Here is a 51,995-nt window from a genome sequence, read left to right on the forward strand (position 1 = left end):
CTGGTGGTCGCGCCGCAACTATTATAACGGCCAGACCGGCATCGATACCTTCGGCACCATGCATATCACCACAGATTTTCAGGAGAAGAATATCGTGTATGGCGGCGACAAAGGGCTTGATGCAGCACTCCATGAGTTAAAGGGGCTTTTCCCGCTTGCAAAAGGCATCGGCATACTCTCTGAATGCCCGGTCGGCCTGATCGGTGACGATATCGAAGCAGTGTCCAAGCGGGTGGCCAAGGAATTCAACTATCCGATCGTCCCTGTCCGGTGCGAAGGATTTCGTGGCGTGAGCCAGTCCCTCGGCCATCATATTGCCAACGACACGATCAAGGATTACGTGCTTGGCAAAGGGCAGCTTGATACTTCGACTCCCTACGATGTTGCCCTGATCGGTGACTACAATATCGGCGGCGACGCCTGGGCCTCGCGGAAGATCCTTGAAGAGATGGGCCTTCGCGTCATCTCACAGTATACCGGTGATGCGACGCTCAACGAGATCGCGATCGCGACCAAGGCAAAACTGAACCTGATCCACTGTTACCGGTCGATGAACTACATATGCCGGCATATGGAAGAGGAATACGGCATTCCCTGGATGGAGTTCAATTTCTTCGGGCCGACAAAGACGTATGACAGCATCAGGAAGATAGCAGCCCGGTTCGACGAGAAAATCCAGAAGAATGCGGAAGACGTGATAGCAAAGTACAAGCCGATGATGGATGAGATCGTGGAGCAGTACCGTCCGAAGCTCGAAGGAAAAAAGGTGATGCTCTATGTCGGCGGTCTTCGTCCTCGCCACACCATCGGGGCATATGAGGATCTTGGCATGGAAGTGGTTGCTTCCGGGTACGAGTTCGGCCACAGTGATGATTATAAGCGCACATACCCGGAGCTGAAGGAAGGCGCGGTGATCATGGACGACGCTACCTTATACGAGCTTGAGGAATTCACCCGCAGGCTGAAGCCGGACATGGTCGGCTCGGGTATCAAGGAGAAAAATGAACCCGCAGGCTGAAGCCGGACATGGTCGGCTCGGGTATCAAGGAGAAATACTCGTACCACAAACTCGGCGTGCCGTTCCGTCAGATGCACTCCTGGGATTACTCAGGCCCATACCACGGATTTGACGGGTTCCCGGTCTTTGCGCGGGACATGGACATGACGGTCAACAGCCCCACCTGGGACCTGATAAGGAGGAAGAAATGATACGGATAAAAGACCATAATGAGCTGTTCTGTCAGCCGGATTACCAGGAGCAGTTCGAGCGCAAGAAAGAGTTCGAAAGGCCCTGGCCTGCGGAAAAGATCAAGGAAATCTCTGACTGGACCAGGACCGAAGAATATAAGGAACTGAACTTTAAGCGGGAGAATATCAAGATCAACCCTGCAAAGGCCTGCCAGCCTCTTGGCGCAGTCTTCTGCGCGTCAGGCTTTGACGGCTCCATGCCTTTTGTGCAGGGCGCGCAGGGCTGTGTTGCGTATTTCAGAAGTCATCTGAGCAGACATTTCAAGGAGCCCTTTGCAGCGATCTCGACATCCATGACCGAGGACGCAGCAGTATTCGGCGGCCTCAATAACATGCTCGAAGGTCTGGAGAACACCTATACCCTGTACAAACCGAAGATGATCACGGTATCTACGACCTGTATGGCAGAGGTGATCGGCGACGACCTGAACGCGTACATCAAAACAGCGCGTGAAAAGGGCTCGATCCCCGAGGACCTGCCGGTGCCCTTTGCGCATACACCGAGCTTTGTCGGTTCCCATATTGTCGGATATGACAATATGCTGAGGGGCATTCTGAAGGCCCTTTCTGAGGGCAAGAAAGGCGAATCAAACGGAAAGGTGAATATTATTCCGGGGTTCGATACCTATACAGGCAACTACCATGAGATCAAACGGCTCTTGTCATTGATGGGGATCGAATACACCCTGCTTGCGGATGTGAGTGAGACCTTTGATTCGCCAAACACCGGAGAATACAAGCTCTATCCGGGCGGCACTCCGCTTCCGGACACAATGGATGCGGTGAATGCGATCGGGACGATAGCGCTCCAGAAATACTCAACCGCCAAGACCCTGGATTTTATTCAGAAGGAATGGGGCCAGAAGACTCTGACCCTTTCACCGATCGGCATCAAAAACACCGATGCCTTCTTTGCTGAGCTGAGCAAGCTCACCGGCAAGCCGGTCCCGGCTGCGATCGAAGCAGAGCGCGGAAGAGTAGTGGACGCCATGGTGGACTCGCACCCGTATGTTCACGGCAAACGTTTTGCCCTGGTCGGTGATCCCGATCAACTGTTGGGCATGATCAGTCTTATCATGGAGATGGGAGGCGAGCCGGTGCATGTCGTCTGCACCAATGGTGACAAACATTTCGAGGCAGAGGCGAACGAGCTGCTTGCATCAAGCCCCTTTGGTGTTAACGGCAAGGTATATATTGGCAAGGACATGTGGCATATGCGGTCGCTTCTGTTTACCGAGCCGGTGGATGTCCTGATCGGCAACTCGTATGCGAAGTTTCTGACGCGTGACACAGGGACACCGCTCATAAGAATCGGGTTCCCGCTCTTTGACCGGCATCATCTGCACCGGTATCCGATCATCGGGTATCAGGGAGCACTCAATCTGGTGACCATGCTGGTTAATACCATTCTGGACGAGCTCGACAGGAATACGATCGATACAACGAGTTTTGATGTAATACGGTAGCTAACAAATCTCCCCTTACCCCTCTTTAACAAAGAGGGGCTATTTCTTCCCACTTTGGCAAAGGGGGAATGAGGGGGATTTAAAGAAGGTACTCTCATGATTACTAATATAGACAAACTGACAGAGCATGGCTGCAAAACCGAAAAGAGCGGCAAGATCTGCCGCTCACGCGGCGGCGAGTCCTGCGCTTTTGACGGTGCCATGATCGTGCTTCAGCCCATTGCAGATACGGCCCATCTTGTCCACGGCCCCATCGCCTGCTGCGGAAATTCCTGGGAAGGCAGGGGCACCCGCTCTTCGCAGGGGACCCTGCACCGTATGGGGTTTACTACAGACATGAGTGAACTGGACATTGTGTATGGTTCAGAGAAGAAGCTCAGTGCCGCAATCAGGTCTACCTATGAAAAGGTGAAGCCAAAGGCAATCTTTGTTTATGCAACCTGCGTGAGTGGACTGATTGGCGAAGACATTGCAGCGGTCTGTAAACAGACTGAACAGGAACTCGGCATCAGGGTGCTACCGGTCAGTGCGCCCGGTTTTGTAGGCCCTAAGAATCTCGGCAACCGCATTGCAGGTGAAGTGCTGCTTGAGCATGTTATCGGAACGGGGAGACCGGCCAAAACAACGGAGCATGATATCAACCTGATCGGAGAATATAACATTGCCGGGGACCTCTATCTGATCGAGCCTGTTCTAAAACGGGCAGGAATCAATATATTGTCCAGCATGACAGGGAATGCGACCTTTGAAGAGATCACCTGGGCGCATCGGGCAAAGCTGAATGTGGTCGTATGCAGCAGGGCGCTGATCAATATTGCCAAAGGCATGGAGCAGAAATATGGCATTCCCTACGTTGAGGTCTCGTTCTTCGGCAAAACCGAAATGGCGAAGGCGCTAAGGGCTATCAGCTGTCAGCTGTCAGCCGACAGCCTCCAACTACCAGACAGGATTGAAGAAGTCATTGCAGTTGAGGAGCAGAAGCTGCATGACAGGCTCAGAGCATACGAGCATCTGAGAGGGAAAAAGGCGGTGCTCTATACTGGCGGGGTAAAGAGCTGGTCGTTCATATCAGCACTTATGGACCTCGGCATAGAGATCGTTGCGGTTGGAACCAAGAAGAGCACTGCCGAAGACGAAGAGAAGATGAAGGAGATCCTCGGCAATGATGCTTTGCTCGTTGAAGATGTAACACCGAACAATCTGAAAAAGCTTCTTAAAGAGCGCAGCGCAGATATTCTTGTTGCAGGGGGAAGAAACCAGTATCTTGCGATCAAGGAAGGGTATCCCTTTATCGATGTCAACCAGGAGCGGCATGTGGCCTACGCAGGATATGACGGGCTGGTCAATATTGCAGAGCAGATCAGCAACAGCATCAGGTTTTATAGCAGGCATACAGCATTCAGCGATCAGCGATCAGCTTGCAGACAAGAAAATATATTAAATACAGATGACGGAGAAAAAGCTGAAAGCTTAAAGCTGTCGGCTGAAAACTGTCTTATCAATCCGCTGAAGCATTCGGCGTCGATCGGTGCTGCCATGGCACTTCAGGGCATACATAATGCACTGCCGATCATCCACGGAGCGCAGGGCTGCACCTTCCTTGGCAAGGTGCTTTTGACAAAGCATTTCAGGGAACCGATAGCCCTTGCAGGGACTAAGCTCTTTGCCGAGGATGTAGTGATGGGAAGCGATGAGGCCCTGCTGAAGACGGTCAGAGGCTTCATCGCGAAAAACAGTCCTGATCTGATCGGCGTACTGACATCAGGGCTGACAGAGGTGAAGGGCGATGACATCGCAGCCCTCATAAGGTCCTTTAATGTTGAACGTTCAACGGCAGCTGTCCTGCATATACCGACACCGGACTATGAGGGAGGACTTGAAACAGGGTATGCAAAAGCGGTAGAAGCGCTGACAGGCATTGCTGCTGCTCCCCTCCGTCGTCAGGCTGGCATAAAAGGCCAGGTAAATATTCTTGTTGGATCTCACCTGACCCCTGCTGATTTTCTTGAGCTGCGGGAGATAGTAGAGTCCTTTGGCCTTAGACCTATCATTCTGCCTGACCTCTCCTGTCTTGACGGAAGCAGGCAGGGCATATCGCCGCTTGCATCAGGAGGCACCGGGATACAGGAGATTTCAGCCATGGGCAGTTCTGAGTTTACGTTGGTGATTGGCAAGAGCCTGAAGCCTGCAGCGCAGATCATGAAAGAACGGTTTGAGATCGAGTACAGGATATTCGACAGCCTTGCAGGCCTGAAAGATACAGGCCTGTTCATGGAGACGCTCAGCATGCTCGCGGGAAGATTGGTTCCGCCGAGGTATGAGAGGCAGCGTCGGGTGCTTGCTGACAGCATGAGGGATGCTCATGCCTTTTTCGGCAGTAAGCGGATATGCATTGCTCTTGAACCTGATCATGCGCTTCAGGCATCCCGCTGGGCCAAAGAAATGGGAGCAGACATTCCCCTTGCGGTTGTACCCCAGACCTCTGCTGCGGCAGAACTGATACAGGCAGACAGCATTGTCGTCGGAGACCTTTCCTGCATCGAAGGGGAGTTCGATCTGATCATAGCGAACTCCCATGCCGCAGATACGGCAGCGCGGGTTGGAGCGCCGTTGCTCCAGACAGGCTTCCCTGTGTATAAGGTCTTTGGCAATACCAACAGGGTCACGATCGGATACCGGGGGACACAGTCCCTCATACACGAAGCAGCAACACTATTTGCAAAGGAGGTGCACTGATGAAAGTTGCATTTGCTACAACAGACGGGATAAGCGTAAACGAGCATTTCGGAAGGGCCGGCATGTTTGTCATTTATGAACTCAATAGCAGCGGGCATTCCCTGGTCGAGATACGGAGGTTTTCTGAAGGTATAGATACTGCCGTTGAAGAGACAAAGGGCATGGGCAAGATCCATGACGAACGGGTCGAAAACAAGGTGGACAGGATATCGGATTGTCGTATTATCTACCTGACCGAGATCGGAGGACCTTCCGCAGCGCGTCTTGCCCGGAAGGGCATCATGCCGGTGAAGGTGAAGGAGCCGGTAAGCATCGAGGAGTCCGTGCAGAAACTTTCCGAGACCTTAAAAAATTCACCGCCGCCGTGGCTGAGGAAAGCGATGAACAGCGATTAGCCATCAGCTGTCAGGATTCAGCAAAAACAGACTCACAATTATTGATCTATTTTAACAAACGGCTATCGGCTGAATGCTGATACCAAATAAAAGGAGGAAGTAACCATGAAGATGATCAGAGCATTTATAAGGCCGGAAAAAGAGCAGGAAGTAGTCCAGGCATTAGAGGGGGCAGGCTTTCCGTCACTCACCAAAATGCCGGTCTTCGGCAGGGGAAAACAGAAGGGTTTGCAGGTAGGTCCTATACATTATGACGAACTGCCCAAAATGCTGGTCATGATGGTCGTCAATGACGGAGATGTGGAGAAGGTGGTCAAACTCATGATGGATAAATCCAGAACCGGCTTTGTCGGAGACGGCAAGATATTCATAAGCCCTGTTGAGTCAGCCTACACGGTCCGGACAGGGGAGGCCGTGTTATGAAAGAGATCACCGCAATCATACGAAGGGACAAGCTCCCTGAGACCAAAAAGGTGTTAGAGGAACTCGGTTTCCCCTCGCTTACCATCCAGAGTGTTGACGGCAGGGGGAAGCAGAAGGGAATCGTCTGCAATAATGATCTTGACCCGGACATGCCGGACAGCTTCTGCACATCCGCAAAACTGAAACCGACGCCCGCGACCTATGCCCTTGAGCATGCGCTTCCTACGGTGGCACTTTTTGTTCCCAAAAGGATGCTTACCATGGTGGTGCCGGATGACCTGGTCGGTAAGATCGTGAAGTCACTGATAAAGGTGAGTCAAACCGGTAAGACAGGCGACGGCAAAATCTTTGTTTCACCAATCGAAGAAGCAATTAGAGTCAGGACATCAGAGACCGGCGGAGAGGCAATAGCGTAGCAATTGTAGGGGCAGGTCTCGCGCCTGCCCTTATCGCAAAGGAGGAATACCATGGCAATCATAGGATATACACGGGGCGCCCAGACATGGGTCCCTAAATTCATTGAATCGATAGACGTTAATAAATGCATCGGTTGCGGAAGATGCTACAAGGTATGCGGCAGAGAGGTGCTTGAACTGATCGAAAAGCCCTTTGAGGGTGAGGACGAGTTTGGAGATGACATGGGCAATAAGGTGATGTCTGTCGCAAATCCTCATAACTGCATCGGCTGCGAGGCCTGCGCGCGGACTTGTACAAAACGGTGCCAGTCCCATGTCGAGATTTGATTGTGAAATTGCCCCTTGGCAGAAATCTCAGAATTCGAAGTGATTATAGCCATCGTCTGACCCGTTTGGAATAAGCCTCGAACTCACTGCCGAACAATGAAACAAGTGCACGCTCCTCAGGTTTGATCTGGAACCTGTTCAGGTAAGACACGAAAAGGGGAAGCAAAAGAGCAGCAGCAACGTTTGCCAGATAGATCGCCCATCCGATGAGAACGAAGAGAAGCGACAGATACATGGGATTGCGGGTTATCGAATATACACCGGTAACTACAAGCGTTGTCGTTTTTATCGGTTTATCAGGATGCAGCGTTGTCCTGGCAAGAAGAAAAGAACCTATGCTTATACCGGCAAGCAGGCAGCCCACTGCCGCAATTGCCAATGCAAACGGCATCTTTGCCGGCAGGGAAACCGTGGCCCAGGGGATATAGACCGACGTCAGCCACATGAGTCCCGCAAACGCAAGAAACACGACCGGCGGCGGAAATCTTAGTTCAAGAAAATTGTTTTTATCCATATAACGAAAAACATAATCCTACGGGCAGCAATGTGGTGGGACTTAAAAACAAACAGCGGCCATGCCCGGTCGGTGTTGATGTGCTTGTTCTGCTCTGAATCTTTTTCATTCAGTATTTAATGGTTTGGCATCTGTTTCAATTCTGCGAATTTCGGTGACGTATGGATATCCTAAATAGCCATTTTTCAAGATAAGCTGTTCTTTCACACTGTTTTTTTCTTTAATTATTATCTTTGGCTGAGTCTGATCGAAGCCCTGGTTTATAACCAGCAGGCAAAAGACAATTGGCGTTGAAATAAAAAAAGCAGTAACGACAATCAGGGCGAAGCGCAGCATGAATTTATTTGCCGTCAACCGTAGTTTTTTTGGAAGCCAAAAGGTAAATATCTCATTTCTGGAGCCTGATGCATCCGTATCTGATATGTACAATTTCCTGCTCTTAATATAAAGGATTGTGCCAACAACAATAATTGATAGAGAATAGAAGTCTTTTTCTAATCTGTAAGTTAGAGTCGTCTTCCAAGGCATGAAATAAAGAACCGGCGAAAGGAATGCAAATGGGAATAGTAATTTTAAAATGAATCTCGCAAAAGTATCTTTTCGAGTAGTAGAATTGTTTGCGAAATCATTCAATTTTTCTTTAATCATTTGTTTTATATGTGCAGGACAACTAATATGCCCCGAGGGCTTTTTCTGGTCTCATAAGCGAGATGATAGCATAGCACTCCCTGCTTTTGAAGAAAAAATTTAACTATTAACCCGGCAACTAAATACTGTCATTCACGCAAGCAAAGCGCGTCGGGAATCCTTCTGAAAACAAAGAAAGATTCCGGACAAGCCGGAATGACAAAAGTTGCGGTATTTAAGTGCCGATTTAATAAATCAATGGGGAAATTGTTTGCCTAATGGTATTTCCTGGTATCACGGACTAAAAGCCATGATGGTATAACATGGCAATTGTGTCACTGATGATTTACAAGAGTAAGTATTAGAGGCCGCGCAGGTCGTTATCTTACTTCTGCCCTGTTTGTGCAATAGTAACTACAAATTTGTCGGAATAGCTACATCACTGGCGCAATTTGCTTTTTTAAATAAACGCAATCTCTTAATTTATCAAGGCCTTACAATCTGGCACCTCTATTGCAAATGCATATATGAAATCAAGGAAAGAGAGGTGGATGATCATGGCAGGGATACCGTTATACAAAGGCAGGGACATAAAGAAGACCCATCCGTGCTTTTCGAAGGAGGCCCATCACAAGTTTGGCAGAATCCATCTGCCGGTTGCACCTGCCTGTAATATCCAGTGCCGGTACTGCATCAGGAAATACGACTGTGCTAACGAATCGCGGCCCGGTATCACCAGCCGGGTTTTAAAGTCCTATGAGGCCCTTGAAAGAGTGGAAGCCGTACTCGAACGGAACGATAACCTTACCGTTGTCGGCATAGCAGGACCGGGAGATCCGCTTGCCAATGACGCGACCTTTGAGACCATGGCTGCTATTCACCGTGCGTTTCCTGATCTGACACTCTGCGTCTCTACAAACGGACTCTGCCTGCCTGACAGGATAGAAGACCTTATGCGCGTGGGCGTCAAAAGCATTACCATTACGATCAATGCCCTTACCCATATCGTTGCTGAAAAGGTCTATTCCCGGGCCAGCTACCGGGGCAAAACTCTCCGGGGCAGAGAGGCTGCTGAACAGCTTGTCATTAACCAGCAGAGAGGACTTATCAATGCAATCGACGCCGGGTTTATGGTGAAGGTGAATACGGTCTATATACCGGGGATAAACGATGCCGAAATACCGATGATCGCCTGGTTTGCAGGAATGAAGGGAGCGGACATCCATAACATTATGCCGCTTATTCCGCAGGCAGAGTTTGAGCATCTGCAGAGGCCGTCCAATGATATGATCGCAAAAATGCGGAGTGGGTGTGCCCCCCATATCGAGCAGATGTCCCATTGCAAGCAGTGCCGCGCTGATGCCTGCGGTGTGCTGGGTGAAGACAAAGACATGGAGCTTGAGGTGCTGAATGCACGGATTGGAGAGGAATACTGTGAAATGGTTTGAGCGTTTTATTCTTCTGCTCCTCTTAGGTTTTTTTGCAGTCCTGTTTGTGGAAGAAGCGTCTGCAGGGACAGAGCTCACAGTCTCTGCAGCGCTCAGCCTGAAGGCCCCTTTTGAGGAGATCGGCAGGCTTTATGAAAAGAAGAGCGGTGTCAGGGTCGCTTATAATTTTGGCCCCTCCGGCATGCTGCAGAAGCAGATCGAGAACAGCGCGCCTGTTGATGTATTTGCCTCGGCCTCGCCTAAAGAGATGGACAGCCTTGAGGGCAGCGGCTTTATCATGCCGGCAACACGCTCGAATTTCGCCGGCAATGCCATGGTGCTCATAACAACATCAGATGCGCCGAGACAGCTGTTTTCATTTGCGGACCTCAGAAAAAGGGAGATAACAAGGATCGCCATAGGCAATCCGGCATCGGTACCTGCAGGAAAATACAGCGAGGAGACCCTGAGAAGTCTCGGCCTCTGGGACGCAGTGCAGCCAAAACTGGTCTACGGGGAACAGGTGAAGCAGGTGATGGACTATGTGTCACGCAGGGAGGTAGATGCTGGCATGGTCTTTCTGACCGATGCCATGGGAAGAAGCAAAGAACTGCGTGTTGCTGCCGAGGCCCCTGCTTCAAGTCACAGGCCTGTTGTCTATACCATTGCGGTAATCAGGGGGACAAAAAACAACATGGCAGCGCGGAACTTTATTGCCATGGTCATTTCAAAAGAGGGCAGCGACATCCTGAGAAAATACGGATTTATTGTAAAACCCTGAGAAAGGAGAACGATCATGGACAGCGCAGCGCTATTTTCGCTCAGGCTCTCACTGCAGGTCGCTTTTCTGGCGACAATGCTGATAGTCCTTGTCGGCGTGGCGCTTGCATACCTCCTTGCCATGAAGGACTTCAGGGGCAAAGAACTACTCGACATGCTCTGCACCCTGCCGCTCGTGCTGCCACCGACTGTGACCGGATTTTTTCTCGTGGTCATCTTCGGCAGGAACGGCTTCCTCGGCAGGCAGCTCTATGAACTGACCGGATGGTCGATTATATTTACCTGGCAGGCGGCGGTGCTGGCATCCTTTGTGGTTGCCCTCCCCCTTATGGTCAAGACGGCACGCGCTGCACTCGAATCGGTTGACCGGAACCTGATCAATGCCTCGTACACGCTCGGCCATTCGAAACTCGAAACCGCCCTCCGTGTAATACTGCCGCTCGCAAAGAAAGGCCTCATAGCAGGAGCGGTGCTCTCATTTGCGCGTGCCATGGGAGAGTTCGGAGCGACCCTGATGCTGGCCGGCAACATCCCGGGAAGGACCGACACCATGCCGATAGCGATCTATTCTATGGCAAGCAGCGGGGAATGGTCCCGTTCCGCGGCCATGGTCGCCTTCTTTACCCTGATTTCAGGGTCATTCCTCTATGTCGCGAACCTGTACAGCCGGAGGACGATCTGATGGGCATCTCCTTCACTGCACGCAAAACGTTCAACGGTTTCACCCTTGATGCGTTCTGGGAGATCAACAACGAACTTGCTGTGATCTTCGGATACTCAGGCGCAGGAAAATCGATGACCCTCCAGATGATCGCCGGACTGCTGGAGCCTGACGAAGGGAAAATAGTCCTGGGCGAGACGGTCCTGTTCGATGCAGTGCAAGGTGTGAACACCAGCCCGCAGAAGCGTTCCATAGGGTACGTATTTCAGGACCTGGCGCTCTTTCCGCATATGACCGTGTCAGAGAACATCTGCTATGGAGCGCATGGCATCGATAAAACCGAACAGAAACAGCGCTGCTGCGACCTGCTCCGCATGTTCCGCATAACAGACCTCGAGGACCGCCTGCCTTCGCAGATCTCTGGCGGCCAGAAACAGCGTGTGGCCCTTGCACGCGCATTGATCAGGCGGCCGGACGCACTCCTTCTTGATGAGCCGTTCTCTGCACTCGATATGCCGATACGCTTTGAGCTGCAGGCCATCCTGAAGGAGATCCAGCAGACGTACAAGATACCGGTCCTGCTCATAACGCACGATGCGAATGAGGCCCTTGCCCTGGCAGACCGGATGATCGTCTATGCAGAAGGCCGGGTCATGCAGGCCGGTCCGCCGGAAGAGATAGTTATTTCACCATCATGCGAAGAAGTGTCGACACTCTCACGCTTCAGCGGGAGATCCCGGCCGACAATACCCTGCCTGAGCAGCGAATTCTGTGCAAGCAGATGAAAGGAAGACCATGACCAGGGAGATCTATTTTATTGATGTGACAAACCGCGATGGGGTGCAGACCTCGCGCATTCTGCTGCCCAAACTTGCCAAGACCATGATCAACCTCTATCTTGACGAGATGGGTGTGTTCCAGAGCGAGATCGGCTTTCCTACGCTCAAGCACGAGAGAAACTATATCAATGCCAATCTCGCACTTGCAAAGGCAGGGGCTTTCAAACGCATCAGGCTTCAGGGCTGGTGCAGGGCAATAACGAGCGATGTTGAACTTGCCTTTCAGAACTGTCCTGACCTGCGGCACCTGAACCTCTCGGTCTCGACGTCGGAGATCATGATCAACGGTAAATTCCAGGGCAAGACGACCTGGGAAGATATTGTCGAGTCGATGACCAGTGCTGTCAGACTGGCAAGAGAGCTTGGAGCCGAGACCGTCGGCATCAATGCCGAGGATGCCTCAAGGACCGAACTGCAGAGGCTGATCGATTTCGCGCTTGCCGGCAAAGAGGCAGGCGCAGACCGTATTCGCTATTGCGATACCCTCGGCGCAGACGACCCCATAACCATCCATGAGCGCATCAGGGCTCTGGGTAGTGCAGCGCAATTTCCGATCGAGATGCATTGCCATAACGACCTCGGCATGGCAGAAGCGGTCTCCGTAGCAGGCGCACTCGGGGCTGCAGAGGCAGGTATAGACTGTTATATCAATACGACACTTAACGGATATGGTGAACGCTGCGGCAACTGCGATCTTGTATCTTCAATGCTCGCACTCCAATTTTCCCATGGGCTCAGCAGGAAGTTGCGGTGCGACCGGCATATGGACCTCAAAAAATCCTGGAAGATCGCGAAATACGCCTCGTACGCCTTTGGTCTGCCGATCCCGATCAACCAGCCGGGTGTGGGTGCCAACGCCTTTGCGCACGAGTCAGGGATCCATGCGGACGGAGCCCTGAAAGACCGGCGGAATTATGAGCTGTATGATCCCGAAGATGTCGGCAGGGGCGAGCCTGAGCTGCTCGAGACCGGCCGTGTCATTACGACCGGGGAATACGGCGGCATCAAGGGTTTCAGGCATGTGTATGATAAGCTCGGTATTCACTTTCAGAACGACAGGGAGGCGCGTGCTATCCTCGACCTTGTTCAGTATGCAAACCTTCATAACCAGAAGCAGCTGACTGATGACGAACTGCGTATGGTGGCACGGTACCCTGATGCCGTGCGCATGATACTTACGGTTACTCCCTGAGTCTGTCCCCGGTTTCCCACAGGTTCTTTTCCCCGTGATTTGTCGTCAGTAGTAATAAATAAAGCAGACAATTTTGTAGTAAAGCACAATTTTGTAGTAAGGCTTATTCTAAATTATCGTGAAAAATCAGACAGTTTTAACATGGCATGGTTCTGGCATTATCTCCCTGATATGAATAACGAAGGGACTTCTCTTAAATGCCGGATTGAAGAGCTCGAAAAGGAAGAGATCCTTAAGGCTTTGAAGGAATGCGGATGGGTGATGGCACGGGCGGCCAAGAAGCTGGGCATTACGGAGAGGATGATCGGATATAAAATCAATAAATACAGCCTCAGAACAAAGGAGGTGCGCTGGAGCGAGGGAGCAGCTGAAGAACATGAAGACAATCAGGAGCAGAAAGAACCGCATTAGGCGGTAAATAATAATATTTAGGAGGAGATTATGAAAAAGGTTATTTTCAGTATGTGGGTTACATTGGTTTTTGTATTTGCAATCGTATTCAGCAGTTTCGCAGAGGAGGCCAAGCCTGCTGGTCTGAATGCCGACGAGATCAAGAAGGCTTTGGGCCTCAGCGTCTATCTGCAGGGCGGGTACACGTATAACTTCAGGAACCCTGATTCAGGAGAAAACAGGCTCCGCGTTTTTGATCATGAGGCAAACAGCATTAATCTTGATCTTGCTCAGATCGTCTTTACCAAGGACGCACCCATGAACGGCGTCGGATTCAAACTGAAGCTTTCGGCCGGCGAGACCGCAAAGTGGATACATTCAAGAGGTCTGGGGATCAATGACGGCGATGATCCGTCAAAGAGCGACGCCTTTGACCTGACCGAGGCCTATATTGAGTATCTTGCTCCTGTCGGCAAGGGACTCAAGCTTCGCCTTGGAAAGTATGCCACCTATTTTGGCGCTGAGGTGATCGAGGCAAAGGACAACCCGAACTATTCCCGTTCTCTTCTGTTTAATTATGCCATTCCGTTTACCCATACCGGTCTGATGGCAGGCTATAGTTTTACTGATCAATTGAGCGCAAACCTTCATGTCGTAAACGGCTGGGACAATACCAGCGACAACAACAAGGGCAAGAGTGTAGGTCTTAGCATCGGTTATGCGCCGATGGAGCAGCTCTCGATGTATTTCAATACCATGTATGGGCCTGAGCAGCTTGATAACAACTCCAACAACCGGTTCCTCTTTGACTGGGTGGCGACCATCAAGCCAATGAAGAACCTCAGTCTGATCCTGAATGTTGACTATGCAAAGGAAGATATGGGCCCTCACGTCGATGATGCAAAGTGGTATGGCTATGCAGCGATCGCCAAGTATGACTTCAATGACCGATACAGCATTGCGGTCAGGGGCGAATACTTTAAAGACAGTGACGGCGTAAGGACCGGCATAAAACAGGCCATGAAGGAGATCACGATTACTCCCGAGATACGGTTTGCAAACGGCATCATACTGCGGCCTGAGTACAGACATGACTGGGCTGGAGCGAATACCTTTGACAGTCATCGTGATATCATGAACAAAAAGAGCCAGGATACGATCGCTTTAGCGGTTATGTACTCCTGGTAACATAGAAATAAAGGAGGTTTATCATGAAAAGGTTTATCAGCATTACCATTTTGCTCAGTTACTTACTCTTTGCGGGGTTCGTCTTTGCTGAAGAAGCGAAGCCTGTTGATGCCCCTGCCCCGGCTGCAGTAGCAGCAACGGAGCCGGCATCAGCAACCCCTGCGGCAGCGGCAGTGCCTGCCCCGCCCAAGATCGACACCGGCGACACTGCCTGGATGATCGTGGCAACAGCCTTGGTAATGCTTATGACCATTCCGGGGCTGGCCCTCTTTTACGGAGGTCTTGCAAAACGGAAGGACTCCCTTAATACCATGGCCATGTCCTTTGTAGCGTTCTGCATCGTGAGCGTACTCTGGGTGATCTTTGGTTTCAGTTTCTCTTTTAACGGAGATCTGGGAGGGTTCATCGGCGATGGTGCAAAGGCCTTCCTCAATGGTGTCGGTCCAAACAGCATCAATGATCTGGCAAAGACCATACCGGAATATATCTTTATTGTGTATCAAATGACCTTTGCAGCCATTACCGTCGCTCTTGCAAGCGGTGCGTATATCGAGAGGATGAAGTTCTCGGCCTGGATTCTTTTTTCGGTTTTGTGGTTTGCCCTGGTCTATATCCCGGTTGCGCACTGGGTATGGGGCGGCGGCTTCCTCAGCAAAATGGGAGCTCTTGATTTTGCCGGTGGGACCGTTGTCCATATCAATGCCGGAGCAGCCGCGCTCGTAGGCGCTCTCATCCTTGGGAAGCGTAAGGAGAAGGCACTCCTGCCGGGCAACCTGACACTTGTTGTTACCGGAGCCGGCCTGCTCTGGTTCGGATGGTTCGGGTTCAATGCCGGTTCTGCCCTTGCCGCAAACGGTCTTGCAGGCGCTGCCTTCATCAACACCAACACCGCAGCCGCTGTTGCAGCCCTGGCCTGGATGGTAGTGGAATGGATGCACTCAAAAAAGGCGACCGTGCTCGGTCTGGCCTCTGGAGCGGTAGGCGGACTGGTTGCGATCACGCCTGCAGCAGGCTTTGTGAATATCAGCGGTGCGATCTGTATCGGCCTTGCAGCAGGTATCATTCCTTTCTTTGCAGTGGCATATCTGAAGCCCAAGTTAGGCTATGACGATACACTTGACGCCTTCGGCATTCATGGCATTGGCGGAACCATCGGAGCCATACTGACCGGAGTCTTTGCAGACCCGGCAATCAATGAGGCTGGTAAAGGCCTGTTATACGGCAATCCCGGCCAGCTCTGGACGCAGATCCTGGCTTCTCTGATAACGTTTGCCTATAGCGCAGTTGCGACAGCGATTATCTTCATGGTCATTAAATATACGGTTGGCCTGAGGGTTGATCACGAAGATGAGTTTATCGGTCTTGATGAAAGCCAGCACGGCGAGAAGGCATACAACTTATAAGAAGGGGACTCGGGTTTGGGGGGTAGGAGTTGGTTTTTCGGAAACTGCTGATCCCCAATCCCTGAACCCCAACGACTAACAAACAAGGAGGAATATCATGAAGAAGATAGAAGCGATCATAAAGCCGTTTAAGTTAGATGAAGTTAAGGATGCCCTCAATGCGATCGGTATTCAGGGTATGACCGTCACCGAGGTGAAGGGTTTCGGCAGGCAGAAAGGGCATGTAGAGCTTTACCGCGGCGCTGAATACGACATTTCGTTCATACCCAAGGTGAAGATAGAGGCAGTGGTTTCCGAGGCCATGGTCGAAAAGGCTATCTCAACGATCGCAGAGAAGGCCAAGACAGGCAAGATCGGCGACGGCAAGATATTTGTATCGTCCCTTGAGCAGATCATCAGAATAAGGACCGGCGAAACAGGAGAGACCGCCATCTAAAAAGCAACAAAAGTGTATAGTAGACAAAAATGTAGCTTGGCTATAACACTTTGAAAAAATAGAAAAATCTGGAGATTGCCCTGAGACTTGCTACAAAAATGTAGGAAGTCTCAGGGTTTCTTTGTTAATTTTTCCTTTAAAATCAAGAAGGTCATATCTGGCATACTTTTCGCCTCCTTCCTGTGAACAGTAGTGCACTCATTATTCAGGGAGGTTTTCTGTGAAAAAACAAACACTTATACTACTTGGCATGATAGTAATGATGCTCGTGCCACTGTCCGCTTCTGCAGAAGGCGTCGGCAAGGTCGATTCAGGAGATACCGCATTTGTTCTTCTTTCTGCAGCACTGGTCATGTTGATGACCCCCGGGTTGGCCATGTTTTATGGCGGTATGGTCAGAAAAAAGAACGTTCTCGGCACGCTTATGCACAGTTTTGTGGCCATAGCGCTGGTGAGCGTGCAGTGGATACTTGTAGGCTATAGTCTGTCCTTTGGCCCTGATATCAACGGCCTGATCGGCAGTCTGGATTGGATAGGGCTGAGGGGCGTCGGCGTCGAGCCGAATCCTGATTATGCGGCGACCATACCGCATATGGCATTTATGATCTATCAGGCGATGTTTGCGGTCATTACCCCTGCCCTGATTGCCGGGGCCTTTGCCGAGAGGATGAAGTTCTCGGCGTTTCTGGTTTTTACCCTGCTGTGGTCGACGTTGGTCTACGACCCGGTTGCCCACTGGGTATGGGGAACGGGCGGGTGGCTCAGGAATCTGGGCGCCCTTGATTTCGCAGGCGGTATTGTCGTGCATATCACCTCAGGCATTTCAGCCCTGGCTGCGGCGCTTGTCATAGGGAAAAGAAGAGGCTACTTGAGGGAGGCCATGCCGCCCCATAACCTGCCGATGACAGTTCTCGGTGCAGGCCTGCTCTGGTTTGGCTGGTTCGGATTCAATGCCGGGAGCGCGCTGTCAGCAGGCGGCCTCAGCACCATGGCTTTTGTTGTAACGCATATCGCTGCAGTAACGGCAACGCTGGTATGGGTGGTCATTGAATGGCTCCATAGAGGCAAGCCGACCATGTTCGGTGCCGCAACCGGCTCCATTGCAGGACTTGCGACCATTACCCCTGCATCAGGGTTTGTGGGCCCCATGGGGGCGCTGATGATCGGCGTTGCAGCCGGTTCGATATGCTACCTCTCGCTTTCTCTGAAACCGAAACTCAAATTCGATGATTCTCTTGATGCGTTTGGTGTACATGGTGTTGGCGGCATACTCGGCACTATCGGTGCCGGCCTCTTTGCGCAGAAGGCGATCAATGCAGCAGGCGCTGACGGACTCTTCTTTGGCAATCCACACCAGCTTCTGGTCCAGCTTATGTCGATAGTGGTGGTGGCAGTATTTTCCTTTGTGGCAAGCCTGGTAATACTTAAGGTAATAGACTGGACGATCGGCCTCAGACTCTCTGATGAAGAAGAACTGATGGGTCTTGACCTCAGCCAGCATGAGGAGAATGGCTATCAGATGTAACGACAGTGAAGAGCTTCACGCAGAGAAGAAGATGCTGCAAAAAAGGGGAACGGTAAGTTCCCCTTTTTTTGCGAATACACCTCGTTTCAAACGTTGCCGGCATCAAGCCTGCGCTTTTCCTGCTACCGCATCGCACTGCTGATTATGGCGAAAAATTGAAACATGATATAATCTGCTCCGTAGAATAAATATGAGTATGTGGAGTGTAGAGGATGAGTGTATGTCCATTTTGTGCAATACCGGCGGAAGACGTGCTTGGCGAAAACGAGCATGCTCTTGCCGTCCACGATCGACGGCCTGTGAGCGAGGGGCATACGCTTATCATCACCAAACGCCATGTGGATGACTATTTCAAGCTTTCGATAGAAGAAAAAAATGAAACGCTCTCACTCCTTGAGCGAATGAAGGGTCTTATCGACATGGAACTGAATCCTGATGGATATAATATCGGCATGAATATTGGAGAGGCCGCCGGCCAGCGAATTTTTCATGTACATATCCATCTCATCCCGAGAATGAAGGGAGAAACCGTCAATGGCGAACGCGCTGTAAAGGGAGTCATACGCCACAAAATGAGCTATTGAGGAGCGTCATAACGGCTATGATCAGTCGAAAAATCTGCCGATAGTGAGCAAAGTTCTTTAAAATTCCCTTTTGCCTGCAACAGTTATGAATACGCTGCAGTTTTGATTTGACAAACCGTCGGTATTACCCTATATTCTGAGTATAGTCGCGTATAACCCTTGTCATGAATGATAACGACGGTTGCCGTCCTGATACGCTGAATTTAATCAGGCAGAGAAACGCTGGAAAGAATAAGGAGGAAGGTATGGATAAGATCCTGAGAGTCGATGTGGGAGCAGAAGGTGGTCCAAAGGCAACAACAGTTCCGGTTGGCGACTATGCTGGTCTTGGCGGCAGGGCGATGACCTCTGCGATCGTATCGAAGGAGGTCCCTCCGTTATGCCACCCTCTGGGCGCAGAGAATAAGCTGGTCATAGCCCCCGGTCTCCTGAGCGGTACCGCGAGTGCCATGTCAGGCAGGATCTCTGTCGGCTGCAAGAGCCCGCTTACCGGCGGCATCAAGGAGGCGAACTCCGGTGGACAGGCTGCGCAGGTAATGGCGCGGCTTGGGTATGGCGCGATTGTGCTTGAAGGGAAGCCAAAGGGAGATGATCTGTACAAGGTCTTCATAAATAAGGACGGGGTCAGGATCTCGGCTGACAACAGCCTGAAGATGCTCACCAATTACGACCTTATCGCGAAGATGAAGGCGGAATACGGCGATAAGATATGCTGCATCTCGATCGGGCCTGCCGGTGAGATGAAGATGGGCGCAGCGACTGTTGCGTTTACGGACATGGAATTGAGGCCTACCCGTCATGCGGGCCGTGGTGGCGTCGGCGCTGTTATGGGCGCCAAGAATATCAAGGTCATTGTGCTTGACGATACCGGCATGTCGATGCGGCCGCCGAAGGACCCCGAGAAGTTCAAGGACGCCAACAAGAGGTTCGTCGATGGTCTTAAGAAGCACCCGGTCACCGGGCAGGGCCTTCCTGCGTATGGCACGAACGTGCTTACGAACATCCTGAATGAGGTTGGAGGGTACCCGACATACAACTTTAAACAGGGCCGTTTTGACGGAGCTGCTGCGATCAGCGGCGAGACCCTGGCTGAGACCGAAAAGAAGCGCGGGGCGAACCCGACCCACGGCTGCCACCGCGGCTGTGTTATTCAGTGCTCGGGTACCTATAATGACAAGGACGGTCATTTTCTGACCAAACAGCCGGAGTATGAGACGGTCTGGGCCCACGGCGGCAACTGCGGCATCAACGACATGGACAAGATCGCCATGCTCGACTTCCTTGATGACACCTACGGCATTGATACGATCGAGATGGGCGCGACGATTGCGGTTGCAATGGAAGCAGGGCTTGCGAAGTTCGGCGATGCGGACGCTGCGATCAAGATGGTGCACGAGGTCGGCAAGGGAACAGACCTCGGCAGGATACTCGGCAACGGAGCTGCCCTGACCGGCAAGGCCTTTGGCGTAGAGCGTGTTCCGGTGGTCAAGGGCCAGGCTATGCCGGCGTACGATCCCCGTGCAGTGCAGGGCATCGGCGTCACGTACGCCACGAGCCCTATGGGCGCGGACCACACTGCAGGGTATGCTGTTACTGCAAACGTCCTGAAGGTCGGCGGCGATGTGAACGCACTCAAACCTGAAGGCCAGATCGAGCTCTCCCGGAACCTGCAGATCGCGACCGCGGCGATCGACTCTACGGGCATGTGCCTTTTCATTGCCTTTGCGGTGCTCGATCAGCCCGATACCTTCCAGGCACTGCTCGATCTGCTCAATGCCTTCTACGGACTGAACCTGACCGGCGACGGTGTGACTGATCTGGGCAAAATGGTGCTCAAGATGGAACGGGACTTTAACAAGGCCGCCGGTTTCACCCCGCAGCATGACCGGTTGCCGAGCTATTTCAAAACAGAGAAATTTGCGCCGCATAATGTTACCTTCGAAGTCAAGGACGAGGATCTGGACAAGGTTTTTAACTGGTAGGCTAATCGTGCATTTCAGAGGAGGAGAGGCGTAAGTCTCTCCTCCTTTTTTTGTGGCCCTGCATTGCAGCAGGCAGAAACACTGCAAACCCTTCTGACAGGATTACAGCGTGAGGCGAAAAAATGGTATGAACCCGATTTTTAATCCATATCACTGAAATGCAGACACTTCCCCATCTTGATTTTATTGTGGATAGACCGTTCCTTACGGAATTTTTCCTGCTGCTCCAGCAGGGCGTGGTGATCAGGTGCCGTGCCAACTGCAGCGTAGCCGTGTTTTTGAGGGAAGAGCTGAGGGCAGACGAGGAAACTATAGCAAAGATACAGTCGATCATCCTTGACGGCAAAGCGGTTGATGATATCGAAGCAGCAGTTGTAAAGGACGGTTCAGTCCTCGCCCTTTCGGCTGCCATGCCCGGTCTCGTTGGCGCTACACTGAGGAGGGGCGGTGCCTATTCCTCGTTTCGGAATGCGATTACCTACCATGAAAAAGCTGACGCATGCAGCCTGAAAGAGGGTTGTGTGAGAATAAAGATCTTCAATCTTCTTATGGCAGAAATGGATCCCGGTCTGCTGCAGAGGGGCGTTTTCCTAAAGGCAGAAGATCTTCTGATCTTCATGGCCGGCCTGTCTCAGGATTTCTGGAAGGGCTGCAGACGGACCGAGCTTGACAACACGCCTGTTGATCTCAGAAAACTGAAGGACAGTCTGACAGCAGGCTGCGAGATATTGCTTTCGGTATCTTCGGCTTAGGAAGAAGTTGGTCTGCGGAGCCTATCCGCCCGCTATGGGCGGGAAGAGTGCCAGTTCATCCCCGTCCTTCAGCTGGTGTACTGCAGGTCTGTGCTCCCCATTGACGATCCTGAGCAGGGCGGTCTTCGGAATATTCAGTGAGTCTATTGCATCGTCGATCGTAGCTTTGTCAGGCAATTCAATGATCTGCTCATCAGGGCCGAACTTGCGCAACGATGCGAAAAGCTTGATCTTCACATGCATGTCTTATTATAGCAGACGTGCCCTCATGATTTGAGTTCCCCTGACCTATCCTCTGGCCACTGCAGACAGGCATGCAGCCTGAAAATAGGGCAGGATCGAACATGATCAGCGTCATGGCAGTTTGTGACGGCAATGATAAAATAGAGTCATGACAGCCAACACCTATCCCTCCCGACTTTTTGTCGAGCTTACGACCAGGTGTAATCTGAAATGCGACATGTGCGTGAAGCAGAACGGCGTTGGTGGTATACCTGAAGGCAGCATGACACCGGAGACCTTTGAGGCCCTTGCCCCGGCATTTCCTCATCTTGAGGCCCTTGTGCTGAATGGGATAGGGGAGTCTCTTCTTAATCCGCATCTTGAGACATTTATCCGCAAGGCAAAGGCCCTCATGCCTGAACAGGCGTGGGTCGGGTTTCAGTCGAACGGCATGGCGCTGACCGACCAGCGGGCTGCCTCACTTCTTGACGCAGGGCTCGACCGCATCTGCCTCTCTGTCGATACGATTTCAGATGACAGTTTCCGCACGATCCGGAGCGGCGGGCAGATGAGCGGTATTGTGGCGGCATTTTCGAGTCTGAACAAGGCCAGGGCGCGGGGCAGAGGACGTGACCTCCGCATAGGCATCGAGTTCGTGCTGATGCGCAGCAACCTTACCGAGCTGCCTGAAGTCGTGCGCTGGGCGGGCAGAAACGGTGCCAGCTTTGCCATTGTGACTCACCTCCTCCCGTATCAGAAAGACCTTGTCGCACAGACTGTATACGATACAAATACTGCCGGCGCCATTGCCCTGTTCAAGCACTGGAAAACAGAAGCGCTGCAGGAAGGTCTTGACCTCCGGCACTATTCCGATACGCTTACGAAGGTGGCAAGAACGCCGGAAGAAGAGCGGATCGTTGATCTTGTTGCAAAGATGCGGGGCGACGCAGAGGCGCAGGGCATTACCCTTCACCTGGACCGTCTGCTCAGGCGGGACGAGCAGTGGCTGTCGTCGGTTGAACGGGTCTTTGATGAGGCAAGGCTTGCTGCGCGAGAGACGGGAGTGGAACTGACGCTCCCTGGCATGGCGCCGCGTAATACAAGGAAGTGCGAGTTTGTTGAAGGAAACGGTGCCTTTATCTCCTGGGATGGGGACATCCATCCCTGCTATTTTCTCTGGCACCGGTATGCCTGTTATGTGGGCGGCCTTGCCAAGAAGGTGAAGCCCTGGGTTTTTGGCAATGTCCATGAGCGGGACATCCTTGCGATCTGGAGCGATGCAGCCTCCTGTTCCTTTCGAAAGAACGTGCTTGATTACAAATTCCCCTTCTGCTTTGATTGCGGTTTCGCTCTTTGTGACTATGTGAGCGAGGAGGAATTTGAACAGGACTGCTATCTTGAGTCTGTGCCCTGCGGCGCCTGTCTCTGGTGCACCGGGCTCTTTCATTGTCTCCAATAACCTGCTTGGTCCTTGGGCCAGACCGTGATATGCTGAAGGCAGAAGGCCGGTGTTAAGGAGGTATTCTTCATGACGAACAGCGGAGAGGGAAGAGCAGAACAGGATGGCCACGAGCGTTCCCTTGTAATCTCATTGGAGCCCGAGGCATCGCAAATGACGGCGAGCGGCAACAGGGAGGTCCATTTTGAAAGAGCTATTCTGACGTTCCGCAATGTTTCCGATGCTGAACTGGTAAACGTTGTCCCCCATGCCACTCTCGGCCAGGAAGGCGGCACAATCCAGGATATCTCGGGCGCTCTCCTTCCGTCTGTTCCCGTATCAATCCCTCCGCTGGGGACCGTCAGATGGGACCTGTATGATCTTCTGCTCACTGCCCACCCCGGCGCAGCCAGCAAGTTACATATGTTTGGGTACCGGGCGGCCCTGAACTGGAGGTTCGATCTCGTCTGCCGGGCTGAATACCGCTGTGCGGACTCTGCTGCGTCTGAACAGACATTGGAATCACGATGGACATTGCAATGGACCGTTCCCGATGCTTCCCGCGGAGATGTCACGCTTGCTATCGAAGAGGTGATCATCTGAGCGACTCCCCTGTTTTCCGGTCTGATTAAGCCTTGTGATTATGAATCATTGTGAAGTTCACAATGCATTCATAAAATACTGCTGAAATAGGGGCAAAGGGATATTCTTTGAAAGAAGCAAAGTGAAACGTAACAGATCAAGTGATGTTTAACGAGCAGAAACAAAAAAAGGAGGAACATGGTATGAAGCATCTGAAAATCATAGGCCTGGTAATAGTGATCATATCGATGATAATTCCAGTATCAGCCAGGGCAGAAGGCCTCGGAAACGCCCGTCTCAGTCTTGTGGACGGCGATGTGCAGATCAGGGCTGCGGATTCATCTGAGTGGTTTCCTGCATCCATGAATATGCCCCTGCAGGAAGGTGACAGCCTCTGGGTGCCTGAGGGTGCAAGGGCTGAAGTGCAACTTACAGGCGGCACGCAGGTAAGACTTGATCAGCGGTCTTCACTTGATCTTCTGAACATCCGCAGCGATTCATCTCAATTCTATCTTGCAGAGGGCAGTGCATACGTGAACTTCAGGGGCGGAAGAAGCGGCGGCCTTGTGCAGGTCGACACGCCGGCATCTTCCGTAAGGACGTATGACCGGGCAACGTTTAATATTGATGTGGCAGGCAGCGGCGAGACCAATGTATCGGTATACTCGGGCCTGGTCTATGCGGAGGGCAGAAGCGGCAGCACACGGGTGGCTGCCGGAAACTCCCTTGTGATCAGTGATGATTATGCCGATCTTGCTCCTTTGGGCCGCGCTGATGCGTGGGAACGCTGGAACGCAGAGAGGGACCGCAGGCTCGGGGAGAGAAGACAAAGCTTGCGGTATCTGCCTGGTGAACTCGAAACCTATGCAAGCGACTTTGACGAAAACGGAAGATGGGTCTCGGTGAGGGAATACGGATATGTCTGGACACCAACGGTCCAGGTCTCGGTGGGCTGGTCGCCCTACCGTAACGGGCGCTGGAGCTGGATCGGCAGTGACTATGTCTGGATAGGGTATGAGCCCTGGGGATGGGCACCATATCATTACGGCAGGTGGGATTACGCTGCATCGGTGGGCTGGTTCTGGGTCCCTCCTGCCAGAGGGGATGTATATTGGGGGCCAGGGTATGTCGGCTGGGTAAGCACGCCAACCCTTGTCGCATGGGTGCCTCTTGCTCCCCGTGAGACCTATTATGGATACGGCAACTACGGGCCGCACAGCGTAAACCTTGTTAAGGTGAACATCAATTCCGTTGTAGTGAAAAACAGGTATCGCAATATTCAGGTTAATAATGCTGTGACCGCTCTGCACCGCGACGCCTTTATAAGGGGACGACAGCTCGACAACAAGGTCAGTGGAAACCCGTTTCTGAGCGAGAAGATCCATATCGGGAGGCCTGATATAAAACCCGAGAGGGAATCGAGAATGGCCGTTATCAGGGATATCCCAAGGGCCATGGAACCTCCGATGAAGATAAGGGAAATCAAAGCCAGGGAAATCAGGGAGTCAAGACCGATCATCAGGGAAAAAGATAAATCCCTATTCTCACCTGAGCGGCCGCATAAACAGATGGGAGTGAAGGCGGTCGAGACGCCGAGGGAACGCAACAGAGACGGATCTGCCGAAAGGTCAATTGAAAGGAATAGAACGCTCAAGCCGCTGGACAGACAACCGATCGAGGAGAGAGGAAAGGTCATAACGCCTGCTCAAAAGAGGGGAGCTGACGAAACAGGTGGACGTCAGCCGGAAAGCCTGGGAGTGCCGCGGAAAGAAAAAGAGAGAGCCCCGGTTAATACTGCGCCTGTTGTGCAGCCTTCTCAGAAACTGAAACCGCGTCCGGTCGAACAACCGGAGAAGCCTGCAGAACCGAAACAGCAAATTTTGCCGCCTGATCGTACAAAACAGAGAGATATCAGGAGAACTGACGAAGGCTCCCCTGCACAGCAGCCGTTAAAGCAGAAGGAGAGTGCACCTGTTCAGAACAGGCAGATAAAGCCTGCAGAACCGAAACAGCAAATTTTGCCGCCTGATCGTGCAAAACAGAGAGATATCAGGAGAACTGACGAAGGCTCCCCTGCACAGCAGCCGTTAAAGCAGAAGGAGAGTGCACCTGTTCAGAACAGACAGATAAAGCCTGAGGAACGTCAGAAGAAACTGCAGGAAATACCGTTGAACAGACCGGATAAGCAGCAGGAAAAAAGGGTGCGACAGGATAAGGAAGAGCAGAAGGCCCCTGGAGAAGGCAGCCAGCAGAAGCCTGTTTCGGGTGGAGCTCCGGTCCCCCGGTAGACAACGCTTCAGTGGCATCGGCCTGGGTGACGAAATGGCATATGCTGTCACCCTGGCCGATGCCGTCAAGTTGAAAATGAAGGACTTGTCATTGGTGAGATCGCAGAGAAGGAACGTTATTTAAAGGTAGAGATAAAAAAGGATCCGAACAATACGGTCATCGACAAGGTGATCATCGGCAAACGCACTGGCAGAATCCGGTCGATCTATTAAGATCTATTCATGCAGAAGAAAGTCATAATTCCCCAAGTGACTGTCGTGTGACTCACGTGTTGCGGGAGCCGTTAATCCGGAGAAAAACCATATTTAAATAAACCGTATATGATAAAATCGGTCTGAAATGCAAAGAAGGCGATCCGAGAGAATTCCTCTGAACCTGCCGGCGCAGATTCTCCTGGGAGGAAAAATCTATGACGGTTTTATTATCAATGTCTCTAAAGACGGCATTGGCTCTGCGGTTACATCAGTTGTCGAGGCCCCGGCAGGATTTGTCCCGGTCAACCATGTTGAGCTGCATTTCCAGGATCCATTCGGCAAGAACATCGACCTGGCCTGTGAACTGGCATGGTTTTCCCGCAGTGATTCAGATTCCCGAAAAATAACGATCGGCATGAGGATTATTAATCCACCGCTTATGTACAAGGTGTTCATCAGGACCCTGTTAGATGCCAATCTGCAGAAAAAATCAAAAGAGCAGCTCATCGCCGAACTGTTAGAGGCGCGCAGGAAAATCGGGCTGATGAAAGCGGCAGGACCTAAAGAAAATAGGCCAGATGATATTCTGGTAAAGCGTGAAGATGTTTATCATTCACTGGTCGAATCTACCGAAGATTCCATATACATTGTGGACAGGGAATGCCGGTACCAGTTCATGAACCAGATGCACCTGTCCAGGCTTGGCCTTTCTTCCGATGAATGTCTCGGTCTGCCCTATCGCGATCTTCATTCTGCTGAAGAGTCGGATGAATTTCTCAGGAATATCGAAGCCGTTTTTGCTACCGGCACATCCCTCCGCTATGAGCAGCAGAGCAGCAAGGACGGAAAGTATTTCCTGCGCTCGCTCAGCCCTATCAGGGGGGCGGATAACAGCATAAAAGCGGTGACCGTCATATCGAAGAACATTACTGACCGCAAGCTGGCAGAAGAGCTGTTAATGAATTCCAATCAGGAGCTTGAAAGGCAGGTCAGGGACAGGACCTCAGCTCTTGTCGATCTGAATGAAAGCCTCAACAGGGAGATAGCCGAACGCAGGCAGACGGAAGATGCTCTCAAGAAGTCGTCGGAAGAATGGCGTATTACGTTTGACTCGACAAAAGACATGATGCTTATGCTGGATGAAGCATTCAACGTAATACGGCTGAACAGGGCGACCGCCACATTTCTCGATAGACCCTACCGTAAAATTATTGGCCTCAGTATCTTCGAACTCTTCCCGAATATGGACATAAAGCCTGAACGGCACCCTCTGAGGAAAATGGCGCGGTCAAAAAGGCACGAAGAATCGGAGATCTATTCCAAGGATAAAGGCATATGGGTATTGGCCTCAGCCGACCCAATTGTGGGCAACGATGGAACGATGACGGGCGCGGTCCATATCATACGTGATATTACGGAACAAAAAAATCTGCAGTTGCAGCTGCTCCAGGCGCAGAAGATGGAATCCATCGGTCGCCTTGCCGGCGGCATTGCGCATGATTTCAATAATCTCCTGTCCGCTATTATCGGGTACACAGAATTGACCCTGCTCAAACTCCCTGCAGAAAGTCCGCTGAAGGACCATCTCGTGACCGTAAAGGATGCGGGAGAAAAGGCCGCCGAGCTTACCCATCGGCTGCTTGCCTTCAGCCGTAAGCAGGTGCTTCAGATGCAGGCCGTCAACCTCAGTGCGAGTCTCGAAAGCATGGTGAAGATGATGTCCCGTATGGTCAGGGAGGACATATCTCTTGAACTGCATACGGGACCATCCCTCAACACGATCATGGCTGATCCGGTTCAGATAGAACAGATTGTGATGAACCTGATCGTCAATGCCCGCGATTCCATGCCCAACGGCGGCAAATTGATCATAGAGACCTCAAATGCGTATCTGGACGACGATTTTGTTGTGCGACATGAGAATGTGGAACGCGGCAACTACGTGCTGCTTTCGGTGAGTGACACCGGAATAGGGATGAGCAAAAAGGTGCAGGAGAGGATCTTCGAACCCTTCTTCACTACCAAGGGGATGAGTGAAGGGACAGGACTTGGACTTGCAACGGTCTATGGCATCGTTAAGCAGCACAACGGATATATCTATGTTTACAGCGAGATCGGGAAGGGAACAACGTTCAAGATTTACCTCCCTGTCTCCGGCGAAGAAAGGGCGGCCTTGCCTGAAAAGGCATATGAAGTGCTGGCCGGGGGAAGTGAGGTTGTGCTTGTTGTTGACGATGATCCTTCGATCCGCAAATTGATCAAAGACGTGCTTGAGCCGCTGGGCTACAGGCTTCTGTTTGCCAATGACGGCGATGAGGCACTGCATACGGCGCAACAGGCAACTGAACCGATTGAGGTGCTGCTGACCGATGTTATTATGCCGAACATGAACGGCAGTCAGCTTGCCGATATTTTTCGAAGGGACTATCCTGGCGTTAAGGTCATATTCATGTCCGGATACACGGACGAAACGATTACCCGGCAAGGCGTCCTGACCGAGGGCGATATACTTATCCAGAAGCCTCTGTCACCGACTAAATTAACCAACAGATTGCGCGAGATATTGGATAAAAGAAGTAATTCCTGATTCAGGGAACGTGTTGCTTTGCGTATAAGCAAGAAACGTGATTAGTGCAAGGAGGAGTTTTATGCCATTTGTGAATATCAAGATCACCAAAGACGGTGCAACTCCTGAGAAGAAGGCTGAACTTATCAGAGGCGTTACGAATCTGCTTCGGGACGTCCTGGGGAAGAACCCGGCAACAACAGTTGTGATCATCGATGAACTGGATACGGACAACTGGGGTATTGGCGGGGAGACGGTAAGCATGAGAAGAAAACAGGGAGGATAATTAGGATGGCTGTAAATAATGTTCTGAAAATTATTTTTTGGATTGGCTGTATCACCATGATCTTTTCCCTGACGGCCAGTGCTTCTTATGCCGTGACAACAGGAGAGATAGATGCCGGTGTAAATGCAGCCCTTCACCGATTCAGTCAGCAGGTCAAAGGAGGCCGGGCATTTCAGGAGATAGCAAAAGGAGTGCTTGTGATACCCCATATCACAAAGGCAGCATTCATCCTTGGCGGCCAATACGGAGAGGGTGCGCTGAGGGAGGACGGCAAGACCACTGCATACTACAGCATGGCTGCCGGGTCTTTCGGATTTCAGATAGGGGCAGAAAAATATGACCTCATCATTATTTTTGCCACTGAAGAGGCGCTCAGGAAATTCCGGTTGGGCAAAGGCTGGGAAGCCGGCGTTGACGCAGAAGTAACATTGATTGATACCGGTATCGATCTGCCTGCCAGCACCCTGGTGAGCCAACATCCTGTACTTGGATTTATCATTGACCAGAAGGGGTTCATGGCCGGAGCATCAATAAAAGGTGCAAAGTTCAATATCATAAAACCGGATTAGCGGCAACTGTTTATCATTTTGATCCGGATCCGGCACGCATTGCCGCATTCGATAATCGTGAAGCTGTTCAGGATAAAGCGGCTTCGTCAACAAGCGATGCACCGGCAATATAACGGTCTCCGAGGTCTTTGATCCACATTATAACGCCGTGGCCGTAGCGGCCCATGTTTTTCCTGAATTTAATAACATGTCCCGATCTTAGAGGATAGCGCGTGATAAAGCAGATGCCGTTTTTCGACCTGTTTATCGCCAGCCCCGAAAGATCGACGAACCGCAGTCTGTTGTTGTTGAAGACTGCCACTGTAAATTCCAGTATCTCAGAGCATCCCTTTCTGACATCTCTCTGTTCCAGTCCCATGGAGCCTCCCTATTACCATAGAATAAATTCCGCATCCAGTATACCGGCATCGCCGCAGGACATCCAGTTAAGTTTTTTTCACAAATGACAACGGTTTGAACAGAAGAATATGATGAGACGGGAAAGCCTTTTGAGGGGAATATGGTGCGGGGGAGGGGATTTGAACCCCTACAGGTTGCCCCACTGGATCCTAAGTCCAGCGCGTCTGCCAGTTCCGCCACTCCCGCACTGTTTATTATTCAATAAGTTAGGCATATCCGTAAAGTGAATCAGCGGGTTGAATTTGGCTTGCTGTAACCAAATTGTAACTGTTAGACGCTCTTTGGAGCTTTTCCCCAACAATCGAATTTGTCTTTTTAGGCCTTCCTGTGATGAAGTTTTATTTCAAGCTGCATATCAAGAGCATCTGCCACTTTTTTGATCGTCTCAAGCGTGGCCTTGCTGAATGCGCCGCGTTCGAGTCTTGAAATTACACTCTGCTTAGTCCCGCACCGTCTGGCAAGTTCAGCCTGAGAAACCCCCGACTTTTCGCGGGCCTTTATCATGGCCTTCAATACCTGAAATTCAGGGTCAAGATCATCCCATGCCTTTTTGAAGTCCGGGCTTTTCATCTGATTTGCTATATACTCTTTTAATGTTCTCATGATTTACCTCCGTACCGTTCTATAAAATCTTTCATCCTTTTTTCTGCTTTTTTCAAAAAGCCATGTAAAAGAACAAAGCGCTTCCCGGTAAACGTAAAATATAGAACCCGAATATGTCCAAGGTTGTCCTTTACCCTCAACTCCCTGATCTTGTTCCTGATCTGCCGAGTATAGGGCTCTTCACAAGAACGCACTGTTCGGCAAGAAGAGCTAACAGCCTCACAACTTTCGCCCTGGCAGCTGCGGGAAGATCGTCCAAAAACTCTTTCAGAGGCTCATGGCTGTTTTTGTCTTTATAGAATTCAACTTCCCACTGCATAGGCCATTATAGCATTTAAGTGATCATAATAAAAGGGCAATTCCTGAAAGGTCGGGATCTTGTGAATCAAGCCATCATACCCATGATCATATTGATCAAGAAAAGGAATTTAAATTGCAATTGAGACCTGCAAATAAAAAATCCTTGTTAAGGTATCATGCGTATAATGTCTGACCCTCAGGGCTTCGATCCCTATCATATGAAACAACACACACACTATTGATATCGCACTGTCCTCACTTTTGTTGCGGAAGGGCTAAGGGCTTCCGGGCTAAAGCTCCCGCCTCGTCTCTATTCATAAGTTATTGAAATCACACTTTCGGCCACAGCTCAAGAGTGCAAGGTCAAATGATAAAGAAACCAAACTTGAAATTTAAGAATGGAAAAATAGAAATTACCGCATATGGTAAATAGTTTGTGTCTGCTTGCCTCACTCGTTGATGCCCGTTTAATTCCCTTCCAAGTCAGCAAATTTGAGATATCTCGGTCGATGCACGATACCCCATATAGCAGACAAGTGTGACATTAACAATGCCGGTGTAACTTTGGACTACTGATAACACGCAAGAGGAATCCTGCTAAGGTTATAGTCAGCGTGGAACACGCATAGATAACACAAAAGAACTATAATTTCTACTTCAGCCAACTGCATAGTGATACAATATAAATATCCATGAATCCTAAGATTACTCGTCGGGATTTTCTCAATGGTGCGCTTCTTGGAGCGGGGGTTCTCCTGCTTGAGTTGCCTGCTCCACTGAAACTGTTTGCTCAATCTCTGCCGACCTACGGCTTCGGGGGCATAGGCGATTATGCATATTCCAATGGGAACACTGCTGCTGTAATTAAAGCGTTCATGGCTATAGAAAATGGGGACTACACATCCCTAACCACTGAAGCTATAAATACTGGCGAAACATATGATCTTGTCATTGTCGGTGGAGGTCTGAGCGGTCTGGGGGCTGCGTATGAGTTTAATAAGTTTTCTTCAAAGCAGGCAAAATGCCTTATCCTCGACAACCATCCTATCTTTGGCGGCGCAGCAAAAAGAAATGAATTCATGGTGCAGGGAGAGCGGCTTATTGGACCACAGGCGTCTAACGCCTTTGGCGTTATAGACCGCCCGGGTATTCCAGGTTACGATATTTACCATGAATTGGGCATACCAACAGATTTTACCTATGCTGAGCTACCTTCCGAGTTAAAACCTATGGACTTTGATACCACAAATTTTGGCTACCGGCTCTGGTTCGATTCAAAAAGCATTGGGTACTATTATGCCGGTCAGGAACAGGGCACACCCGGCAAGTGGGTGTCAGACTTCTGGGAGAACAAGCTTGCAGGAACTCCGTATTCGGAAAAGGCCCGGAAAGATTTTCTTCGCTGGCGAAATATATCAGATCGCCAATATGAAGGTGATGACTACGGCCGCTGGCTTGATTCGATGACATACAAGGATTATCTGGAAAAGATTCTGACGCTCGATCCGGAAATAACACGCTATGCTGATCCTGTTCTCGCCAGTGTGGTTGGGCTTGGCTGTGATGTAATCAGCGCCTATACTGCACGTCAGGTATCAATGCCGGGTTTCCCTGAGTTCCGGGGACATGGCTCATTAAAGAACAGCCACTGGCATTCCTTCCCCGGCGGCAATGACGGCTTCTCCCGCTATTTCATTAAAGCCCTCATTCCCGATGCCATTGAAGGCGGCAAAAGCTTTGCAGCTATTCACAACGGACAAGTGCGCTTCCCCGCTCTGGATCGTGAAAGTAACAAGGTGCGTTTAAGGCTTGGCTCCTCTGTAATCCGTGTTGAACAGGAACGCAGCTCTACTCAGGAGAAGAACGTAACTGTTATCTATCAGCGTGATGGAAAGATTTTTCGCCTCAAGACCCGAAGTGTTGTAATGGCATGCGGCAGTCGCCTCTCGCGAAAGGTTGTATCCGGCCTGCCTCTCAGCCATGCTGAAGCCTTCAATCAATTCCACGTCTCTCCCATACTTGTAGCAAATGTAGCCCTTACTAACTGGCGTTTTCTTTACCGATTAGATCTTACTGCCTGTAAATGGCAAGGCGGTTTCGGCTTCGGTTGCAATATTCGTAAGCCGATGTATATAGGAGATTACCACCCGCCGCTGCATCCTGATAAGCCCACAGTGCTTACTTTTTACATTTCCTTTCATCAGCCGGGCCTGCCTATTGAAGAACAGGGAGAAAATGGCAGAAAAAAGCTTTTGGGAACAAGCTTTGCCGAGTTCCAGTCCCTACTAATTGGTCAGATGAAACAGCTTTTTTCAGCAAATGGATTTAATGCGGAAAAAGATATTGCCGGCCTTATTCTGAACCGGTGGACATACAGCTATGTGAATCCGCAGCCCGGCTTTTACTTCGGCAAAGACGGCAAGCCTGCAGCGCGGGATGTCATTCGCAAGGCCTTTGGAAGTATTGCCTTTGCCCATGCTGAACTCAATGGGCATCAGCACTGGGTTGCGGCTGTGGATGAAGGCAGAAGAGCCGCAAGACAGGCCATGGAAGCATAGTTAAAAATATGTTTCTTAACTTTGAGAGTTTTTTGTAAACTAAAGATATGCCGCTTAAGAGATCACTTAGATCAAGATCACCTTTAACTCTCTGTCTTGTATTCGTCCTCAGTATTGTTTTTCTTTCACCGCTTTATCACAGCCACGACCACGACGCCGACTATCATCCGGAAAACGGCGATGATCACGTTTCAATCCATGATGGAGCCAGCCATGAAGAACTATCCGTCGATCCGCTACATAACGACTCACACCTGCATATCAAAAAGGACATCGGCAGAACCGATGATCACCAGCGTTTCACAAGCAGGTCGCTAAAGCCTGATTTATGCACCATAACTGAATTCCTTGTGCTGACTGAAGATCGATCATGCACGTTTAATAAAAAAAACGCACAAACGTTCATATCCCGAAGAAACACTTACGACTGCCTTTCCGGTCTTTCCCCGCCAGTTGCCTGAAGATCAGTAGCGCCTATGTGACCGGCATTACTTGGACCGGCAGAACTGCAACTAAGGAGTCATCATGACAAGAATATTTATGGTATTAAGCTTATGTCTTGTGCTGTTTCCCCTGCAGGGGTTTGCTCTCGAACCTTCGGAGAAATTGCTGTTCGAAAAGAATTCCCTGTACCAATATATTTCCGTCATCGAGGATATTGCCAAGAAAGAGCGGTATGTCCGTAACCAAAAGAGAGAATTTACACAGGGAGGCATTTACGTAAATGCGCCAGATAAACTCCTTCTTGAATTCACACAGATGAGCTTTATCTCTCTTGCCTTTCTGGACAGAGACCCTAAGGACGTCCTTTTTATCGGTCTCGGCGCTGGCGCCATGCCCAAGTATTTCACTATGCACTATCCGGATGTCGTTATCGATATCGCAGAGATTGACCCCGACATGCTGTCTGTGGCTCAGAAGTATTTTTATTTCAAAGAAAACGAGAGGATGAAAGTATATGTAGATGACGGCAGGCTTTTTGCCAAAAGGACAAAGAAGAAATTCGACTGGATCGTTCTCGATGCCTATCAGAATGACTACATTCCTTTTCATCTTACGACACTTGAGTTTCTTAAGGAAGTGAAAAGCAGGTTAAAGGATAACGGCGTAGTCGTTGCCAATATAACCTCTCCTTTCAGAAATAAGTTTTTCGATTCCATGGTTATGACCTATAAGAAGGCATTTCCTCACCTTTACGTTTTCAAAGGAAAGAAGTCGGGCAATTTTATTTTCGTTGCAACATTGAGCAACAACATTAAAAACAAGGACGTAGTCGAAACAAGAGCCCATAAAATTCAATCTGATCGAAAATTTGATATCGACCTTGAGGAGTTAGCATCACGATATGAGACTTCATCTGCCTATGAGTGGGACGGCGCCAAGATCCTTACCGACGACTTTGCGCCGGTAAATCTCTATCAACACCAGAAATCAGCGGCACCGTAAGGAGGCGAGGCATGATTAAATTCGTAGTTTTTATGTGCGGCGCAATCGTAATGTCATTTGAAATTCTGGGCAGCAGGGTGCTTGCCCCGAACTTCGGCAGTTCTGTCTTTGTCTGGGGAAGCCTGATCAGTGTCTTCCTTGCAGGACTCTCTGTCGGTTACTATTTAGGAGGACGACTCGCTGATATCAATCCGTCCTCCCGAAAACTCAGTCTTATACTTATCTCACCGGGCCTGCTCTTGCTGACGTTTCCTCTATACAGCAGTTTAATATCAGACTGGATATTCATGAAAGATCTGGGTGTGAGGATGAGCCCTCTGATAGCCTCTTCTGTCCTCTTTCTGATCCCGTCAGTATTCCTCGGCATCGTGAGCCCGTACTCGACAAAACTGATGATCTGCAGCCTGCATACTTCAGGCAAAACCATCGGAACGCTCTATGCCCTTTCCACGTTCGGAAGTATTATCGGTACTATCATCACTTCTTTTTATCTAATCACTCTGGCTGGCGTCAACGCTCTCATCATAGGGCAGGGAGTTCTGCTTATCTTTTTGGCGATTCCGCTTTACTTCATGAACTTGAGTTGCAATATGGCGCAGGCTGACCGATAAGGGATACCAATCCCAGCAGTGGAAATTAATATTTATCATTAATGGGTGCGACTTTGTGGCCGAAACACGCACCATCAGGTTGTTTGCGAGGTCTCTCATCCCATTCGTAATGTTCATATGGTTTAGTCCGTCTGAAACTGAGGGATGGTAGGTGTAACAAACTAATAATTATGGTGCGTTTTAACTCCGGTAAGATGGTATCTACCGATATCGCTTTTGGGGCAGGTTTCGATATCAACTACAACTTTCGTTGCGGGAGGGCTAAGGGCTTCCGCCTTGTCTCCATTCATAAATTAATGAAATCACACTTTCGGCCACAGCTCAAGAGTGCAAGAATCGTCTTTACAACATTTGCAAACGCTTTTCTTACTTCTTCCATTTGTCAATGTAGCTGCTAAATCTTGTTAAAAAGGGAGGACTTATCTTCATGTTCGATGACTTGATTTCATGGCTTCCTTGTTACAAACTGCCCCGCGATAGGGGAAGTGCGCTTTTCAAATAAAGTATCTTTACTGAATAGGTCGGCTTGTATAAAATACCATCACAAAGTTTGGATATTTAAAATCGATGGATAAAGCCGAATCTAAAATAATGGCCGAAGTTGCCGCCGGAAATCTTTCGGCGTTCCGCGAGATTGTCGAATGCTACCAGAATAGCTTGCTTAATTATGCCTATAGATATACCGGTGACAAGGGTGCAGCAGAGGACATTGCTCAAGAGGTTTTTCTGAGGGTTTTCAAAACAGCAAAGGATTACCAGCCTCTTGCGTCTTTCAAAACGTGGCTTTTTAAGATTGCGACCAATCTCTGCCTCAATGAACTGAGGGATAACAGGTTACATAGAAATACCATAGACATCTTTGAGCTGAATGAAGCTGGCTTTGTTGCTCTTGCTTCGGACCGCTTCTCACTGGAAAAGCAAACTGAAGACCGCCAGTTAAGCACGATCCTGATGAAAGCGCTCAATAGTCTTCCGGAAAAACAGAAAGTCGCCCTGCTTCTGCACAAGTACGATGGCTTTAGCTATGTCGAAATAAGCCGCATGATGATCTGTTCAGTTTCCGCCGTCGAATCCCTCATACACAGGGCACGGAAGGGGCTCAAAAAGCAAATGTCCCCCTATCTCTGATTTTTTTGTTTCGTCCCGCAAGTTTTTCCCCTTATTAGTGTTTAAGTAGTTATGAGGGCCTGCAAGGAAGTTCAGGAAAAGTTGTCTGCATTCATAGATAATGAACTGCCGCCCCCGGAGCACAGCCTGATCGAAAGGCATCTGACGCAGTGTCAATTCTGCACTCAGGAGGAAAAGTCACTTCGGAAAATCAATGACTTATTGGATTCAATACCCGACGAGAGCCCGGTTCCGACATTCGCTTCAACGGCTGTCCAGCGGGCTGCGGCATGGAAACGGTGTGATTATGTAAAAGAATATCTTTACATGTATGCTGTTGCTTTCGTATCTCTTTTATTCAAGGCGGAATACTACGCAACTACAAAGGGACGCTATCCAGCTTACCGCCATCTGCGCAACTTCGATGATTTTCCGCCCGAGTCGCTTTCAGGTATCTACATTGGCCTTATTCGGGAAGTGTCCAATTGAAGGACCTTCTTATATTATTCCTTTCAGTTATTATCATTGTCTTTCTTGTAAATAAAGTGAGGACAACCCGCCGTAAACCGATCAGGGGTTATCTTGACCTGATTGAGCTCACCGAGGATCAAAAACAGAAGGTAGAAGAGATAAGAAAGAGCTTCCTGCCTGAGGTTGCAGGAGTCAGGCAAGCTCTTCGTCAAAAAAGGCTCGAACTGAGTGATCTGCTCTTTGCTGAACATCCCGCCATGCAGGAAATCGATTCCAAAAGCAGGGAGATATCAAGTCTTCAGACTGAACTGGAAAGAAAAGTCATTGACCACATACTTGAAGAAAAGGAACTCCTTTCCTCTAAACAGAAAGAACAGTTCTATAAAGTAATACGGAGCGAATTTGAAGGAGGTGGATTAGGAGTTCACGGAGAAAAAGCCCCCAGGGGAAAATAACTATTTCACAAAGGAGGAAACGATGAGAAAGACAGCAGTGTTATTCGCAGCGCTTCTATTGGCGTTGTTTATCAGCAACATAGTTCACGCATCAGAGAGGGTGGCCTTTGTGTCCAGTGAGGGCGAGAATAGTGTCACCGTGATAGATCTGAACACAGAAAAGGTGATAAAAACCCTGCCTGTCGGATTAGTGCCCCATGCGATGGCAGCAACTCCAGACGGCCGTATTTATGTAAACAATCGGGGCAGTAAGAACGTCACGGTAATTAAGGCTGACGATTGGACTGTGGTTAAGACTATCGACCTGCCCGCGACTTCTTTCCAACTCGCCATATCACCCGACGGAAAGACACTGGCTGTTGCCTACAAAGACGCGCTGAAGTTGTCACTTATCGACACGGCAAGCGATACGATCACCAAGACGGTTGATCTCGGCGAAGTGAAGGGCGAGTTTAAGGCCCCGATGGTGAAGCATCCGTATTGGAGTCCTGACGGAAAGTTCATTTATGCTCCTGATTCGGTGAACGGCAACATCGTCAAGGTCAATGTTGCCAAGGGCAGCATCGACAAATTGATCACGCTTCCGGGTGGCAGCCATTACCTGCATTCTTCACCTGACGGTAAGGTGCTCTATTCTGTAAACGAGAAGACCAAGACCGGTACCAGCCTGACCCTTATCGATGTCGGGACAGATACTATTATCAAGGACATTCCTTTCCCGTTAGCTGAAGGCGAAAAAGGTCCTGGACACCATGGTGCTTTCAGCCCTGATAACCGTTATTTCTTCTTCTGTAATGAGGGCGGGTCTCATATCGCAGTCCTTGATACGGCAAAGAGGGAGTGGATCAAGACGATCAAGTCCGGCAATGGTCCAGGGCATCCGTCGATCTCCCGCGATGGGAAGTATTTCTTTATTGTGCACCACAATGACGGTGTAATTTCCGTGGTGGATATCGCAAAGCAGGAGAACATCAAGGATATCCGAATCGGCAATGGAACCAAGCAGGCGCATGCCTCCTATTTCACGCCTGACGGCAAGTTCTTCTACGCGGTGGCTTCAGATGATAAGACAATGGCAAAGATCGATGTTGCCAAGATGGAGGTTGTCTCAACAATTGCTGTGCCCGCAAAGGTTATGTTCTTCGGTATCAAAGAGGGCAAGGAGTTTCCGAGCACCGAATAGCTCATAACCAATTATAGTTTGAACAAAATATGTCTTCAGGAAGGGGGCTTTTATGGATAAAAGCGAAGGATCTCATATACTTCGATTCGACCGGGTAGAGTTAGCCGGTTCACTCGGTGATCTTGGAACGCTGCTGCCAATTGTAGTGGCAATGATCCTGATCAATAAGCTAAGTCCTTCTGCGGTGTTTCTTTCCTTTGGCGTGTTTTATCTCATCGCGGGAGTTTACTACCGACTTCCGGTGCCGGTTCAGCCTCTGAAAGCTGTGGGTGCCATCGCTATTGCCTCTCCCGCGTTGATTACAGAGTCTGTAATAGGCGCATCGGGCATTATATTCGGCGTTATTCTGCTGCTGCTGGCGTTTTCCGGCACTGTAGATAAGATTGCAAAACTGTTTACTCAGCCCGTTGTCAGAGGAATTCAGCTTGCGCTTGGCCTCGTCTTCCTGAGAAAAGGGGTGGAGTTGATCGTTGGAAAGAATCTGTTTCTTAGCGGTGTGGCTGGCACATATGCTGAATACAACATAAACCTCATTATTGGGATAGCTGTCTTTCTTCTGGTGCTGGCCCTTCTCGACAACAAGAAACTGCCTGCCGCCATCGCTGCCGTTGTTGCCGGCATTGTCGCCGGGCTATTACTTGGTGGATTTGATAGCCTTAGGTTTTCGATAGGTCCTACCGAAATGCATTTCATTTCCCCATCTCTGAAGGATTATTGGACAGCCTTCATAATGCTCATATTGCCTCAGATGCCGTTGACTATAGGCAATGCCTGTGTGGGCACCGCCGATACGTGCTACTCTCTCTTCCCGAAGAGTCACATGCTTTCCAAAACAAAGGCTGGCAAGTTCGCCTTGACCATGGGCATAGTCAACTTCCCTACCGGTTTCTTGGGCGCTGTACCGATGTGCCACGGAACTGGGGGGCTTGCTGCTCATTACCGTTTTGGGGCAAGAACAGGCGGGGCTCCCATTATGATTGGCGCTCTTCTTGTCGTCATGGCACTGGCCTTCGGGGAGTTCGGGTTTACCCTGCTCGCTATGATCCCTAACTCGGTGCTCGGGGTACTGCTCATCTTTGCTGGTCTGGAACTCTGCCCATTGATACGCAGCCTCAAGGAAAATGAGGAGTTCTTCGTAGCCCTTCTCATCGCCGGTATTGCACTTTCAGTGACCAATATGTCATGGGCCTTTGTAATAGGAATAGCCGCTGATCTGTTTATCCGGAAAATGAAAATCAAGATCTAGCTCCAGCATTAATAACAAAGACTGAAGCCAAAACAGATGGATTCAATATTACATAGTTTTAAAAAATCGCTTTTGCTTATCTTAAATCTATGGTCATTCATATTTTATTCACATGTATAGGTAAAATACTTATATGTTGATACGTGTTTTGATTCTTGTACTCTCAATCGCAATTGGCATACAAAATACCTGTCCCCAGGGCTGGGCCGCAAAAACAGCTTTTGTTACTTGTGGCTCGGCCAAACAGTCAGCCCACTGCCCTATGCATGAGCAGAAAGAGTCGAAACAGGATGGGCAGGATGATGGCAAAAAAGGCATTTCGATTGTGAAGCAGGCATTTGTGATTCATATAGGCAGCCAGGACAATGCCTTTCAGATGCTTGAATATGAGACTGATACCCAGCCTATTGCTTCATTGTCTCTGACGGAAATATTTTCAGAGCCTCTATTTAAACCTCCTATTCCCTCCAATTTCGCGTAAAGGACTGCTTTTCTCCCGTTGCCGTGATATGATCGGGCCAGGGGGCGTTACGCTCACCTGAATCTGTCTGCATCACGAGCAACAAACAACTTATGCGTTAATCAAATGGAGGTTTTATGAATAAGACAAAGGCGCTCGGAAATAGCGCAATAGTGTTGTATTTTATTATCGGACTTGAGATCATGATTATGATAAGCCCTTTTGCCGGATTCTTTTACTCGGTATTCAACCCGTTTCTTTTGGCAATCGCTAAATACCCTTCAACAAAATGGCTCAGTTCTTTCTTTCTGCCCCATATGGTGGTACCACCCGACGACTTTCTGAAGTTCGTTCGAGTTATGGGATCTGTATTGTTTGTGCTCGGCATGGGTATCTTCTTTATCTGCGCATTTCAGGTCTATGCAAATAAGTTCCTGAAAAGAGGCACAGCCTTAAAGGGACTTTACTCGGTTATCAGGCATCCGCAGTATGTTGGCCTCGGCATTGCCGGTATCGGGCTTTCGATTCTCTGGCCGAGGTTTCTTGTGCCAATGCTCTGGCTTGTAATGATACTACTTTACTACTTCCTTTCGAAGGATGAAGAAAGAAGAATGCTGAAGCAGTATCCCGACACCTACAGGGCATACATGGATAAGACCGGTATGTTCCTGCCTAAGCAGATTGAAAAGATATTACTGCCGAACAGTGCGGCTGGCAAATTTGCAGTCTTCGTGCTGATAGTCGTCTTCACCGTAGGCGGGGCCTTTTTCTTAAGGGACTACACGGTAAAACATCTTCCAATCTGGTCAGGTTCCAATGTTGCAGTGCTCGGGATTTCCGATACTGACATGCCGATGATGAATCACAGAATGCCGGATATTCTCAACATGGATGAGGTCAAGAACAGACTGAAAGATGATGATCATTATCTGGTCTATTTTCTGCCTGCCAACTACATCATGCAAGGCCTTATTGCCGATACAGGCGGGGACTGGAAGCTATATAAGCAGCATCATACTGTCAGCATGATTACTGACTGGATATTTCATCCTTTCAGACATCTTACAGAGGGCCACCATGCCATGCACGGAGCCTCAGACCATGCCGGCCATGACATGGGTTCTGGTATTGCGCGAAGACTTGTTTTCCTGAAGATCGAGGCCGTGACTGTGGATCAGCCCTATGACCTGCTGTCAATCAATGCGAAGAGGACTCCGCTGTTCATGGTAGATGTCGAGATCCACGGGCTAAGTCTACTTGAGTTGAAGGACCTCCCGAGAGATACAGGATGGGGAACTGTTCCGACACCTGTGTTTTAAGAATAAAAAGTAAAGTATGCAAGGCTCCTGCCCCAACTTTGGTGCAGGAGCCATAAAATTAACTATCCTCTTGCGGAGCAAGAAAACTTACTATTGAGCTTAGATTTCTCAGACACGGCGTTTGTTTCTGCTTCAAGTGTGGAGAGAGTTTCGGTTTCTTGAGGTTGAGCAGAGAAGTGAAGAGTATCGTTTACAAAAACTGTAAACACAATTAGTGTTCAGGACAGCTCAAGAGTGCAAGAATTGTCTCTACAACATTTGTAAACGCTTTTCTCAGCTACTCCCTGTACTCAACGCTAAGACCTTCTCTTAGAAACTGCTCAATTCTCCTGCAATTAAACGCGTTTTAGAAAACCGCTCCGCCTATTTTCAGCTCAATTCAAATAGAGTCTTCTACAAGCACGATCATTCCAAGATCGTTTTATAATATAATTATGCAAGAAACAAGAAATGGGGAAATGATGATAAAGATAAAGCTGGGCTATGTGATAGTCATCATCTTCATGGTGGCTTTTGCCAGCAGGCTCGATGCGGCTGATGCAATAAATGGATTCACTCAGCAGACCCTTGATGGAAAGACTATCAGATCCGAAGTGTTGAAGGGATTGCCAATGGTGATTAACATCGGCTCACACTGGTGACCACAGTGCAAGCTGGAGGCTCCAGCTCTTCAGAAGGCTTATCTGACCTACGGGAAAAAAGGCGTGTTTTTTCTGGGCATCTTTGCAATGAGCAGCGATGATGAAATCAGGACTTTTACGGAAACCTATAAAATGACTTTCCCCGTTGGGAGAGAAAACGGAATAGCTGAAAAGCTAAAAGTCAGGGGAATACCAGCGACAATATTTGTTGCTAAAGATGGGAGTATTATCAAACGGCATATTGGGAGTATCACCTATGAGGAACTATCCACCAATATTGAGGCTATATTGAAATGATAAGACGCTTTATGAAGGAATTAAGATGAAAGAAGCATTGTTTAAGGGCGGTGCGATAACATCAGCTTTAGCTTATTTGTTCTGTTGACAGCTTCCACTGGTACTGGCCAGTTTCGGTCTAGGCAGCTTTACTTTTGCAGTATGGATGTTGAAGTACAGATGGATATTTATGGTGATAACTTTTATTTTTCTTGGTTTCGCCTTTTACATGACCTATAGAGGCAAAAAGAAAGCAAGTACATTGCATATAAGTATGCTCTTTGGAACAACTGCACTGTGCATGGGAATGGTAATATTTACGCTGTTTTACAGGTAGGAGGTTTAGCATGACTGACAAGATGAAAGAAAATCACAACTCCCCTTGTTGACCATCTGCCTTAGATGCTGGCAAGCATCATACTGATTCAATAACTCAGAAACAGTCTGGAGAGACAGAGCACTGCATGGTCTGTGGCTCGACTCTGGAATATCTTGAACAAGCCCAAAGTCTCTCCTGCACTTACTGTAAAAAAACAGAACTTGGGCATGTCAGATGCCCCAATGGTCATTATATCTGTGACACGTGCCATAACAAAGGGGCTATGAAGACCATTGAAGATATAGCCTACAGCACAACGTCAAAAGACCCCATTGAGATATCAGAGCTAATGATGAGCTATCCAGAATTAACCATGCTCGGTTGTCAACATGCCTATATTGCGGGTGGGGCATTAATGGCAGCACTGAAGAATGAAGGCTCAAAAGGAGTATCCAATACTGAGATTACTGAGGTTTTTAGTCGAACGGGGAAACAGGCTCATGGTGGCTACTGCGGTCTTACAGGTGTTTGCGGAATTGCTCCCGCAATAGGTGCCTGCTTTGCAGTGCTGACAGGCTCAAAATGTGGCAAGGATGAAGAGCAGAGAATTACTATGGAGGCGGTAACAAAGGTTACAAAGGCAATCACTGACCTGACAGGTCCAAGTTGTTGTAAGGCTTATGTCAGGACATCCCTGCTAACCGCAGTAGAGATTCTAAAGGAAAGATTTGCTGTTGCTATCCCCATTAAGGATATTGCCATTAAGTGTAAACACAGTGAGAAACATCCTCATGGGTGTCGAGAAACTAAATGTCCTTTTTTTGAAATACAGGAGGGAGTGAAAACCATGTCATCAAAATCGATGGACAAATATGATGAGTTCTTTTCCATGACATACCAGCAAGGCGCCATGGATGTAAAGACAAAGCATCTTGTAGCACTTGGAGCTTCATTGGGGGGTGGATGTCAGCCCTGAACTGAATACTGTCTTGCCGTGGCAAGACAACAGGGGGCAACCGATTCGGAAATAGATGAGGTAATAACAATAGCTATGACCATTGGAGCACATAAAATCCGACTTATGGCTGAAAAAGGGCAGTTACCTATCGGCAAAACTGATGAGTCAAATTCACCCAAAGCTGAAGAAAGCACGGGCTCTACCTGAACACCTAAGTAATGTCCAGTTAGGACGACAAGTGAGGAATATAATCGGTAATCTTGCTCGTGGTGAAAGTTCTACTCTGCTGAGTTGTAGGTGTAACAGACCAATAATTATGGTGCGTTAAACTCCGGTAAGATGGTATCAACCGATATCGCCTTCGGGGCGGTTTTCGATATCAGCTACAAAGGGGGCTAACAGCCCTTTTCCTTTTGGTGGTCAGTGTGATCCTACTGAAGGCAATTTGAGTTTATAACGATAATATAGCGGTATCGGCATAAAAGATTTGCTCCGCTATGCCAATAAGATAATATAAATTTTCGTTACTTTTTCCTCATTTCTTTGCTATCTCGTTGTCACAAGCAAGAACAGAATTATTGAGAGCAAAGTCATCTATTCGGTTGATGTTGTCTTCGATTTTGATGGATTTGTAAGCTCCGAAATAAAGCTCGCCGAGAGCAATGGAAGGCACAAATATTTCTTCAGCTTTTACGATACGTGCATGAATTTGAGGGTCTTTCGCAAAAAGAGCGATAATAATATTTGTATCAAGCAGATATCTACCTTCTCACAACCTTCTTCTATTGCGGCAGACATTAATTTCAGGTCTTCAGCGGGTATTGCCCCTTCAAATTTCACAAGAGACTTTCCAGTAATTCCTTTTGGCATTAAAGCTGAGGCAAAATCAAGGACGCGAAGCTGAAGGTCGTAAGGAAGCTTATCAAGCCGGGCAATCAGATTGTCTCTTATTGCTGCATTTGTCATAATCCACCTCCTTTGGACATTTCTATTTTACCACGTTGTTTCTTTCTCTGCCCACGCTGGGCTCATACCTGATTGTGTCCGAACTCAGGTTCGTCTATACCAGCTATCGATCACTATTTGAAATCTACAAGTTAGTGCAATTTCTGTCAACAAGAAAAAGGTGAAACCGCTTATAGTTGCTTCAGGGACGAGAAAAGACTACATTAGAAAGAACATGAGCAACAAGACTATTTATGAACGGTTTCTCTGGTTTGATGAAAGAGCGCGGTCACGGAAGTTCCCTAATGCCACGGGTCTTGCCGGCAAGTTTGAGGTCTCGGTAAAGACTGCACAGCGCGATATTGAGTTCATGAGAGACCGATTGAACTGTCCGCTTGTTTATGACCAAAGCGAAAGGGGCTATTACTACGGAGACAATACCTTCAGCCTTCCTTCAATGTACATCTCTTCCGAGGAACTTTCAGCCCTTCTCATAACGCGAAAGATGCTTCAGGGAATCAGCGCAGCCCACATCGGCGCTGAGCTGTCCCTTTTGATAGACAAGATTACTGCCATTCTCAGAAAGCATGTTGTTGACGAGGAGGTCATTGATAATGCCGTCTCGATTCAGCATATTGAGTATGTGCCGCCTCCTGAGGGGACTTTTAAGGCAGTCTTTGAGGGCTGCCTTACGCGGAAATGTCTTGAATTTTCCTATTACTCTCCCATGAGCGACCAGAGGACCCGCAGGAAAGTTGAGCCTTACCATCTTTTTAACTATATGGGGACCTGGCATCTTGTAGGGCATTGCCGGCTGCGCAGGGGAATTCGTGATTTCAATCTTGCACGCATAACCGATGTAATGGTCCTTGATGAAACGTTCAGGCCGAAAAACCGCTTTAATTTTCAACGCTACTTCGACTCGGCCTTTGGCCTGTTCAAGGGCAGCAGCAAGAGCGAGGTGACGCTCAGATTTACGCCTGAGAAGGCGAAGTGGGTCGGGGAACAGATTTGGCATCTCGATCAAAAGAAGAAGGCCCTTGCCGACGGGTCTCTTGAACTGAGCTTTCCGGTAGCCGACTTCGCTGAGATCACGATGGAGATCCTGAAGCACGGCTCAGGGGTAGAAGTTGTTAGCCCGGCTTCCCTTCGTTTGCGTATCCGTGAAGAGGCTGCGAAAATCTGTACATTGTACTGACCTGATGTCTTGCCAATAAAACGCCAGCGCATTTTGCACATGGCCGCTTTAGGTATGCCCCTCTATCCGTAGTCTTCATAGCTTCCTATACGATCCACGCTTTCTTGCAGCTGCGCATACATTGCCCCGGACCTAGGACATCTCCTGGGGGAGGTCCCCCTGTATACTGGGAAGCAGGAAAACGAAAAAAAAGGAGAATAATCATGCTTAACAGTATTGCAATGGGAATTTTATTGGTGTTGTCCTCGATTTTGCTGTCAGTAAATCTGGTGCAGGGTATCAGGACTGCACAAAAATGGTATAGAAGGAGCATGAGAGCAGCCGATCAGGCAAATATGACTGCATCAGAAATTCAGAGGTTGCTTGCAGTCAGATCCTTACGCTCAGGGGGCTGGCAGTAAAAAACAAACGTCGTCCATGGTCGGTCCGACGAGAGGCAATCGTGCAGAACGACATGCAGATTCAGTCAAACTGCCAAGAGCGTTCCGTTATCATTTGCTGTAGACAATATCTTTCATGGCCCTTCTCAGTTCATCGAGCTTGTAGGGTTTTGGCAGAAAACCGCTGAAGCCATAGTCTCTGAAATTGGCCATGATGGGGTCATTGGAATAGCCGCTTGAGACTATTACCCTCGCCGCAGGATCGTACTGGAGCAGATTTTTCATTGCTTCACGGCCGCCCATGCCGTTTTGTATAACCAGATCGAGAATCACGGCCTCAAACGGTCTGCCCGCTTCCTTTGCTTTCCGATAGAGCCTGAGCATCTCAACGCCGTCTTTTGTCAGTTCTGCTTCGAATCCGCACTGCAGAAGAAGCCTCTCAACCACGACGCGGACGATTTCCTCGTCGTCCATAACCAGGACTTTTCCTTTTCGGCCCGGATGGGCAGCGAATGGTTCGGTCATGAACCGCTGTTCTTCCAGCATGGCGGGCAGAAACAGACGAAAGGTTGTGCCGATGCCAAAATGAGACTCTGCTGCAATATGACCATGGTGTTTCTGTACCGCGGCATAGGCACTGGCAAGTTCCAGCCCGCTTCCTTTTTTGTTCCCAATACAGAAGGGATCAAAAAGAGTCAGGAGTTCCACTTCAGAGATTCCGCTGCCCTGGTCCTGAATTGTGATCACGACGTATCTGCCTTCTCTGAGTGGCAGTGCGGATGACGTGCTTATGTTCAGATTTTCGGCCGAAATCAGTATGCTACCGTCCAGGGGAGTCGCCTGCCGGGCGTATCTGATCAACGTATCGATCGCCTGTCCAATCTGGCCTTCATCAATTTCAACATTCCAAATGTTGTCCGGGAGGGTGAGCTCGCAGGAGGCATTTCTTGAATCAGCGGAGAGTCTCACAAGGTCCCGCAGCAGTTCCTGCAGGACCACGACTTTCTTGAGCTGAATCCCGCCGGTAGCAAAAGAGAGGAGCTGAGAGGTCAAATCTTTTGCCCGCAATGAGGCCTTTTCCGCCTCGATCAGGACATCATGCACCTCATACCCGGGTTTGGCGTACATTTTTGCGAGGGCCAGATTTCCGATGATTGCGGTAAGGATGTTGTTGTATTCATGAGCTATGTCCCCTGCAAAGGCGCTCAAAGACTCAAGCTTCTGGATATTTCGAATCTCTGCTTCCATGCTTCCCCGCATGGTAATATCCAGAAACGTGCCGATGATGGCAGGTTTCCCCTCGATCTCCGTTTTTGTCCCTTCAATCTCAAGCTCGATAATGACACCATCTTTCCGCCTGCCCTTGAGGAAGGAGTGGATCATCGCCGCTTCGCCGGAAAGGAGAGTCTCAATATTTTGTTCTGCAGTTCCGAGGTCTTCTTCAACAATAAGAGCCGACAGCGGTCTCACCGCAATTTCCTCCTGGGTATATCCAAAAACATCTGCCGCTTTCGGATTTACATAGAGGAACGTTCCATCCTGGAAAATATAGATACCCACAAGGGAATGTTCAACGAGGCTTCTGAATTTTTCTTCTGCCTTCTGCCTGGCAGCCTGGATGCGCTCATCATTTAGAAGGGTGGCCTCCAGCTCGGCAACGCGGCCCCTGAGTTTGAGGATTTCATCGGCCGATTCCGATTCTTTTTTAGGGCGGCGGTTCATCTGGAATTACCGGCAAACAAGGGATTGTGATATGACTCTCATAATAAATTAAGCTTACCACTTGCCCCGTTTTCTTTGCAATGGAGAGAACGCTGCCGGCAGAAAAGCTTGTCGCATGCATAGACCGGTGCAGGATGAGATTGGTCGGGGCGAGAGGATTCGAAGCTCTCACCCAATTTTCAAACCCTTTATTTAAGCCATTATACAGACTCCTTCCCCCGTCATGCAACTGCCATGCAACTTCACTTGATAACATAATGCTTCAAGCCTGTCTCAGGGAGGTCTCCAAGTGTCTCTGCTATTTCTTCTTTTGCCCTGTTCTGATGTTTCTCCCATATATCAGAAGCCTTTGTGGTTCTTGATGCGTTCCGCAATGCTATGTGTCTTTGTCCTGCCTTCTTACACGCCTTTGTCCATACCTTGTAAAGTCTGCCTGTAGTTAAATTTTTGCCACCAACAGTAAAGACAAAATCCTCATCATTAATAGTATTGATATGAGCAAGGGCAAGTTGCCAAAGATGGTCAGTTAGGCGGTAGGGTACATGCCCACCATTCTTTCTTCTAAGCTTCAACCTCTTATCGCTGATAACTTTTTCTACATGGATGATTCCATCTATAAAATCCTTTTTCTTGACCGCAACCACCTCATTAAGCCTCATTCCAGTCCTTAACAGTATCAGTATCGCCAATCTATATCCATTGCGGTCAGGCACGTGTTCTAAAATTGCTAACTCACGTGCAAGCCCAAGTCTCTGCTTCTCTTTTACGGGAATAACAGTAAATGTTGGAAAAATCGGAATATTGTTGGGTCTGTATTTTCTGGTTATTGTTTTAAGAGTTTTGAGTATAGTGTCTATGTAGTCGCTTGAATAATTCTTATCCAATAGCCAGTGATAGAACTTTTCAATATCATCATCTATGTTATCAACATGCTTGCCCTTAAAAAACGGGATAATGAAAGAATTACATATAGTGTTAAGACTATCCACATAATCCTTGGATTTAACCCCTTTTGCTACTTCTGGCTCATAATTTTTAAGCCACCTTTTACAGAGGTTTTCAAGAAGTTTTTCGGCATACTCAGAAGGCAACCACTTAGAGGTATCAAATTTCTTACCCTGAGACAATGCCTCCTCAAAGCTATGATTGATAGCCATTAGGGTCTTTAATGCCTGACTATATGTCTCGAAAGGCTCCTTAGTAACAGGTGCTGAGTAAAGGAACGGGATGCCGATTTTCTTAGCCGTGATGTAATATCTTGTTGGTCTTGTCTTGCATTTGGGGCAATATAGACCTGAATTATCCAGTTCAGAAAAATTGCCATTGCAAGAAGGGCATTTCTGTTTTGTATTAATCGCCCCTGTCACCTTATCTCCCAGCAACAGGGAAACAAACTGTTTCCTTTTCTGAGTCTGTTCATTAAACAGACCTCTTGTAGATGTAGAAGAGCCTGAACCCTGCACATCCTGCTTTTGTTTAATATCCTCATCCAGGTCCAGATGCCAGATTGAGGACATGTTTGTCAAGTCATACTCTACATTGGACTCCATGTTTCAGCTTTTCTCTCGAAAAGTCTGAACACCTGAAGCTACTTGCCCAGTGCCACGATGACACACGGGGGTAGGAGTGCGGTATTAGCACTTTACGTTACCTCCTGCTATAGATTTTTCCACCAAGGGTGGATTGTTGTGTCGGTTACGCCTGAGTTAAACATTTCATACTCATTCCGCAACAGATATAACCGACAGTAAAGTTCATTCGTTTTTGATTATGGAATTGGCACGATTGTCTCTCCCTCCTTACCACTATGCAGGTGCCGATGGTAATTTAACGAAGCAGTTTCTTTTGAGCTATTTGCGTAACAGTAAGCACAAAGATGCATACAGGTGCTGTATTGCCCTATGTCTTTACTCGGAGCACATCCGCAAGCTTTTCTTTGATTCGAGTCTTTCTTTGCTTTCCTTTGCTTGTCAGGCTGCTTGCAGGGATAGCCTAAGAAATCCATCAGCTTTATATCGTGACTAAAGAGCCGTATGAGCAAATCACCATCAATGCACTTGTTGTGTTGTATGCCATAATTGGATAAATCTATGGTTTCTGCACAGGTGCCTATGGATATGCCCCACTCCTTATTCATTGCCTGTAGCCCTTCAGCAAGTGTGACCATATCATCGGGTGAAAATTCACGGCAGTCATGAAAGCCTGAAGCTGCTAAATTTCTTTGGACTTTTTTGTAACCGTCAATATCAATAAAACTTATCACCAATTTCTCAGTATGCCTGTGTATCAGGCTGCCAATCCGATAGATTTTATCTAACAGTTTTTCTGTGCTTATGGTCTTGCTGAGAAGTAACGGGTCGAACCTCCATATGACTTTTCCCTTGCCGATGGTATCGGAAAGTCTTTTGAAGGTTTCTATCCTTTGCGTTAGTGGAGGCACCCCTGGCTCCAAATGCTCTTCTTCATAATCATTTATCGTGTGAGTGAAGTAATAATTAATCCCCCTATCATCAAGGTCAGGCAGGTGCTTAAGCATAGGTGCTGCGTTTTTTGTCCAAAAGACAATAGCCCTTGTATTCTCAAAGGATATTGGCAGGTGCAGGTTATTGAAGGGATTGACCCAAATGAGATACCCTGCCTGTAGCCTGTGCATAAACCATTCAGCGTAAAAAGCAGGAATATCCGTTGCCCTGCTTGCGGAAATTATCACAGGGGCTTTTACTTGCATCTTATCTTTATTCGTAATACTTATTTGCATTGTGCTTTCCTTCTGAAACAGTGTTGATTAGCCCGTTAATAACGGGTTTTGCGGGGGCTCATTTCAGCCCCCAGTACTTCATGACTTCAGTGTCTTTTTATTTATCTTTTCATAGAACTTACGGCTACAAGAAATAATCACATAATGTTGCATTGGCGTGGGTAGCTGAAGCTACCCCACCGCCTACAAACTCCTAAAGAGTTCTAAGGGTCTGAAAAACCCTTAACTGACAAGGACTTGCAAGGCAAAAAAACCGAATATTTCTGGTTTTTCACCGAATATTTCTGGAAATCCACCGAATATTTCATCGAGTACTTCCCCAAATATTTCTGGTCGGTGCTCTTGATACCTGCCGTGCATACCACACCTTGCCATGCTTTTCTATCTCATAGTCCTTTAAGAAACGGAGACCCTTCAGCTTCTTCAACTCTTCTATAAGCACACTCTTAAAATGGTCTTTCCGCTTCTTGCAGGGGGCGACTGCGTTATGGATAGTATCAATATAAAACTCCTTTTCTATAGGATGACAGGATAAGAACCTGTGCAGAGCCTTGCCTGTTGGAGTAAGCTGTTTCCTTATATTTAAATCAATCCTGCGGGACTGACCTAACAGCCCCGCAATCTTGGAATCAAGCACAACCTCAACCGCCCCATTTACGACCTGCATATCGGAAAATACCGTGCCCTTGAAGTTGAACCCGCAAGCATCTATTAATTCCACCTGCAAGCACCGTAACGCCTTCAGAGACTCCATAATGAGCTTGGTAGTTACATTGCTTGGGGTCTTTCTCATATGCCGTGCAAGAGCATTCAGGCTCTTCTCTTTATATATAATTGTCCCGTACACGTCATCCCACTTCCCACAGTTCATGACCGCAATCAGGACATCCTCATCATAGACAGCAAGCGGTAAGTCGGGAAACACCACCGTACCCCATGAGCAGACAAGCGGTTCCTTTATAGGAGACCGCTTCCGTTTCTGTGGCAGAAACAGTGGTATGCGACCCAGTACTGATGGGTAGCCAACCCATATACGCTGCTTCATCATTTCTGCTTTGCCATGAACTTATTGAAATCATCCATCAGGTCAGTCTTTCCTGACGTTCTATATTCATCCGAAACAAAGGAGGCAAAGTTCTGATAGTTCCTGTAGAAGTTAAGAAGGCAGGTGCCTTCCTTATAG

52 protein-coding genes, 1 tRNA gene and 1 pseudogene are annotated in these 51,995 nt (G+C 49.0%); 40 read left to right on the top strand and 14 right to left on the bottom strand.

From position 1 onward, the window contains the following. From HZB31_15690 to fdxB, 7 genes and pseudogenes are all read left to right on the top strand, one after another. Nucleotides 1-1,209 (top strand): annotated as a pseudogene (locus HZB31_15690) (nitrogenase molybdenum-iron protein alpha chain). Further along, nucleotides 1,206-2,714 carry a nitrogenase molybdenum-iron protein subunit beta gene (nifK, locus tag HZB31_15695; protein MBI5849361.1) on the top strand — a complete coding sequence of 503 codons (1,509 nt, stop codon included), beginning with the start codon at nucleotides 1,206-1,208 and terminating at the stop codon, nucleotides 2,712-2,714. Before HZB31_15690 ends, nifK begins: the two are co-directional and overlap by 4 nt. A 96-nt stretch (nucleotides 2,715-2,810) precedes the next feature. Continuing rightward, nucleotides 2,811-5,450, top strand: a complete 2,640-nt coding sequence (gene nifE, locus HZB31_15700; protein MBI5849362.1) for a nitrogenase iron-molybdenum cofactor biosynthesis protein NifE — start codon at nucleotides 2,811-2,813, stop codon at nucleotides 5,448-5,450. Continuing rightward, nucleotides 5,450-5,845 carry a nitrogen fixation protein NifX gene (gene nifX, locus HZB31_15705; GenBank protein MBI5849363.1) on the top strand — a complete coding sequence of 132 codons (396 nt, stop codon included), beginning with the start codon at nucleotides 5,450-5,452 and terminating at the stop codon, nucleotides 5,843-5,845. The genes nifE and nifX overlap by 1 nt, the downstream gene beginning before the upstream one ends. 105 nt (nucleotides 5,846-5,950) lie before the next feature. After that, a complete protein-coding gene (locus tag HZB31_15710) occupies nucleotides 5,951-6,268 on the top strand; it encodes a P-II family nitrogen regulator (protein ID MBI5849364.1) in 318 nt (105 codons plus the stop codon). Next, nucleotides 6,265-6,684, top strand: a complete 420-nt coding sequence (locus HZB31_15715; protein MBI5849365.1) for a P-II family nitrogen regulator — start codon at nucleotides 6,265-6,267, stop codon at nucleotides 6,682-6,684. The genes HZB31_15710 and HZB31_15715 overlap by 4 nt, the downstream gene beginning before the upstream one ends. Before the next feature lie 51 nt (nucleotides 6,685-6,735). Next, entirely contained in the window at nucleotides 6,736-7,011 is a 276-nt protein-coding gene (gene fdxB, locus HZB31_15720; protein MBI5849366.1) for a ferredoxin III, nif-specific, read from the top strand. A 43-nt stretch (nucleotides 7,012-7,054) separates the two neighbouring features. On the opposite strand, the gene HZB31_15725 is transcribed toward fdxB, so the two are convergent. Beyond that, nucleotides 7,055-7,525, bottom strand: a complete 471-nt coding sequence (locus HZB31_15725) for an isoprenylcysteine carboxylmethyltransferase family protein (GenBank protein MBI5849367.1) — start codon at nucleotides 7,523-7,525, stop codon at nucleotides 7,055-7,057. 105 nt (nucleotides 7,526-7,630) lie between these two features. Next, nucleotides 7,631-8,173: a hypothetical protein gene (locus tag HZB31_15730; GenBank protein MBI5849368.1), complete on the bottom strand. Its 543-nt coding sequence runs from the start codon at nucleotides 8,171-8,173 to the stop codon at nucleotides 7,631-7,633. A gap of 506 nt (nucleotides 8,174-8,679) precedes the next feature. On the opposite strand from HZB31_15730, the gene HZB31_15735 reads away from it, so the two are divergent. The 13 genes from HZB31_15735 to HZB31_15795 all read left to right on the top strand — a co-directional run bounded on the left by HZB31_15735 (nucleotide 8,680) and on the right by HZB31_15795 (nucleotide 21,311). Continuing rightward, the gene (locus HZB31_15735; GenBank protein MBI5849369.1) at nucleotides 8,680-9,600 is read left to right on the top strand and encodes a radical SAM protein; all 921 of its coding nucleotides are present in this window, start codon (nucleotides 8,680-8,682) and stop codon (nucleotides 9,598-9,600) included. Beyond that, entirely contained in the window at nucleotides 9,563-10,360 is a 798-nt protein-coding gene (gene modA, locus HZB31_15740) for a molybdate ABC transporter substrate-binding protein (GenBank protein ID MBI5849370.1), read from the top strand. The genes HZB31_15735 and modA overlap by 38 nt, the downstream gene beginning before the upstream one ends. Nucleotides 10,361-10,375: 15 nt before the next feature. Continuing rightward, nucleotides 10,376-11,041 carry a molybdate ABC transporter permease subunit gene (gene modB, locus HZB31_15745; protein MBI5849371.1) on the top strand — a complete coding sequence of 222 codons (666 nt, stop codon included), beginning with the start codon at nucleotides 10,376-10,378 and terminating at the stop codon, nucleotides 11,039-11,041. Further along, entirely contained in the window at nucleotides 11,041-11,805 is a 765-nt protein-coding gene (locus tag HZB31_15750) for an ATP-binding cassette domain-containing protein (protein ID MBI5849372.1), read from the top strand. The genes modB and HZB31_15750 overlap by 1 nt, the downstream gene beginning before the upstream one ends. Nucleotides 11,806-11,815: 10 nt before the next feature. Further along, nucleotides 11,816-13,051: a homocitrate synthase gene (locus HZB31_15755; GenBank protein ID MBI5849373.1), complete on the top strand. Its 1,236-nt coding sequence runs from the start codon at nucleotides 11,816-11,818 to the stop codon at nucleotides 13,049-13,051. Nucleotides 13,052-13,192: 141 nt separating this feature from the next. Beyond that, nucleotides 13,193-13,462, top strand: coding sequence for a hypothetical protein (locus HZB31_15760; GenBank protein MBI5849374.1), 270 nt, complete (start codon nucleotides 13,193-13,195; stop codon nucleotides 13,460-13,462). Between the two features lie 30 nt (nucleotides 13,463-13,492). Next, nucleotides 13,493-14,629 carry a porin gene (locus tag HZB31_15765; GenBank protein MBI5849375.1) on the top strand — a complete coding sequence of 379 codons (1,137 nt, stop codon included), beginning with the start codon at nucleotides 13,493-13,495 and terminating at the stop codon, nucleotides 14,627-14,629. Nucleotides 14,630-14,652: 23 nt separating this feature from the next. Then, complete coding sequence (locus HZB31_15770) at nucleotides 14,653-16,032, top strand: ammonium transporter (GenBank protein ID MBI5849376.1); 1,380 nt, start codon at nucleotides 14,653-14,655, stop codon at nucleotides 16,030-16,032. A 97-nt stretch (nucleotides 16,033-16,129) separates the two neighbouring features. Further along, nucleotides 16,130-16,468, top strand: a complete 339-nt coding sequence (locus HZB31_15775; protein MBI5849377.1) for a P-II family nitrogen regulator — start codon at nucleotides 16,130-16,132, stop codon at nucleotides 16,466-16,468. A 250-nt stretch (nucleotides 16,469-16,718) separates the two neighbouring features. Next, nucleotides 16,719-17,993, top strand: a complete 1,275-nt coding sequence (locus HZB31_15780) for an ammonium transporter (GenBank protein ID MBI5849378.1) — start codon at nucleotides 16,719-16,721, stop codon at nucleotides 17,991-17,993. A 212-nt stretch (nucleotides 17,994-18,205) separates the two neighbouring features. Next, nucleotides 18,206-18,577, top strand: coding sequence for an HIT family protein (locus tag HZB31_15785; GenBank protein ID MBI5849379.1), 372 nt, complete (start codon nucleotides 18,206-18,208; stop codon nucleotides 18,575-18,577). A gap of 245 nt (nucleotides 18,578-18,822) precedes the next feature. Then, nucleotides 18,823-20,559 (top strand): aldehyde ferredoxin oxidoreductase, encoded by a 1,737-nt coding sequence (locus HZB31_15790; protein ID MBI5849380.1) that lies wholly within the window; start codon nucleotides 18,823-18,825, stop codon nucleotides 20,557-20,559. Nucleotides 20,560-20,747: 188 nt separating this feature from the next. After that, a complete protein-coding gene (locus HZB31_15795) occupies nucleotides 20,748-21,311 on the top strand; it encodes a hypothetical protein (protein ID MBI5849381.1) in 564 nt (187 codons plus the stop codon). Nucleotides 21,312-21,332: 21 nt separating this feature from the next. Here HZB31_15795 and HZB31_15800 read toward each other — a convergent pair whose 3' ends face one another. Continuing rightward, nucleotides 21,333-21,548: a MoaD/ThiS family protein gene (locus tag HZB31_15800; protein ID MBI5849382.1), complete on the bottom strand. Its 216-nt coding sequence runs from the start codon at nucleotides 21,546-21,548 to the stop codon at nucleotides 21,333-21,335. A gap of 154 nt (nucleotides 21,549-21,702) precedes the next feature. Here HZB31_15800 and HZB31_15805 point away from each other — a divergent pair, with 154 nt between their 5' ends. The 6 genes from HZB31_15805 (at nucleotide 21,703) to HZB31_15830 (ending at nucleotide 29,457) form a co-directional block, all read left to right on the top strand. Then, nucleotides 21,703-22,992, top strand: a complete 1,290-nt coding sequence (locus HZB31_15805; GenBank protein MBI5849383.1) for a radical SAM/SPASM family putative metalloenzyme maturase — start codon at nucleotides 21,703-21,705, stop codon at nucleotides 22,990-22,992. 69 nt (nucleotides 22,993-23,061) lie between these two features. Beyond that, complete coding sequence (locus HZB31_15810) at nucleotides 23,062-23,574, top strand: hypothetical protein (GenBank protein ID MBI5849384.1); 513 nt, start codon at nucleotides 23,062-23,064, stop codon at nucleotides 23,572-23,574. 182 nt (nucleotides 23,575-23,756) lie between these two features. Continuing rightward, complete coding sequence (locus tag HZB31_15815) at nucleotides 23,757-25,841, top strand: FecR domain-containing protein (GenBank protein MBI5849385.1); 2,085 nt, start codon at nucleotides 23,757-23,759, stop codon at nucleotides 25,839-25,841. A gap of 340 nt (nucleotides 25,842-26,181) precedes the next feature. Continuing rightward, nucleotides 26,182-28,623: a PAS domain S-box protein gene (locus tag HZB31_15820; protein MBI5849386.1), complete on the top strand. Its 2,442-nt coding sequence runs from the start codon at nucleotides 26,182-26,184 to the stop codon at nucleotides 28,621-28,623. Between the two features lie 61 nt (nucleotides 28,624-28,684). Further along, on the top strand, nucleotides 28,685-28,888 hold the full coding sequence (locus tag HZB31_15825; protein MBI5849387.1) for a 4-oxalocrotonate tautomerase family protein: 204 nt from the start codon (nucleotides 28,685-28,687) through the stop codon (nucleotides 28,886-28,888). A 5-nt stretch (nucleotides 28,889-28,893) separates the two neighbouring features. Then, nucleotides 28,894-29,457, top strand: a complete 564-nt coding sequence (locus tag HZB31_15830) for a hypothetical protein (protein ID MBI5849388.1) — start codon at nucleotides 28,894-28,896, stop codon at nucleotides 29,455-29,457. Nucleotides 29,458-29,524: 67 nt separating this feature from the next. On the opposite strand, the gene HZB31_15835 is transcribed toward HZB31_15830, so the two are convergent. The 5 genes from HZB31_15835 to HZB31_15855 all read right to left on the bottom strand — a co-directional run bounded on the left by HZB31_15835 (nucleotide 29,525) and on the right by HZB31_15855 (nucleotide 30,778). Beyond that, nucleotides 29,525-29,815: a hypothetical protein gene (locus HZB31_15835; GenBank protein MBI5849389.1), complete on the bottom strand. Its 291-nt coding sequence runs from the start codon at nucleotides 29,813-29,815 to the stop codon at nucleotides 29,525-29,527. 142 nt (nucleotides 29,816-29,957) lie between these two features. Further along, a tRNA-Leu gene (locus HZB31_15840) sits at nucleotides 29,958-30,042 on the bottom strand. Between the two features lie 129 nt (nucleotides 30,043-30,171). Then, nucleotides 30,172-30,459, bottom strand: a complete 288-nt coding sequence (locus tag HZB31_15845) for a helix-turn-helix transcriptional regulator (GenBank protein ID MBI5849390.1) — start codon at nucleotides 30,457-30,459, stop codon at nucleotides 30,172-30,174. Then, entirely contained in the window at nucleotides 30,456-30,653 is a 198-nt protein-coding gene (locus HZB31_15850; protein ID MBI5849391.1) for a type II toxin-antitoxin system RelE/ParE family toxin, read from the bottom strand. The genes HZB31_15845 and HZB31_15850 overlap by 4 nt, the downstream gene beginning before the upstream one ends. Next, nucleotides 30,596-30,778 carry a hypothetical protein gene (locus HZB31_15855; protein ID MBI5849392.1) on the bottom strand — a complete coding sequence of 61 codons (183 nt, stop codon included), beginning with the start codon at nucleotides 30,776-30,778 and terminating at the stop codon, nucleotides 30,596-30,598. The genes HZB31_15850 and HZB31_15855 overlap by 58 nt, the downstream gene beginning before the upstream one ends. A gap of 673 nt (nucleotides 30,779-31,451) precedes the next feature. Between HZB31_15855 and HZB31_15860 the strand changes: the two genes are divergently transcribed. From HZB31_15860 to HZB31_15920, 13 genes are all read left to right on the top strand, one after another. Beyond that, the gene (locus HZB31_15860; protein MBI5849393.1) at nucleotides 31,452-33,317 is read left to right on the top strand and encodes an NAD(P)-binding protein; all 1,866 of its coding nucleotides are present in this window, start codon (nucleotides 31,452-31,454) and stop codon (nucleotides 33,315-33,317) included. A gap of 525 nt (nucleotides 33,318-33,842) precedes the next feature. Further along, nucleotides 33,843-34,763, top strand: a complete 921-nt coding sequence (locus HZB31_15865; protein MBI5849394.1) for a fused MFS/spermidine synthase — start codon at nucleotides 33,843-33,845, stop codon at nucleotides 34,761-34,763. 11 nt (nucleotides 34,764-34,774) lie between these two features. Then, nucleotides 34,775-35,374 (top strand): fused MFS/spermidine synthase, encoded by a 600-nt coding sequence (locus tag HZB31_15870; protein ID MBI5849395.1) that lies wholly within the window; start codon nucleotides 34,775-34,777, stop codon nucleotides 35,372-35,374. A gap of 567 nt (nucleotides 35,375-35,941) precedes the next feature. Further along, a complete protein-coding gene (locus HZB31_15875; protein MBI5849396.1) occupies nucleotides 35,942-36,502 on the top strand; it encodes an RNA polymerase sigma factor in 561 nt (186 codons plus the stop codon). Nucleotides 36,503-36,583: 81 nt separating this feature from the next. Continuing rightward, nucleotides 36,584-36,970 (top strand): zf-HC2 domain-containing protein, encoded by a 387-nt coding sequence (locus tag HZB31_15880; GenBank protein ID MBI5849397.1) that lies wholly within the window; start codon nucleotides 36,584-36,586, stop codon nucleotides 36,968-36,970. Beyond that, a complete protein-coding gene (locus tag HZB31_15885; GenBank protein ID MBI5849398.1) occupies nucleotides 36,967-37,407 on the top strand; it encodes a periplasmic heavy metal sensor in 441 nt (146 codons plus the stop codon). Before HZB31_15880 ends, HZB31_15885 begins: the two co-directional genes overlap by 4 nt. Nucleotides 37,408-37,429: 22 nt before the next feature. Further along, nucleotides 37,430-38,590: a hypothetical protein gene (locus HZB31_15890; protein ID MBI5849399.1), complete on the top strand. Its 1,161-nt coding sequence runs from the start codon at nucleotides 37,430-37,432 to the stop codon at nucleotides 38,588-38,590. Between the two features lie 52 nt (nucleotides 38,591-38,642). Further along, nucleotides 38,643-39,836 (top strand): sulfate permease, encoded by a 1,194-nt coding sequence (locus HZB31_15895; GenBank protein MBI5849400.1) that lies wholly within the window; start codon nucleotides 38,643-38,645, stop codon nucleotides 39,834-39,836. Nucleotides 39,837-39,969: 133 nt separating this feature from the next. Then, nucleotides 39,970-40,317 carry a hypothetical protein gene (locus tag HZB31_15900; GenBank protein ID MBI5849401.1) on the top strand — a complete coding sequence of 116 codons (348 nt, stop codon included), beginning with the start codon at nucleotides 39,970-39,972 and terminating at the stop codon, nucleotides 40,315-40,317. 116 nt (nucleotides 40,318-40,433) lie between these two features. Beyond that, nucleotides 40,434-41,615: an isoprenylcysteine carboxylmethyltransferase family protein gene (locus HZB31_15905; protein ID MBI5849402.1), complete on the top strand. Its 1,182-nt coding sequence runs from the start codon at nucleotides 40,434-40,436 to the stop codon at nucleotides 41,613-41,615. A 458-nt stretch (nucleotides 41,616-42,073) separates the two neighbouring features. Next, entirely contained in the window at nucleotides 42,074-42,256 is a 183-nt protein-coding gene (locus tag HZB31_15910; GenBank protein ID MBI5849403.1) for a hypothetical protein, read from the top strand. A 12-nt stretch (nucleotides 42,257-42,268) separates the two neighbouring features. Beyond that, nucleotides 42,269-42,553, top strand: a complete 285-nt coding sequence (locus HZB31_15915) for a TlpA family protein disulfide reductase (GenBank protein MBI5849404.1) — start codon at nucleotides 42,269-42,271, stop codon at nucleotides 42,551-42,553. A 581-nt stretch (nucleotides 42,554-43,134) separates the two neighbouring features. Beyond that, nucleotides 43,135-43,827, top strand: coding sequence for a hypothetical protein (locus HZB31_15920; GenBank protein ID MBI5849405.1), 693 nt, complete (start codon nucleotides 43,135-43,137; stop codon nucleotides 43,825-43,827). A 517-nt stretch (nucleotides 43,828-44,344) separates the two neighbouring features. Here HZB31_15920 and HZB31_15925 read toward each other — a convergent pair. Both HZB31_15925 and HZB31_15930 read right to left on the bottom strand, forming a co-directional pair. Beyond that, complete coding sequence (locus HZB31_15925; protein MBI5849406.1) at nucleotides 44,345-44,566, bottom strand: PIN domain-containing protein; 222 nt, start codon at nucleotides 44,564-44,566, stop codon at nucleotides 44,345-44,347. Next, entirely contained in the window at nucleotides 44,500-44,775 is a 276-nt protein-coding gene (locus tag HZB31_15930; protein MBI5849407.1) for a hypothetical protein, read from the bottom strand. Before HZB31_15930 ends, HZB31_15925 begins: the two co-directional genes overlap by 67 nt. 160 nt (nucleotides 44,776-44,935) lie before the next feature. Between HZB31_15930 and HZB31_15935 the strand changes: the two genes are divergently transcribed. Next, nucleotides 44,936-45,952, top strand: coding sequence for a WYL domain-containing protein (locus HZB31_15935; protein MBI5849408.1), 1,017 nt, complete (start codon nucleotides 44,936-44,938; stop codon nucleotides 45,950-45,952). A gap of 491 nt (nucleotides 45,953-46,443) precedes the next feature. On the opposite strand, the gene HZB31_15940 is transcribed toward HZB31_15935, so the two are convergent. The 4 genes from HZB31_15940 to HZB31_15955 form a co-directional block, all read right to left on the bottom strand. Then, nucleotides 46,444-48,054, bottom strand: coding sequence for a PAS domain S-box protein (locus HZB31_15940; protein ID MBI5849409.1), 1,611 nt, complete (start codon nucleotides 48,052-48,054; stop codon nucleotides 46,444-46,446). A gap of 242 nt (nucleotides 48,055-48,296) precedes the next feature. Then, complete coding sequence (locus HZB31_15945) at nucleotides 48,297-49,571, bottom strand: tyrosine-type recombinase/integrase (protein ID MBI5849410.1); 1,275 nt, start codon at nucleotides 49,569-49,571, stop codon at nucleotides 48,297-48,299. 251 nt (nucleotides 49,572-49,822) lie between these two features. Further along, on the bottom strand, nucleotides 49,823-50,812 hold the full coding sequence (locus tag HZB31_15950) for a DUF1848 domain-containing protein (GenBank protein MBI5849411.1): 990 nt from the start codon (nucleotides 50,810-50,812) through the stop codon (nucleotides 49,823-49,825). Nucleotides 50,813-51,116: 304 nt separating this feature from the next. Then, on the bottom strand, nucleotides 51,117-51,860 hold the full coding sequence (locus HZB31_15955) for a hypothetical protein (GenBank protein MBI5849412.1): 744 nt from the start codon (nucleotides 51,858-51,860) through the stop codon (nucleotides 51,117-51,119). Nucleotides 51,861-51,995: the final 135 nt, after the last annotated feature.

This window comes from Nitrospirota bacterium (assembly GCA_016235245.1).
GTDB lineage: Bacteria > Nitrospirota > Thermodesulfovibrionia > Thermodesulfovibrionales > UBA6898 > UBA6898.

Coding starts and splice junctions, on each gene's coding strand:
- nifK (MBI5849361.1), top strand. CDS start 1,206: ATGATACGGATAAAAGACCATAATGAGCTGTTCTGTCAGCCGGATTAC.
- nifE (MBI5849362.1), top strand. CDS start 2,811: ATGATTACTAATATAGACAAACTGACAGAGCATGGCTGCAAAACCGAA.
- nifX (MBI5849363.1), top strand. CDS start 5,450: ATGAAAGTTGCATTTGCTACAACAGACGGGATAAGCGTAAACGAGCAT.
- HZB31_15710 (MBI5849364.1), top strand. CDS start 5,951: ATGAAGATGATCAGAGCATTTATAAGGCCGGAAAAAGAGCAGGAAGTA.
- HZB31_15715 (MBI5849365.1), top strand. CDS start 6,265: ATGAAAGAGATCACCGCAATCATACGAAGGGACAAGCTCCCTGAGACC.
- fdxB (MBI5849366.1), top strand. CDS start 6,736: ATGGCAATCATAGGATATACACGGGGCGCCCAGACATGGGTCCCTAAA.
- HZB31_15725 (MBI5849367.1), bottom strand. CDS start 7,525: ATGGATAAAAACAATTTTCTTGAACTAAGATTTCCGCCGCCGGTCGTG.
- HZB31_15730 (MBI5849368.1), bottom strand. CDS start 8,173: ATGATTAAAGAAAAATTGAATGATTTCGCAAACAATTCTACTACTCGA.
- HZB31_15735 (MBI5849369.1), top strand. CDS start 8,680: ATGAAATCAAGGAAAGAGAGGTGGATGATCATGGCAGGGATACCGTTA.
- modA (MBI5849370.1), top strand. CDS start 9,563: ATGCACGGATTGGAGAGGAATACTGTGAAATGGTTTGAGCGTTTTATT.
- modB (MBI5849371.1), top strand. CDS start 10,376: ATGGACAGCGCAGCGCTATTTTCGCTCAGGCTCTCACTGCAGGTCGCT.
- HZB31_15750 (MBI5849372.1), top strand. CDS start 11,041: ATGGGCATCTCCTTCACTGCACGCAAAACGTTCAACGGTTTCACCCTT.
- HZB31_15755 (MBI5849373.1), top strand. CDS start 11,816: ATGACCAGGGAGATCTATTTTATTGATGTGACAAACCGCGATGGGGTG.
- HZB31_15760 (MBI5849374.1), top strand. CDS start 13,193: ATGGCATGGTTCTGGCATTATCTCCCTGATATGAATAACGAAGGGACT.
- HZB31_15765 (MBI5849375.1), top strand. CDS start 13,493: ATGAAAAAGGTTATTTTCAGTATGTGGGTTACATTGGTTTTTGTATTT.
- HZB31_15770 (MBI5849376.1), top strand. CDS start 14,653: ATGAAAAGGTTTATCAGCATTACCATTTTGCTCAGTTACTTACTCTTT.
- HZB31_15775 (MBI5849377.1), top strand. CDS start 16,130: ATGAAGAAGATAGAAGCGATCATAAAGCCGTTTAAGTTAGATGAAGTT.
- HZB31_15780 (MBI5849378.1), top strand. CDS start 16,719: ATGATAGTAATGATGCTCGTGCCACTGTCCGCTTCTGCAGAAGGCGTC.
- HZB31_15785 (MBI5849379.1), top strand. CDS start 18,206: ATGAGTGTATGTCCATTTTGTGCAATACCGGCGGAAGACGTGCTTGGC.
- HZB31_15790 (MBI5849380.1), top strand. CDS start 18,823: ATGGATAAGATCCTGAGAGTCGATGTGGGAGCAGAAGGTGGTCCAAAG.
- HZB31_15805 (MBI5849383.1), top strand. CDS start 21,703: ATGACAGCCAACACCTATCCCTCCCGACTTTTTGTCGAGCTTACGACC.
- HZB31_15810 (MBI5849384.1), top strand. CDS start 23,062: ATGACGAACAGCGGAGAGGGAAGAGCAGAACAGGATGGCCACGAGCGT.
- HZB31_15815 (MBI5849385.1), top strand. CDS start 23,757: ATGAAGCATCTGAAAATCATAGGCCTGGTAATAGTGATCATATCGATG.
- HZB31_15820 (MBI5849386.1), top strand. CDS start 26,182: ATGCAAAGAAGGCGATCCGAGAGAATTCCTCTGAACCTGCCGGCGCAG.
- HZB31_15825 (MBI5849387.1), top strand. CDS start 28,685: ATGCCATTTGTGAATATCAAGATCACCAAAGACGGTGCAACTCCTGAG.
- HZB31_15830 (MBI5849388.1), top strand. CDS start 28,894: ATGGCTGTAAATAATGTTCTGAAAATTATTTTTTGGATTGGCTGTATC.
- HZB31_15835 (MBI5849389.1), bottom strand. CDS start 29,815: ATGGGACTGGAACAGAGAGATGTCAGAAAGGGATGCTCTGAGATACTG.
- HZB31_15845 (MBI5849390.1), bottom strand. CDS start 30,459: ATGAGAACATTAAAAGAGTATATAGCAAATCAGATGAAAAGCCCGGAC.
- HZB31_15855 (MBI5849392.1), bottom strand. CDS start 30,778: ATGCAGTGGGAAGTTGAATTCTATAAAGACAAAAACAGCCATGAGCCT.
- HZB31_15860 (MBI5849393.1), top strand. CDS start 31,452: ATGAATCCTAAGATTACTCGTCGGGATTTTCTCAATGGTGCGCTTCTT.
- HZB31_15865 (MBI5849394.1), top strand. CDS start 33,843: ATGACAAGAATATTTATGGTATTAAGCTTATGTCTTGTGCTGTTTCCC.
- HZB31_15870 (MBI5849395.1), top strand. CDS start 34,775: ATGATTAAATTCGTAGTTTTTATGTGCGGCGCAATCGTAATGTCATTT.
- HZB31_15875 (MBI5849396.1), top strand. CDS start 35,942: ATGGATAAAGCCGAATCTAAAATAATGGCCGAAGTTGCCGCCGGAAAT.
- HZB31_15890 (MBI5849399.1), top strand. CDS start 37,430: ATGAGAAAGACAGCAGTGTTATTCGCAGCGCTTCTATTGGCGTTGTTT.
- HZB31_15895 (MBI5849400.1), top strand. CDS start 38,643: ATGGATAAAAGCGAAGGATCTCATATACTTCGATTCGACCGGGTAGAG.
- HZB31_15900 (MBI5849401.1), top strand. CDS start 39,970: ATGTTGATACGTGTTTTGATTCTTGTACTCTCAATCGCAATTGGCATA.
- HZB31_15905 (MBI5849402.1), top strand. CDS start 40,434: ATGAATAAGACAAAGGCGCTCGGAAATAGCGCAATAGTGTTGTATTTT.
- HZB31_15910 (MBI5849403.1), top strand. CDS start 42,074: ATGATGATAAAGATAAAGCTGGGCTATGTGATAGTCATCATCTTCATG.
- HZB31_15920 (MBI5849405.1), top strand. CDS start 43,135: ATGAAGACCATTGAAGATATAGCCTACAGCACAACGTCAAAAGACCCC.
- HZB31_15930 (MBI5849407.1), bottom strand. CDS start 44,775: ATGACAAATGCAGCAATAAGAGACAATCTGATTGCCCGGCTTGATAAG.
- HZB31_15940 (MBI5849409.1), bottom strand. CDS start 48,054: ATGAACCGCCGCCCTAAAAAAGAATCGGAATCGGCCGATGAAATCCTC.
- HZB31_15945 (MBI5849410.1), bottom strand. CDS start 49,571: ATGTCCTCAATCTGGCATCTGGACCTGGATGAGGATATTAAACAAAAG.
- HZB31_15950 (MBI5849411.1), bottom strand. CDS start 50,812: ATGCAAATAAGTATTACGAATAAAGATAAGATGCAAGTAAAAGCCCCT.
- HZB31_15955 (MBI5849412.1), bottom strand. CDS start 51,860: ATGATGAAGCAGCGTATATGGGTTGGCTACCCATCAGTACTGGGTCGC.